This window comes from Cellulomonas iranensis NBRC 101100 = JCM 18110, from assembly GCF_001552375.1.
GTDB classification, from domain to species: Bacteria; Actinomycetota; Actinomycetes; order Actinomycetales; family Cellulomonadaceae; genus Cellulomonas; species Cellulomonas iranensis.
Window position 1 is genome coordinate 1 of sequence record NZ_BCRB01000031.1, and the last position, 41,251, is coordinate 41,251.

A 41,251-nucleotide genomic window follows, 5' to 3' on the forward strand; every position below is an offset into this window, starting at 1 on the left:
GCGCCCGGGGTGACCGCCGCGGGTGCGACCGGCCGGGCGGCCGCCGGTGCGGCAGGGACGGGCCGCGCGACCTGCGCGGCCCGCACGGCCGCGATGCGGTGCTCGCGCGCCACGAGCGCGCGCACGGCTGCCTGGCTGTCCTGCCACACCAGGAGCCCGTCGGGCCCCGAGACGTCGAGGCCGCACGCCGGGCAGCGCCCCGCGCGCAGCGGCGTCGTGCACGCGGGGCACACGGTGGCGTCCTGCAGCGCGGCGAGCGTGCGCGCGTACAACGAGTCGGCGTGGGTCATGCGCGCATCGTGCCAGGTGGCGCGCGCGACGCTCAGGTTGTCCACAGCCGGGCGCCCCGGGGTGTCCCGACGGTGCCGCGCGGCGTCCACGACGCGGCCGCCCGAGGTACGGGCGCGGGTGGTTGGGCCTAGGGTGGGCCACGCGGGCACGCGGCACGTTCCCGCAGGGACGGAGGTCACCATGGCTGGGCAGGAACACGTCAGGCGCCGTCACGACGACGAGCCGGTCGACGAGCCGGGGACGCCAGCGCCCGCGGCGGCGAGCGCGCAGTCCCGCGACGCGGAGGTCGACGCGCTGCTGGAGGAGATCGACGACGTCCTCGAGCAGAACGCCGAGCAGTTCGTCCGCGGCTTCGTGCAGAAGGGCGGTCAGTGATCGCCGATGGTGCACTCCTGGTCCGGCCCCGCGCAGCCCTCGTCCGGTCGGCTGCCGCACGCCTTCACCACGCCCGGGTCGTCGTCGTTCGTCGAGTTCCTCGCGGGGCACGCGCCCGAGCTGCTGCCCGGGAACCGGCCGCTGCCGGCGGGTGAGGTGCACGCGCCGCACGGCACCACGATCGTCGCGCTGACGTTCGACGGCGGCGTCGTGGTGGCGGGGGACCGGCGGGCCACCATGGGGTCGATGATCGCCAGCCGGCACATCGAGAAGGTGTTCCCGGCGGACGAGTTCTCCGCGGTGGGCATCGCCGGCACGGCGGGCCTCGCGATCGAGCTGGTGCGGCTCTTCCAGCTCGAGCTCGAGCACTACGAGAAGATCGAGGGCAGCCTGCTGTCGCTCGACGGCAAGGCCAACCGTCTCGCGACGATGATCCGCGGCAACCTCGGCCTCGCGATGCAGGGCCTCGCGGTCGTGCCGCTGTTCGGAGGCTACGACCTCGACCGGCGCGTGGGGCGGCTGTTCTCGTACGACGTGACGGGCGGCCGCTACGAGGAGCACGACCACCACGCGGTCGGGTCGGGGTCGGTCTTCGCGCGGGGCTCGCTGAAGAAGCGCTGGCGGGCGGGGATGGACGCCGCGGACGCGGTGCGCGTCGCGGTCGAGGCGCTGGTCGACGCCGCCGACGACGACTCCGCGACGGGCGGTCCCGACCACGTCCGCCAGATCTGGCCGGTCGTGGCGACCGTGACGGCCGCCGGTTACCTGCGGGTCGCGGACGACGAGCTCGCGGCCGCCGTCGCGGGCGTCGAGCGTGCCCGCCGCGGCGCGACCGACGAGGAGGACGTCCGATGAGCATGCCGTTCTACGTCTCGCCCGAGCAGCTCATGAAGGACCGCGCGGACTACGCCCGCAAGGGCATCGCCCGCGGGCGCTCGGTCGTCGTGCTGCAGTACGACGACGGCATCGCGTTCGCGACCGAGAACCCGTCGCGCGCGCTGCACAAGATCTCCGAGATCTACGACCGCATCGCGTTCGCCGCGGTCGGCAAGTACAACGAGTTCGAGAACCTGCGCGTCGCGGGCGTCCGGTACGCCGACCTGCGCGGGTACTCCTACGACCGTGTCGACGTCACGGCGCGCGGCCTGGCCAACGCGTACGCGCAGACGCTCGGCACGGTGTTCACGACCGAGTCGAAGCCGCTCGAGGTCGAGCTCGTGGTCGTCGAGGTCGGGCGCGAGCCTGCGGGCGACCAGATCTACCGGCTGTCGTACGACGGCTCGGTGACCGACGAGCACGGCTGGGTCGTCATGGGCGGGCAGGCCGAGCGCCTCGCGGGCGTGCTCGAGGGCGCGTGGCGCCCGGGCATGACGCTGTCGGAGGTGCTGGGGGTCGCGGTGCGTGCGCTCGGGTCGTCGGGCGACGACGGCGAGCCGCGCGCGCTGGGGGCGGCGCAGCTCGAGGTCGCCGTGCTCGACCGCACGCGCCCGCGCCGTGCCTTCCGCCGGCTCACGGGTGCGCTGCTGGAGGACGTGCTCGACGGTGCGGGGACGCCGGGCGCTGGACAGGGTCCGTCGTCCGCCTGAGGCGGGCGGGGCACGCGGACGAGCCGACGGGGAGGCACGCATGGACAGGCGCATCTTCGGTCTGGAGACCGAGTACGGGGTGACGTGCGCGGCGCAGGACGGTCGCGGGCTGTCGGCCGACGAGGTCGCGCGGTACCTGTTCCGCAAGGTCGTGGCGTGGGGAAGGTCCTCGAACGTCTTCCTGCGCAACGGCTCGCGGCTCTACCTCGACGTCGGCTCGCACCCCGAGTACGCGACGGCCGAGTGCGACGACTGGCGCCAGCTCGTCACGCACGACCGGGCGGGCGAGCGGATCCTCGAGGGGCTCGTCGAGGACGCGCAGCAGCGTCTCGAGCACGAGGGGCTGCCGGGGCGCATCCACCTGTTCAAGAACAACACCGACTCGGCGGGCAACTCCTACGGCTGCCACGAGAACTACCTGGTGCGGCGGCAGGGCGACTTCGCGCGGCTCTCCGACGTCCTCGTGCCGTTCCTCATCACGCGCCAGGTGCTCACCGGCGCGGGCAAGGTGCTGACCACGCCGCGCGGTGCGGTCTACTGCCTGTCGCAGCGCGCCGACCACATCTGGGAGGCCGTCTCGAGCGCCACCACGCGCTCGCGGCCCATCATCAACACGCGCGACGAGCCGCACGCGGACGCCGAGCACTACCGCCGCCTGCACGTGATCGTCGGGGACTCCTCGATGTCCGAGACGACCACGATGCTCAAGGTCGGGTCGACGGACCTGCTGCTGCGACTCATCGAGGCCGGGGTGCCGATGCGCGACCTGACCCTCGAGAACCCGATCCGGGCGATCCGCGAGATCAGCCACGACATGACCGGCACCCACCCGGTGACGCTCGCGACCGGCCGCACGGTCACCGCGATCGACCTGCAGGAGGAGTACCTCGCGCGCGTCTCGGACTTCGTGGCGTCGGAGGTGGGCCCGACCCCCGACACCAAGCAGGTCCTCGACCTGTGGGAGCGCGGGCTGCGGGCCCTGCGCACGGGCGACCTGTCGTTGGTCGAGCGCGAGCTCGACTGGGTCATCAAGTACCGCATGATCGAGCGCTACCGGGCCAAGCACGACCTCGAGCTGTCGGACGTGCGGGTGCAGCGGCTCGACCTCGCCTACCACGACATCTCGCGCACCGAGGGGCTGTACAACTTGCTGGCGGCGCGCGGTCTCGTCGAGCGCGTCACGACCGACCTCGACGTGTTCGAGGCCACGGCCGTGCCGCCGCAGACGACCCGCGCCAAGCTCCGCGGCGACTTCGTGCGCGCGGCGCAGGACGCGCGACGCGACTACACGGTGGACTGGGTGCACCTCAAGCTCAACGACCAGGCGCAGCGCACGGTCCTGTGCAAGGACCCGTTCCGCAACGTCGACGAGCGCGTCGAGCGGCTCATCGAGTCCATGTGACGGTGGTGCCCGCCACCGTCACGGACCGCGGACGAGCAGGCACGACGCCCAGCGTGCTCCCGTACAGTGAGGCCCCGTCCGGCGAGCGCCGGACGAGCCGCGACCAGGTGACGCGGCGTCGGACGAGCTCGGGAGGCGCGGACGTGCGGGTGCTGGCGGGTGCACGCCGGGCGGTGGTCCTGGTGGTCCTCGGGCTGCTGCTCGCGGCGTGCGGGACGGTCGTCACGGACGCCCCGAAGGTCACGGTCACCGGGAGCGCGGGCCAGGCCCCGACCGTCACGTACCTCACGCCGCTGTCGGTCGACGCGACGCACCGCGAGGTCGTGTGGCCCGGGACCGGTGCCGAGCTCGTGGAGGGCGCGCCCGTCCTCATCGACTTCTGGCTCGAGAACGCGACCGACGCGAGCCTGGTGAAGGAGAGCTACTCGACGAGCCCCACGCCGCGCATGCTCACGGTCGAGGACCTGGGCACCGACCTGTACGAGACGCTCAAGGGCCAGCAGGTCGGCGCGCGGCTGCTGCAGATCGCGCCGGGCGGGTCGGGCGCCGACTACCCGACCGTCACGGTCCTCGACGTCCTGCCCACGCGGGCCGAGGGCGAGCCGGTGACGCCCGACGCGTCGCTGCCCGTGGTCGAGGAGGCCGACGGCGTGCCGACGCTCACGGCGACGGGCACGCCGCCGCCCGACGACCTCGTGGTGCAGCCGCTGGTCCGGGGCACGGGTCCGCAGGTCGACGCCGGCGACGTCATCACGGTCCAGTACGGCGGGTTCGCGTGGGACGACGGCGCCCTGTTCGACTCGACGTGGCAGCGCGGCCTGCCGGTGTCGTTCCTGCTCTCGGACGTGCCGCCGTGGGCCGAGGGACTCGTCGACCAGCCGACCGGGAGCCGCGTGATGCTCGTCGTGCCACCGTCCTACCCGCTGGGCGTCACCGACGCCGAGGAGCTCGCGGGCAAGACCGTCGTGTTCGTCATCGACATCCTCGCCACCGGCGCCCCCGCGCAGGCCACGCCGTGAGCCTCGCGCTGCGGGTCATCCCGTGCCTCGACGTCGACGCGGGCCGGGTCGTCAAGGGCGTGAACTTCGCGAACCTGCGCGACGCGGGCGACCCGGTCGAGCTCGCGCGCCGCTACGACGCCGAGGGCGCCGACGAGGTGACGTTCCTCGACGTGTCGGCGTCGTCGTCCGACCGGGCCACGACCTACGACGTCGTGCGCCGCACGGCCGAGGAGGTGTTCGTGCCGCTGACCGTCGGGGGCGGCGTCCGCTCGCCCGAGGACGTCGACCGGCTCCTGCGGTCCGGCGCCGACAAGGTCGGGGTGAACACGGCCGCGATCGCCCGGCCCGAGCTCATCACCGAGATCGCCGACCGCTTCGGGTCGCAGGTGCTCGTCCTGTCCGTCGACGCGCGCCGCACGACGGGCGACGTGCGCACGGCGTCCGGCTACGAGGTGACGACGCACGGCGGCCGCCGCGGCACGGGGATCGACGCCGTCGAGTGGGCGCACCGCGCCGCCGAGCTCGGGGTGGGGGAGATCCTGCTCAACTCGATGGACGCCGACGGCACGACCGCGGGCTTCGACCTGCAGATGATCGCCGACGTGCGGGCGCGCGTGCGGGTGCCCCTCATCGCGTCGGGCGGCGCGGGCACCGTGGAGCACTTCGTCGAGGCCGCGCGGGCGGGCGCCGACGCCGTCCTGGCCGCGAGCGTCTTCCACTTCGGGACGCTCACGGTCGGGCAGGTCAAGGACGCGTTGCGCGCCGCGGACGTCGTGGTGCGCTGACCGCCGCCGCGCGGCGCCCGGGCGAGGCGCCCGGCGCCGCGCTCACGGTCCGGTGAGGAGCTCGCGGACGGCCGCGACGTCGTCGTCGGCGCCGACGAGACGCACGTCCGCGGCCTGCAGGCGGCCCGACACCGCGAGGACCAGCTCGCCGACGTCGCCGCGCAGCACCACCGACCCATGGCCGGACCGCGGCGAGCGGACGGCGGCGCGCCTGCCGTCGTCGCGGACCAGCACGGTCCCGACCGGCAGCCGCCGCAGCCGCAGCGGGGCCATGCGCACGAGCTGCGCCCAGAGCACCTCGACCAGCTCGTCGGGCAGGTCGCGCGGGGGCACGGGCCCGTCGCCGCGGCGCAGGTCCTCGTGGTGGATGAAGTACTCGCTGACGTTGACGGCGTCGCCTGCCCACGCGAGCGGGCTCCAGCGCGCCGGCGGGCGCGCCACGCGGTCGACGAGCGCCGCGTAGCCGTCGGCGTCGGCGGCGGTGCCGGCCAGCCGCTCGGTCGCCGCGGCGAGACCGCCGCGCACGGCTCCCGCGGCGGCGACGGGGTGCTCGCGCAGCACGAGGTGCGCGGCGAGGTGGCGTGCCTGCCAGCCGCGGCACAGCGTCGGGTCGTGCGGGTCGGCGGCGCGCAGCGCGTCGGACAGCCACGCGCGCTCGGTCTCGTGCCAGGTCATGCCACGGGATCGTGCCACGTCGGGGACCCGCGCGCGTGGCGCGAGACCGGCCGTCGACGTGTCGGACCCCCGTGAGAGGATCGCGGTATCCCCTTTCCGTCAGGAGTGTGATCCCCCGTGCCCGCGCGCCCCCGGCCCGCCGACGCCCCTGCCGGCTCGATGCTCCGCGGCTCCGTCGCCCGGCGCTCGGTCGGGCTGCTGTGGCGCGGGCTGCGCTCGCACCCGCGCACGTACGCCGCGGCGATCGCGACCTCGGGCGCCTTCGGTGCGCTCACCGTGGCCGTGAGCCGCGTGCTCGGGCGGGCGACGGACGACGTCGTGGTGCCCGCACTGGCGGGGTCGCAGGAGGCGCAGGGGCGGATCTGGCAGGCCGGGCTCGCGCTCGCCCTCGTGGCGCTGTCCCTCGCGGCGGCCGTCGCGGGGCGGCGCATCCTCGCCGGGATGGGGGTGGCGGACCTCCAGGCGGACCATCGCCGGGCCGTGACCCGGCAGTACCTGCGCCTGCCGATGTCGTGGCACCGGCGTCACCCCACGGGTCAGCTGCTGTCGAACGCCGGGTCCGACGTCGAGGCGGCGACGGGCGTGTTCAACCCGTTGCCGTTCGCGCTCGGCGTCGTCGTCATGATCGCGGTCGCGACCGTCGCGCTGCTGCGCACGGACGTGTGGCTCGCGGTCGCGGCGCTCGTCGTGCTGCCGCTCGCCGTCGTCGCCAACCTGGTCTTCCAGCGCCGCATGACGCCGGCCATCACGCACGCCCAGCAGCTGCGCGCCGAGGTCGCCGACGTCGCGCACGAGAGCTTCGAGGCCGCGACGCTCGTGAAGTCGCTCGGCACCGAGGACCGTGAGGACGCGCGGTTCACCGCGCGCGCCCGGGCGCTGCGCGACGCGAACGTGCGCGTCGGCGTCGTGCGCGCGGTGTTCGACCCGGTGATCGACCTGCTGCCGAACCTGGGCACGCTCCTGGTGCTGCTCGTGGGCACGCACCGCGTCGCGGCCGGCGCGATCGGCACGGGCGACGTGGTCGCGGCCGCGTACCTGCTCACGCTGCTGGCGGTCCCGGTGCGCGCGTTCGGCTGGGTCCTGGGCGAGCTGCCCCGCGGGCTCGTCGGCCACGACCGCATCTCGCGCGTGCTCGACGCGGGCGGGATCCCCGTGGACGGGTCGACGCCCCTCGTGCCGCACGCGGGCGGCGCCGACGTGCGGCTGCGCGGCGTGCACCTGCGCGTGCCCACCGCCGACGGCGAGGTCGAGCTCCTGCACGGCGTCGACCTGCACGTCGCCGCGGGCCGCACGCTCGCGGTCGTCGGCGCGACGGGTTCGGGCAAGTCGACCGTCGTGGGGCTCGTGCCGCGGCTGTCCGACCCGTCGGCGGGCGTCGTGGAGGTCGACGGCACCGACGTGCGCGACGTCCGCCCCGCCGACCTCGCGGCGCAGGTCGCGTTCGTGAGCCAGTCGACCTTCGTCTTCGAGGACACCGTGCGCGGCAACGTCACGCTCGCCGACCCCGACGACCCGCTGGCGCCGAGCGACGACGACGTGTGGGCGGCGCTGCGCGCGGCGCGCGTCGACGACGTCGTGCGTGCGCTGCCCGGCGGGCTGGACTCGCCCCTCGGGGAGCGTGGCGCGAACCTGTCCGGCGGGCAGCGGCAGCGGCTCGCGCTGGCACGCGCGCTCGTGCGTCGCCCGCGCGTCCTCGTGCTCGACGACGCGACGTCCGCCGTCGACCCGCGCGTCGAGCGCGACATCCTCACGGGGCTCCAGGCGGCGGACGGCGCCGCGGGACCCACGGTCCTGCTCGTGGCCTACCGCATGTCGTCGGTGCTGCTCGCGGACGAGGTCGTGCACCTCGACGCCGGGCGCGTCGTCGACCGCGGGACGCACGCCGAGCTGCTCGCCCGCGACCCGGGGTACCGCGAGCTCGCGACCGCGTACGAGCGGGAGTCGGAGCGTCGCGAGCGCGAGCGCGCCGATGAGGGCGCGCCCGAGGTGTGGGACGAGGACGACGTGACGGTCGAGGGAGGACGCAGGTGAGCGCGGGGGTTCCGCCCACGGTCGAGCGCGACGCGCGGATGGCGCCCGCGAGCACGCTCGGCGTGCTCGCGACGCTGCGACGCGGCGTGCAGGTCTCGCCCGAGATGCTCGACGGGCTCACGCTGACGCTCGGCCTCGCGGTGGTCGCCGCGGTCGCGCGCGTCCTCGTGCCGATCTCCGTCCAGCAGACCGTCGACACCGCCGTGCTCGGCGCCGACGGCGTGGACGCGGCACGCGCCGCGACGCTCGTCGGCCTCGCCGCCGTGGGGCTCGCGGTGGGTGCCGCCTGCTCGGCGCTCGTCAACGTGCGCCTCTTCCGCTCGAGCGAGTCGGGGCTGCTGACCCTGCGGACGCGGGCGTTCCGCCACGTGCACGACCTGTCGGTGCTCACGCAGAGCACCGAGCGGCGCGGCTCGCTCGTCTCGCGCGTGACGTCCGACGTCGACACGATCTCGATGTTCGTCCAGTGGGGCGGCATCATGCTGCTCGTCTCGGTGCTCCAGATCGTCGTCGCGACCGTGCTCATGGCCGTGTACTCGTGGCAGCTCACGCTGCTCGTGTGGGCGTGCTTCGTGCCGCTCGTGCTCGTGCTGCCGCGCATGCAGCGCGGCGTGAACCGGCGGTACTCCGAGGTGCGCGAGCGGTACGGCGCGATGCTGGGCGCGGTGTCCGAGGCGGTGGTCGGCGCCGAGACGATCCGCGCGTACGGGGTCGCCGAGCGCACGCAGCGGCGCATCGACGCGGCCGTGGCGGCGACACGACGGGCCATGGTGCGCGCCCAGAACCTCGTCGCCGTCGTGTTCTCGTCCGGCGTGCTCGTGGCGAACCTCGTCCTCGCCGTCGTGGTGGTCGCGGGCACGTGGCTCGGCGTCGCCGGCGAGCTGTCCGTCGGTCGGGTGCTGGCGTTCCTCTTCCTCGTGCAGCTCTTCACCGGTCCCGTGCAGATGGCGACCGAGATCCTCAACGAGCTGCAGAACGCGGTCGCGGGGTGGCGGCGCGTGCTCGGCGTGCTCGAGACCCCGGTGGACGTGCCCGACCCCGGGCCGGACGCCGTGCCGAGCCCGCGCGGGCCCGCGACGCTGTCGTTCGAGGGCGTCGGCTACGCCTACCCGGGCGGACCGCCCGTCCTGCAGGACGTCGACCTGCGCATCGCGGCGGGCACGTCCGTCGCGGTCGTGGGTGCCACGGGCTCGGGCAAGACGACGCTCGCGAAGCTCGTCGCGCGCTTCATGGACCCCACGACGGGTGCGGTCCGGCTCGACGGCGTCGACCTGCGCGAGATCGCGTCGCAGGACCTGCGCCGCCGCGTCGTGCTGGTGCCGCAGGAGGGCTTCCTGTTCGACGGGACCCTCGCGCAGAACGTCGCGTACGGCCTGCGGCAGGACGCCGACCCCGACGCCGACCCGCGGGTCGCGGCGCGCGTGCAGGAGGCGGTCGACGTGCTCGGCCTCGACGCGTGGGTCGCGGAGCTGCCCGGCGGCCTCGCCACGCCCGTCGGGCAGCGCGGCGAGCTGCTCTCGGCGGGCGAGCGCCAGCTCGTCGCGCTCGCCCGCGCGAGCCTCGCGGACGGCGACCTGCTCCTGCTCGACGAGGCGACGTCGGCCGTCGACCCGGTCGCCGAGGTCCGCATCGCGCGTGCGCTGCGCGAGCTGTCCCGCGGCCGTACGACGCTGACGATCGCGCACCGCCTGTCGACGGCCGAGGCCGCGGACCTCGTGGTCGTCGTGCACGCCGGGCGCGTCGTGGAGGTCGGCACGCACACCGACCTCGTCGCGCGGGGCGGTCACTACGCGTCGATGCACGCCGCCTGGGTCGCCCAGACCCGCTGAGCGCGGTGCCCGGGCCGTGGCCCCGCCGTCCGGCCCCCGCGGGCCGGGGTGGACGGCGGCGGTCCCGTCCCGGTCGTCGTGGCAGGATCGTCGCGTGCCGCAGACCGACCCCTCCACGACCCCGACGGGCGGGCGCGTCGCCCGCAGCGCGCTCGACCCGGCCGTCGCCGCGCGGCTGCGACGCGACGACGCCGGGCTCGTCGCCGCGATCGTCCAGCAGCACGACACCCGCGAGGTGCTCATGCTGGGCTGGATGGACGACGAGGCGCTGCACCGCACGCTCACGACGGGTCGTGTCACGTTCTGGAGCCGCTCGCGCCAGGAGTACTGGCGCAAGGGCGACACGTCCGGCCACGTGCAGCACGTGCGTGCGGTCGCGCTCGACTGCGACGGCGACGCGCTGCTCGTGACGGTCGACCAGGTGGGCGCGGCCTGCCACACCGGTACCCGCACGTGCTTCGAGGCGGGCGGTCCGCTGCCCGTCTCGGGCGCCACGCCCCCGACCGCCCCAGGAGCCCAGCCGTGACCGGACCGTCCGCCTCCGCCGCGCCCCGTGCGACCGTCACGGAGCTGCCCTGGGGCGCGACCTGGCCGTCGGCGGGGACGTTCCGCGAGCTGGCCGCCGACCGGCGCGTCGTCCCGGTGGTGCGTCGCCTGCTCGCGGACGACGTGACCCCGGTGGGCCTCTACCGCACGCTGGCGGCCGGGCGCCCCGGCACGTTCGTGCTCGAGTCCGCCGAGTCGGACGGCACCTGGGGCCGCTGGTCGTTCGTGGGCGTCGCGTCCCGCGCGCGGCTGTCCGTGCGCGACGGCCGTGCGGCGTGGTCGGGCGACGTGCCGGTCGGCGTGCCGACCGAGGGGGACGTGCTCGACGTGCTCGGCCGCACGCTCGACGTGCTGCACACGCCCCGCATCGACGGGCTGCCGCCGCTCACCGGCGGCCTCGTCGGCGTGCTCGGCTGGGACGTCGTGCGGCACTGGGAGCCCACGCTGCCCGCACGCGCGCCCGAGGAGCTCGGGATCCCCGAGGTCGCGCTGCTGCTCGCGAGCGACCTGGCCGCGGTCGACCACGTCACGGGCTCGGTCTGGCTCGTCGCGAACGCGATCAACTTCGACGCGACGGACGAGCGCGTCGACGACGCCTACGCCGACGCGGTCCGTCGGCTCGACGACATGCAGGCGGCGCTGCGTCGGCCCGCACCGCCCGCTCCCGCGGTCGTCGACCCCGACGTCGCGGCGCCCGAGCTGGAGTTCCGCAGCACGCGCGCCGAGTTCGAGGAGGCCGTCGTGCGCGGGCAGGAGGCGATCCGCGACGGCGAGGTGTTCCAGGTCGTGCTCTCCCAGCGCCTCGACCTCGACTGCCCGGCCGACCCGCTCGACGTCTACCGCGTGCTGCGGACCATCAACCCGAGCCCGTACATGTACCTGCTCGCGCTGCAGGACGCCGATGGCCGGGACTTCGCTGTCGTCGGGTCGAGCCCCGAGACGCTCGTCAAGGTCAGCGACGGCCACGTCACGACGTTCCCGATCGCGGGGTCACGGCCGCGCGGCGCGACGCCCGAGGAGGACCGCGCGCTGCAGGACGAGGTGCTGGCCGACCCGAAGGAGCGCGCCGAGCACATCATGCTCGTCGACCTGTCCCGGAACGACATGGTCAAGGTGTGCGAGCCGACGAGCGTCGAGGTCGTCGACTTCATGGCCGTGCGCCGGTTCTCGCACATCATGCACATCTGCTCGACGGTGGTCGGGCGGCTGCGCCCCGGTGCCACGGCGCTGCAGACGTTCATGGCCACGTTCCCCGCGGGCACGCTCTCGGGCGCGCCCAAGCCGCGCGCCATCGAGCTGATCGACGAGCTCGAGCCCGCCCGGCGCGGGGTCTACGGCGGCACGGTCGGGTACTTCGACTTCGCGGGCGACATGGACATGGCCATCGCGATCCGTACGGCCGTGCTGCGCGACGGGCGGGCGAGCGTGCAGGCCGGAGGCGGTGTCGTCGCGGACTCGGTGCCCGCGCTCGAGTACGAGGAGTCGCGCAACAAGGCCGCGGCCGCGGTGCGCGCGGTCCAGCTCGCGGCGCGCCTGCGGCGCGACGTGCCGTGACCGCCTCACCGCCCCGGCGCGGCCGCTGGGTCGCCCTGCTGCTGGCCGCCGCGGCGCTGGCCGGGCTCGTCGCCCTGCCCACCTGGGTGCGGGGGACCGGTGCGTCGGCGCTCGAGGGCGCGGTGACCGTCCAGGTGGCGGGCGCCGCTGCTGCCCCGCAGGTCGGGGGCGCCGCACTCGTGCTGGCGGCGGCGGCCGGTGCGCTCGGCCTGGTCGCGCGCGCGGGACGGGTCCTGGTCGCGGTCGTCGCGGCCGGCGCCGGCCTGCTGGTGGCCGGTGCGGGCGTCGCGGTGCTGCGGGACCCGGCGGGTGCGGTCACGGGTGCGCTGGCCGACGCCACCGGCGTCCCGACGGCCGCGAGCACGGCCCTGACCCCGTGGCCCGCCGTGGCCCTCGTCCTGGGCGCGGCGACCGTGCTCCTCGCCGCCGCGCTGCTGCGTGCGCCGGGGGACTGGACCCGCCGCTCCTCGCGGCACGAGGTGCCCGCGGCGCGGCCCGCGCGCGACGGGCACGAGCCCGACGAGCGTGACGACTGGGACGCGCTCAGCCGGGGCGACGACCCGTCCTGACCAGCGCGTCAGGAGGTCCCGACTCGGATAGGGTTGGGCCGAACCGAGGACGAAGGACCTAGCGATGACCGACCACTCCCTGGCCCACCGGGCCCAGCACCCGACGCGGACGGAGACGGTGCACCTGCCGCCGTCGACCCCGCCGACCAACCACGGCCGGACGGTGGCCGCGTGGACGACGACCTGGGTCGTCGTGGCCGGTGCCCTCGTCGCCGCGCTGGGCGTGGCGTTCGCGCTGGTCTGGCTCTTCTGGGTCGGCATGGCGATCGCCGTCGGCGGCCTCGTGCTCGGCAAGGTCCTGCAGCTGCTGGGGCACGGCCAGGGTGGCGCCGCGACGCTCGCCCGGGCCCGCCGCCGCGGGGCGCACTGACCGTTCCGGGGCTCCGTCCCGGACCGCACCCGGCCGGCCCTGGTGGTCGGCCCCGAACGACGCAGGGAGATCTGCATGTCGACCCCCAACGAGCCGCGTGACCCGTCGACCCCCGACCCGTCGGGCGCGGGCGGTCAGCCGCCCGTTCCGCCCGCCTCGGGCGGTGTCCCGCCGTACCCGGCGGGCACCGGGCCGGAGACGCCCGCGGCGCCCGGCTACGGCCAGCCGCCGACCTACGGGCAGCAGCCCCCGGCCGCGCCGGGCCAGCCGCCGGCCTACGGGCAGGCCCCCGCGTACGGCCAGACGCCCGCGTACGGCGGCTACGGCCAGGAGGCGACCGGCTACGGTGCGGCCCCCCAGAACACGTCGCGCAACTCGCTCGGCGTCTGGTCCCTGGTGCTGGGCATCCTGTCGGTGCTGCTGTGCTGCTTCGTGGTCGGCGTCATCCCCGGCGCGATCGGTCTGTGGCTCGGCGTCAAGGGCCGCGGCGCCGCGGCCCGTGGCGAGGCGACCAACGGCGGTCTCTCGCTCGCCGGCATCATCGTCAGCATCCTCGGCATCGTCCTCGGCCTCTACATCCTGGTGAGCGTCGTCATGGGCATCTCCCAGTACGGCGGCTGGGACGGCTTCATGGACTACGTCCAGTCCGAGGTGGAGCGCCAGCAGCAGATGGCGCCGTGACCTCTCGGCTCACGCCCGGCGTCGCCGCCGGGACCACGGCACCGCACCCCGCCGCGCGGCGGGGTGCGGTGCTGCCGTTCGTCGTCGGGGCGGCCGCGGCGGCGGGTGCCGCGCTGCTGGTCGTCCGGTCGCCGTACCAGCCGCTCAGCTACGGGATCTGCCCGTCGGTGCTCTTCCTCGGCGTGTACTGCCCGGGGTGCGGGGGCCTGCGCGCCACGCACGACATGCTCACGGGCGACCTCGTGGGCGCCTGGTCGGTGAACCCGTTGTGGACGGTCGCGGCGCCGCTGCTCGCCGCCACGTGGGTCGTGTGGACCTGGCGCCGCCTGCGCGGCGGGCCGCCGCTCACGGCACCGCGGTGGCTGCCGTGGACCGTGCTCGTCGTGGTGGTGGCGTTCTCCGTGCTGCGCAACGTGCCGGTCCTGGCTCCCTACCTCTCGCCCGGGCCCCTGCCCTGATCCCCGGGCGCCGTCCCGCACCCGTCCCGTGATCCTGGAGGCCGCACCATGACGCAGCCGAACGAGCCGCGCGCCGGCGACGCGCCGTCGACGCCCGAGGGGCCGGTCTACGGCCGTGAGGCGGCCTACGCGTCGCACGACGTCGGGGCGTCGACGCAGGACGCCCCGACGGCCGCGCGGGATCACGCTGCCGGGCAGCCGGCGCCGACCTGGGCGGGGCCGGACGACCAGCACGGCGCGCCCGCGGCGTCGCCCGGCGACCCGTCGGCCGCCCGTCCGCCCGTCGGCGGCACCCCTGCGGGCTACCCGCCGCCGGGCTACCCGCCCCCGGGCTACGGCCCGGCACCCTTCTACCCGCGCAACGACCTCGCGGTGTGGTCGCTCGTCCTGGGTCTGCTCTCGGTGCTGGGCTGCCTGTTCTTCACCGGCATCCCCGCCGTGGTCGTGGGCGGGAACGCGCGCCGCGCCGCGGCCGCGGGCGAGGCGAACAACGACGGCATGGCGACCGCGGGCGTGGTCCTCGGGTGGGTCGGCACCGCCCTGGGCGGTCTGCTCGCGATCATGTTCGTGCTGACCGTGCTGCTCCCGCTGATGTTCGTCGGCTTCGCCGTGCCGTTCCTCGACGGCCCGTGGCGCCACTAGACCGGGACCGACCGGCTCGGGACCGGCCGGCGGAGCACCCGGTCCCACACCTCGGGCGGTGGACGGGGGTACCCGGGGGCCCGTCTACGATGACGAGTCGGTGGCGAGGGCCCGAGGACCGGGCCGGCGCCGCACCGACCGGCCAGAGGGGATGATCCGTCGATGACCGTGCTGGACGACATCGTTGCGGGGGTGCGCGAGGACCTGGCCGCACGCGAGGCGGCGACACCCCTGGCCGAGCTCAAGGAGCGGGCGGCCCGGCGCGAGTCCGCGCTGCAGTGCGTCTCGCGGCTCAAGGCCGCCGACGCGGTCACGGTGATCGCCGAGGTGAAGCGCTCGAGCCCGAGCAAGGGCGCGCTCGCCTCGATCTCGGACCCCGCGGCGCTCGCCGCCGAGTACGAGAAGGGCGGGGCCGTCGCGATCTCGGTGCTCACCGAGCAGCGCCGGTTCAACGGCTCGCTCGCCGACCTCGACGCGGTCCGCGCGCGCGTGGACGTGCCGGTGCTCCGCAAGGACTTCGTGGTCTCGCCGTACCAGGTGTGGGAGGCGCGTGCGCACGGCGCCGACCTCGTGCTGCTGATCGTCGCGGCCCTCGAGCAGACCGTGCTGGAGTCGCTCGTCGAGCGGGTGCACTCGCTCGGGATGACCGCGCTCGTCGAGGTGCACGACACCGAGGAGGTGGCGCGCGCGGTGGACGCGGGCGCCCGCGTCATCGGCGTGAACGCGCGTGACCTGCGCTCGCTCGAGGTCGACCGCACGACGTTCGCGCGCGTCGCGCCCGCGATCCCGTCCGACCTCGTCAAGGTCGCCGAGTCCGGCGTGCGGGGTCCGCACGACGTCATGGACTACGCGCGCGCCGGCGCGGACGTCGTCCTGGTGGGCGAGGCGCTCGTCACGGACGACGCGCCGCGCCAGTCCGTCGCGGACCTCGTCGCGGCGGGCTCGCACCCGTCGCTGCGGGCGGTGCGGCAGTGACCGCCGGGCGCGCGCAGGAGGGCCGCCGGCTGCGGGACGTGCTGCTGGGCGGCGGTCCGCTCGCGACGCACCAGGGCCCGTACTTCGGCGAGTTCGGCGGGCGCTTCGTGCCCGAGGCGCTCATCGCGGCCCTCGACGAGCTCGAGACGGCGTACCACAAGGCGCTCGCCGACCCGGCGTTCTCCGACGAGCTCGAGCGGCTGCACCGCACGTACACCGGCCGCCCGAGCCCGCTGACCGAGGTCCCGCGGTTCGCGCGTCACGTGGGCGACGGCGTGCGCGTGTTCCTCAAGCGCGAGGACCTCAACCACACGGGCTCGCACAAGATCAACAACGTGCTGGGGCAGGCGCTGCTCGTCAAGCGCATGGGCAAGAAGCGCGTCATCGCCGAGACGGGCGCGGGGCAGCACGGCGTCGCGACCGCCACGGCCGCCGCCCTGCTCGACCTCGACTGCACGATCTACATGGGCGAGGAGGACACGCAGCGCCAGGCCCTCAACGTCGCGCGCATGCAGCTCCTCGGCGCGACCGTCGTGCCGGTCGCGATCGGGTCGCGCACGCTCAAGGACGCGATCAACGAGGCGCTGCGCGACTGGGTCGCCAACGTCGACACGACGCACTACCTGCTCGGCACCGTGACGGGACCGCACCCGTTCCCCGAGATGGTGCGCGACTTCCACAAGGTCATCGGCGACGAGGCGCGCGCCCAGCTGCTCGACGAGACCGGTCGGCTGCCCGACGCGGTCGCGGCGTGCGTGGGCGGCGGGTCGAACGCGATGGGGATCTTCAACGCGTTCCTCGACGACCCGGACGTGCGGCTCTTCGGCTTCGAGGCCGGCGGCTCGGGCGTCGACTCGGGGCGGCACGCCGCGCGGTTCTCGGGCGGGTCGCCCGGTGTGCTGCAGGGCACGCGCAGCTACCTGCTGCAGGACGAGGACGGCCAGACGCTGCCCAGCCACTCGGTGTCGGCCGGGCTGGACTACCCGAGCGTCGGCCCCGAGCACGCGTGGCTGCACGACATCGGCCGCGCGCAGTACCGCCCGGTGACGGACGACGAGGCGATGGACGCGTTCCGCGTGCTGTGCCGGACCGAGGGGATCATCCCGGCCATCGAGTCGGCGCACGCCCTCGCGGGTGCGATCCAGCTGGGCCGCGAGGCGGCAGCGTGGTCGACGGACGGGCACGAGCCCGTGCTCCTGGTGAACCTGTCGGGGCGCGGGGACAAGGACGTCGCGACGGCCGCCGCGTGGTTCGGGCTCATCGAGGACGAGCCGGTGGTCAAGGCGGACGAGGGAGAGCAGCTGTGAGCACGACGCAGGTCCGCTCGCGCACCGGCGAGCGGCTCGAGGCCCTGGCCGCGGGGGAGTCGCCGCGCGCCGCGCTCGTCGGCTACCTGCCGGTCGGCTTCCCGTCGGTGCCGGGCTCCGCCCGTGCCGCACGGACGATGGTCGAGGCGGGCGTCGACGTCGTCGAGCTCGGCATGCCGTACTCCGACCCCGTCATGGACGGCCCCGTCATCCAGCGTGCGGTCGACCGGGCGCTCGCGCAGGGCACGCGCGTGCGGGACACGCTGCGCGTGGTCGAGGAGATCGCCGACGCCGGCGCGCCCGTGCTGGTCATGACGTACTGGAACCTCGTGCTGCGGTACGGCGTGGACGCGTACGCGCGCGATCTCGCCGCCGCGGGCGGCGCGGGTCTCATCACGCCGGACCTCGTGCCGGACGAGGCCGGGCAGTGGCTCGCCGCTGCCGACGAGCACGCGCTCGACCGCGTGTTCCTCGTCGCGCCGAGCTCGACGCCCGAGCGCCTCGCCTCGACGGTCGGCGCGAGCCGCGGCTTCGTGTACGCGGCGTCGACCATGGGCGTCACGGGGGAGCGCGCGACGGTCGGCGACCGCGCCGAGCAGCTCGTCGCGGACACGCGTGCCGCCGGTGCCGAGCGGGTCTGCGTCGGGCTCGGCGTGTCGCGACCCGAGCAGGCCGCACAGGTGGCCGCGTACGCCGACGGCGTGATCGTCGGCTCGGCGCTCGTGCGCGCCCTGCTCGACGCGCCCGACGAGAGCGCGGGGCTCGACGCGCTCGCTGCGACCGCCGCCGGGCTGGCGGACGGCGTGCGCTCGGCGCAGCGGGTCCCGCGGTGACCGGGGCGCTCGCCCTGGCGATCCCCAGCCCGTCGCGGGGCGTGTGGCACCTCGGCCCGTTCCCGCTGCGCGCGTACGCGATCGCGATCCTCCTCGGCATCGTCGTCGCCGTCGTGGTGACCCAGCGACGCTGGCGCGAGCGGGGCGGCGACCCCGAGACGGTCCTCGACATCACGTACTGGGCCGTGCCGTTCGGCATCGTCGGCGGCCGGCTCTACCACGTCATCAGCTCGCCGGCGAAGTACTTCGGCGAGGGAGGCGACCCCTGGAAGGCGTTCGCCATCTGGGAGGGCGGTCTCGGCATCTGGGGCGCCGTGGCGCTCGGCGCGGTCGGCGCGTGGATCGGCTGCCGCCGCGCGGGCGTGCGCCTCGCGCCGTTCGCCGACGCGCTCGCGCCGGGCCTGCTGCTCGCGCAGGGCATCGGCCGTCTCGGCAACTGGTTCAACCAGGAGCTGTTCGGCGCCCCGACGACGCTGCCGTGGGGCCTGCGCATCGACGACGCGCACCTGCCCGCGGGCTACGAGTCCGGCACGCTGTTCCACCCGACGTTCCTGTACGAGCTGCTGTGGAACCTCGCGGCGGCCGGTCTGCTGATCTACCTGGACCGCCGCCGCCGGCTCGGGCACGGCCGCGTGTTCTGGCTGTACGTGGTGCTCTACACCGCGGGCCGGCTGTGGATCGAGCTGCTGCGCATCGACCCGGCCGAGACGGTGCTGGGCCTGCGGCTCAACGTCTGGACCTCGATCCTGGTGGGCCTCGGCGCGCTGGTAGCGTTCGTGGTGGTCGGGCGCCGGCATCCCGGACGCGAGACGACCCTCCTGCTGACACCCCCCACGACGCAGGACGACGAGGCGGACGCCTCCGAGCGCACCCGGTGACACGGGGCGGCCGGGCCCCGTCTCGTGAGAGGTGGGGCACCGACCCGCGCTGCGGGCGGTATCGTCGCCTCACTGCACGGGCCGACGACGTCCCGGTACCCCCTTGTTCGTGCGATGCCCCGCCCCCGGGGACTGTGAGGACGGTGCGCTGATGTCGACGTCGCCCGTGAGCCCTGGCGCCCCCGTGGCGCCCTCCCGGCACGCGCTGTACGACCCGGCGGCCGAGCACGACGCGTGCGGCTTCGCCTGGGTCGCGACGCTGCGCGGCACGCCCGGTCGCGACATCGTCGACGCCGGTCTGACCGCGCTGCTCAACCTGGACCACCGCGGCGCGGTCGGTGCCGAGGAGGACAGCGGCGACGGCGCCGGCATCCTCACGCAGATCCCCGACGCGTTCCTGCGTGACGTGGTCGACGCCGAGCTGCCGCCCGCCGGGCACTACGCGATCGGCATGGCGTTCCTGCCGCAGGACGACGACGCGCGGGCCGAGGCGGTCGCCGCGGTCGAGGCGGTCGCCGCGGAGGAGAAGCTCGAGGTCCTCGCGTGGCGCGAGGTCGTCGTCACGGCTGACCTGGTCGGGCCCACGGCGCGCGCCTCGATGCCGGTCTTCCGGCAGCTCGTCGTCGCGGACCCGTCCCGCGAGCTCGCGGGCATCGACCTGGACCGGCGTGCGTACCGGCTGCGCAAGCGCGCCGAGCGCGAGCACGGCGTGTACTTCGCGTCGCTGTCGGCGCGGACCATCACGTACAAGGGCATGCTGACGACGGCCCAGCTCGAGCCGTTCTTCGCGGACCTGTCGGACCCGCGGTACGCGTCCGAGATCGCGCTCGTGCACTCGCGCTTCTCGACCAACACGTTCCCGTCCTGGCCGCTCGCGCAGCCGTTCCGGATGATCGCCCACAACGGGGAGATCAACACGGTCAAGGGCAACCGCAACTGGATGGCCGCGCGCGAGGGCATGCTGGCCTCCGAGCTGCTGGGCGACCTCGAGCCGCTGCTGCCGGTGTGCACGCCGGGCGGGTCGGACTCGGGCAGCTTCGACGAGGTGCTCGAGCTCCTGCACCTCGCGGGCCGCTCGCTGCCGCACGCGATCATGATGATGATCCCGGAGCCGTGGGAGAACCACGCGCAGATGGACCCGGCGACGCGCGCGTTCTTCGAGTACCACTCGACGCTCATGGAGCCGTGGGACGGCCCGGCCGCCATGACGTTCACCGACGGCACGCTCATCGGGGCCGTGCAGGACCGCAACGGCCTGCGGCCCGGGCGCTACTGGGTGACCGAGGACGGCCTCGTCGTGTGCGCGTCCGAGGCCGGCGTGCTGGACCTCGACCCCGCGACGATCGTCGCGAAGGGCCGGCTCGAGCCGGGTCTGTTCTTCCTCGTCGACACCGGTCAGGGCCGCATCGTCGCGGACACCGAGGTGATGGCCCAGCTCGCGGCCCAGCGGCCGTACGGCCAGTGGGTGCAGGAGAACGTCGTGCGCCTCGAGCAGCTGCCCGAGCGCGAGCACGTCGCGCACTCGTCGGCGTCCGTGCGGCGTCGCCAGCGCGCGTTCGGGTACACCGAGGAGGAGCTGAAGATCCTCCTGACGCCCATGGCGTCGGCCGGTGCCGAGCCCCTCGGCGCGATGGGGTCGGACACGCCGGTCGCGGTGCTCTCGAAGCGCCCGCGTCTGCTCTTCGACTACTTCACGCAGATGTTCGCGCAGGTGACGAACCCGCCGCTCGACGCGATCCGCGAGGAGCTCGTGACGTCGATCGGCGGGGCCATCGGGCCCGAGCCGAACCTCCTGGAGGACGGCCCCGCGCACGCGCGCAAGGTCATGCTGCCGTTCCCGGTGATCGACAACGACCAGCTCGCGAAGATCGTGCACGTCGCGAAGGAGCCCGCGCTGGGCTTCCGCTCGACGATCATCCGCGGCCTGTACAAGGTCGACGGCGGGGGAGCGGCCCTCGAGAAGCGTCTCGAGGAGATCTTCGCGGAGGTCGACCGCGCGGTCGCCGACGGCGTGAGCTTCCTCGTGCTGTCCGACCGCAACTCCGACGCGGACCTCGCGCCGATCCCGTCGCTGCTGCTGCTCTCGGCGGTGCACCACCACACGCTGCGGCGGCACACCCGCACGCAGATCTCCCTGGTCGTCGAGGCCGGTGACGTCCGCGAGGTGCACCACGTCGCGCTGCTCGTCGGCTACGGCGCCGCGGCCGTCAACCCGTACCTCGCGATGGAGACGGTCGAGGACCTCGCGCGCAGCGGGTACCTGCCCGGCGTGGGACCCGAGAAGGCCGTCGCGAACCTCATCAAGGCGCTCGGCAAGGGCGTCCTGAAGGTCATGTCCAAGATGGGCATCTCGACCATCGCGTCGTACCGCGGCGCGCAGGTCTTCGAGGCCATCGGCCTGTCGCACGCGCTCGTCGACCGGTACTTCACCGGGACGACGAGCCGCCTGGGCGGCATCGGCCTGGACGTCATCGCGGCAGAGGTGGCCGCGCGGCACGCCGACGCGTACCCCGCGAGCGGCAACCGCCAGGCGCACCAGCGCCTCGCGGTGGGTGGCGAGTACCAGTGGCGGCGCGGGGGCGAGGAGCACCTGTTCGACCCCGAGACGGTGTTCCGGCTGCAGCACTCGACGCGCACGCGTCAGATGGACGTGTTCCGGGAGTACACGCACCGGGTCGACTCGCAGGCCGAGCGCCTGATGACGCTGCGCGGGCTCCTGCGCTTCAAGGAGGGCTCGCGCCCGCCCGTGCCGGTCGACGAGGTCGAGCCGGTCAGCGAGATCGTCAAGCGGTTCAGCACCGGTGCGATGTCCTACGGGTCGATCTCCGCCGAGGCGCACGAGACGCTCGCGATCGCGATGAACCAGCTCGGCGCCAAGTCGAACACGGGCGAGGGCGGCGAGGACCCCGAGCGTCTGCACGACCCGCGCCGGCGCTCGGCGATCAAGCAGATCGCCTCGGGCCGGTTCGGCGTCACGAGCGAGTACCTCACGAACGCCGACGACATCCAGATCAAGCTCGCGCAGGGCGCCAAGCCCGGCGAGGGCGGTCAGCTGCCCGGCCACAAGGTGTACCCGTGGGTGGCCAGGACGCGTCACTCGACGCCCGGCGTCGGGCTGATCTCGCCGCCGCCGCACCACGACATCTACTCGATCGAGGACCTCGCGCAGCTCATCCACGACGCGAAGAACGCGAACCCGTCGGCGCGCATCCACACCAAGCTCGTCAGCGAGTTCGGCGTGGGGACCGTCGCCGCGGGCGTCGCCAAGGCGCACTCCGACGTCGTGCTCATCTCGGGCCACGACGGCGGCACGGGCGCGAGCCCGCTGACGTCGCTCAAGCACGCGGGCACGCCGTGGGAGATCGGGCTCGCCGAGACCCAGCAGACCCTCGTGCTCAACGACCTGCGCGACCGCGTCGTCGTCCAGGTCGACGGCCAGCTGAAGACCGGGCGGGACGTCGTGATCGGCGCGCTCCTCGGCGCCGAGGAGTTCGGGTTCGCGACGGCACCGCTGGTGGTGTCCGGCTGCATCATGATGCGCGTCTGCCACCTCGACACGTGCCCCGTCGGCGTCGCGACCCAGAACCCGGAGCTGCGCGCGCGGTTCACGGGCAAGCCGGAGTTCGTCGTCGCGTTCTTCGAGTTCATCGCGCAGGAGGTGCGCGAGTACCTCGCGGCGCTCGGCTTCCGGTCGATCCAGGAGGCCGTCGGCCACGTCGAGATGCTCGACACGCGTCAGGCCGTCGACCACTGGAAGGCCGAGGGCCTGGACCTCGCGCCCGTGCTCGCGGTGCCGCAGCCCAGGCCGGGCTCGGCGCTGCACCAGGTCAGGACGCAGGACCACGGCCTCGACCGCGCGCTGGACAACCAGCTCGTGGCGCTCGCGGAGCCCGCGCTCGAGCGCGGCGAGAAGGTCCGCATCGACCTGCCGGTGCGCAACGTCAACCGCACGGTCGGCACGATGCTCGGCCACCACGTCACCAAGCGCTACGGCGGCGAGGGCCTGCCCGACGACACGATCGACGTCACGCTGACCGGCTCGGCCGGCCAGTCCTTCGGCGCCTTCCTGCCGCGCGGCGTCACGCTGCGGCTGCACGGCGACGCGAACGACTACGTCGGCAAGGGGCTGTCGGGCGGCCGCATCGTCGTGCGGACCGACAACAGCTCGGTCCTCACGAGCGAGCACAACGTCATCGCCGGCAACGTCATCGGCTACGGCGCGACGAGCGGCGAGATCTTCCTGCGCGGGCTCGTCGGCGAGCGGTTCGGGGTGCGCAACTCCGGTGCCACGCTCGTCGTCGAGGGCGTCGGCGACCACGCGCTCGAGTACATGACCGGCGGCACGGTCGTCGTGCTGGGCCGCACGGGTCGCAACCTCGGCGCCGGCATGTCGGGCGGCACGGCCTACGTGCTCGACCTCGACCCCGACCTCGTCAACGTCGAGGCGGCGCGCGCCGGCGAGCTCGGCCTCGGCCCGCTCGACGACGACGACTTCGCGGTCGTCGAGCGCCTGCTGCGCACGCACGCCCAGGAGACCGGGTCGCCGGTCGCCGCCCAGCTGCTCGAGGACCCGGCCGCGACGCGCGCCCGGTTCACGCGTCTGCTGCCCACCGAGTACGCCCGCGTCCGCCGTGCGCTCGCGAAGGCCGAGGCCGACGGCCTCGACCCGAGCGCGCCCGGCGTGTGGGACCAGATCCTGGAGGTGGCCCGTGGCTGACCCCCGCGGTTTCCTGAAGGTGCGGGAGCGCGAGCTCCCGCCGAACCGACCCGTCGAGGTGCGGCTGCGCGACTGGAAGGACGTGCACGCCCACCTCGAGGAGGGCCAGCCGTTCCTCAAGGAGCAGGCGGGCCGCTGCATGGACTGCGGCGTGCCGTTCTGCCACAACGGCTGCCCGCTGGGCAACCTCATCCCCGAGTGGAACGACCTCGTGTGGCGCGGGCAGTGGGCGGACGCGATCGACCGCCTGCACGCGACCAACAACTTCCCGGAGTTCACCGGGCGCATCTGCCCGGCGCCGTGCGAGTCGAGCTGCGTGCTGGGCATCAACCAGCCGCCGGTGACGATCAAGAACGTCGAGGTCTCGATCATCGACGAGGCGTTCGCGCGCGGGCTCGTCACGCCGCAGGTGCCGCAGCGGCTCACGGGTCACACCGTCGCCGTCGTCGGCTCGGGCCCCGCGGGGCTCGCGGCCGCGCAGCAGCTCACGCGCGCCGGTCACACGGTCGCGGTGTACGAGCGCGACGACGAGATCGGCGGCCTGCTGCGCTACGGCGTGCCGGACTTCAAGCTCGAGAAGGTCCACATCGACCGTCGCCTGGAGCAGATGCGTGCCGAGGGCACGCGGTTCCGCCCGGGCGTCGCGGTGGGCCGCGACGTCACGTGGGCGCAGCTGCAGGCCCGCTACGACGCGATCGTCGTCGCCACGGGCGCGACCGTGCCGCGGCGCCTGCGCGTGCCCGGTGCGGACCTCGACGGCGTGCACGTCGCGATGGACTACCTGCACCAGGCCAACGCGGTCGCCGCAGGCAAGGACGTGCCGGACCAGATCACGGCCGCGGGCAAGCACGTCGTCATCATCGGCGGCGGCGACACCGGCTCGGACTGCCTGGGCACCGCGCTGCGCCAGGGCGCCGCGTCGGTCACGACGCTCGCGATCGGCAAGCAGCCGCCCACCGAGCGGCCCGCGGACCAGCCGTGGCCGACCGACCCGGTGCTGTTCGAGGTGTCGTCGTCGCACGAGGAGGGCGGTGAGCGCGCGTACCTCGCGTCGACCGTCGCGTTCCTCCCGGGCGAGGGCGACGACGCCGGCCGTGTGCGCGCGCTGCGACTGGCGACCACCGAGTACCTGCCGGACGGTCGTCGCGAGCCCACGCCGGGCACCGAGCGCGACGTGCCCGCCGACCTCGTGCTCGTCGCGATGGGCTTCACCGGCCCCGAGACCGACGGGCTCACGGGCCAGCTCGGCGTCGACGTGACGCCGCGCGGCGCCGTGGCGCGCGACGACGAGTTCGCGACCAACGTCCCCGGCGTGTTCGTCGCCGGCGACGCGGGCCGCGGCCAGTCGCTCGTGGTGTGGGCGATCGCCGAGGGGCGCGCCGCCGCCGCCGCGGTCGACGCGTACCTGTCCGGCACGTCCGAGCTGCCCGCCCCGGTGGCGGCCAGCACCGTCGCGCTGCGACCCTGAAGACCCGTCCCCCCGACCCACCCTCCCCGGAAGGGCGTACCCGCAGGCCGGGTCCGCCGACCGGGACGTCCGGCCCGCGGCCGAAAATCCAGGAAGGCATAGTCTCGAGACATGCGTAGAGCCAAGATCGTCTGCACCATCGGTCCGGCGACCGAGTCCCCCGAGCAGGTCCAGGCCCTCGTCGACGCCGGGATGGACGTCGCGCGCCTGAACCGCAGCCACGGCGACACCGAGGTGCACAAGCGCGTGTACGACAACGTGCGCGCCGCGGCGAAGGCCTCGGGCCGCTCGGTGGCCGTCCTCGTCGACCTCCAGGGCCCCAAGATCCGCCTCGGGCGGTTCGTCGAGGGCAAGCACGACCTCGCGGTCGGTGACGTGTTCACCATCACGACCGACGACGTCGAGGGCACCAAGGAGCGCGTCTCGACGACGTTCAAGGGCCTGCCCGGGGACGTCAAGCCCGGCGACCCGATCCTCATCGACGACGGCAAGGTCCTCGTGCGGGTCACCGCCGTCGAGGGCAACGACGTCGTCACGCGCGTCGAGGTCCCCGGCCCCGTGTCGAACAACAAGGGCCTCAACCTGCCCGGCGTCGCGGTGTCCGTCCCCGCGATGAGCGACAAGGACGAGGAGGACCTGCGCTGGGCCCTCAACGTCGGCGCCGACCTCATCGCGCTGTCGTTCGTCCGCACCGCGGCCGACTACGACGACGTGCGCCGCATCATGGAGGAGGAGGGCCGGATCGTCCCGGTCGTCGCCAAGATCGAGAAGCCGCAGGCCGTCGAGAACCTCTCCGAGATCGTCCAGGCCTTCGACGGCATCATGGTCGCCCGCGGCGACCTGGGCGTCGAGCTGCCCCTCGAGCAGGTGCCGCTCGTCCAGAAGCGCGCGGTCGAGCTCGCGCGCCGCAACGCCAAGCCGGTCATCGTCGCGACGCAGGTCCTCGAGTCGATGATCACGAGCCCGCGCCCGACGCGCGCCGAGGCGTCGGACTGCGCCAACGCGGTGCTCGACGGCGCGGACGCGGTCATGCTCTCGGGCGAGACCAGCGTCGGCGACTTCCCGATCGAGGCCGTGCGCACCATGGCGCGGATCATCGAGAGCACCGAGGAGCTGGGCCGCGAGCGCATCGCGCCGCTCGGCTCGGTGCCGTCGACCCGCGGTGGGGCGATCACGCGTGCGGCCGCCGAGATCGGCGAGCGCATCGGCGTGAAGTACCTCGTGACGTTCACGCAGTCGGGCGACTCGGCGCGCCGCATGTCGCGCCTGCGCTCGTCGATCCCGCTGCTCGCGTTCACGCCCGAGGAGTCCGTGCGCAACCGGCTGTCGCTGTCGTGGGGCGTGCAGACCTACCAGGTGCCGTCGGTCGAGAGCACCGACTCGATGGTTAGCCAGGTGGACCAGACGCTGCGCGCCAACGGCCTCGCCGAGGTGGGCGACTACGTCGTCGTCGTCGCGGGCACGCCCGTGGGCGTCGTCGGCTCGACCAACACGGTCGTGGTCCACAAGATCGGTGACGAGGAGGCGGCGCGCACGCGCATCGCCTGAGTCGTCGTACGTCCTGACGGCCGCCGCCCCGCACGGGGCGGCGGCCGTCGTCGTCCTCGCCCTGGGGGTCGGGCGGACGACGGGGCCGAGGCCGTGCGGGTGCGGTGCCGCGTCTGCCACGATGTCGGGATGACGGCCACCGCGGTCCTGCGCCCGCCCCACGACGACGTCGTCGCGCGGCGCTACGCGTCGTGGCTCGCGCGCGTGCTGGCGGTCGCGATGGACTCGGGACTGCTGGGGCTGTGCGTGTGGCTCGTCGCGCCGGGCGCGGGCGTCCCGGCCGTGTGGCCCGGTCTTCCGCCGTGGCAGGGCGCCACGGACGCGGTCCCGGTGGAGCTCGGGGGCGCCGCGTCGTGGACCGTGGCCGTGGTGCTGCTCGTCCAGTTCGGCCTGCAGGCGTGGACGGGTGCCACGATCGGCAAGCGGGCCGTCGGCATGGTCGTGGTCGACGACGCGACCGGGCGTCCCGTCGGCGCGCTGCGCACGGTGTGGCGGCAGCTGCTGCACCTCCCCGACGCGATCCTGCTGATCGGCTACCTCAGGCCCGTGTGGCACCCGCAGCGGCGCACGTTCGCCGACTCGCTGGCCCGCACGGTCGTCGTCGACGCGTCGTGGCCGCCCGCCTGGGCGGCCGTCGCGCCGCGTCCGACGCGCGTGGCCCAGTCGGTCGCGGCGGCCCTGGGCGTCGTGGGGCTGCTCGCCTTGTTCGTGCAGAGCGGCGGCGCGTCCACCGTGACGGTCGCGCAGGCGCCCTGCGTGCTCGAGGACGGTGCGCCGCGGGGTCTGCACGCGCGCGTCGAGCTCGAGCGGAGCACGTCGTGGGAGATGCGGCTGTGGATTCGTCGGGAGCTCCCCGCCGCCCCGGGCACGGTCCGGGTGGTGTGGTCCGCGCTGCCCGGCGCGCCGGGTCACGGCGAGGTCGAGGTCGCGGCGGACGTCACCGCGCTCGACGGTGCCGACGAGGGGCGGGTCTGGCACGCCGCGGCGGCCGGCTCGCTGGCCGCCGGCGAGCAGACGGTCGTCGACGTCGAACGGGCCGCGGGCGGTGCGGGCGGCCTCGACGTCCGGAGCCGGGTCGACGCCGACGCCGGTGGGTTCGCGTGCAGCGCGCGTGTCACGCTCACGGCCGCGGACCTCGCCGGGACGAGCCGCTGACGCGTCGCCGACCCCGCCGGGCGGAGCCCTGACGCAGCCGTCCGCCCGGGCCGTGCGAGGCGACCGGTGCCGGTGTCGGCGGGCGGTCGTACCGTGGCGGTGTCGACCGACCGCGTGCCCGGTGCCGGTGCCACGCGGCTCTCGATCGGCTCCACGTCCTGCTCCGCCGCCCGCCCGTACCCCCGGAGGCCGTCATGACGACGCTCGAGAACCGCCCCGCCACCGCGCTGCTCGTGATCGACGTCCAGGTGGGCGTGGTCACCGGGGCGCACGACCGCGACGGCGTCGTCGCCCGGATCGCGGCGCTGGTCGACCGGGCACGCGACGAGGACGTGCCCGTCGTGTGGGTCCAGCACTCGAGCGACGAGCTCGAGCTCGGCTCCGACGCGTGGCGCGTGGTGCCGGACCTCGACGTCGCGGACGGCGAGCCGGTCGTGCACAAGCGCTACGGCGACGCGTTCGAGGCCACCGACCTCGAGGACGTGCTCGCCGCACGCGGCGTCGGACGCCTCGTCGTGACGGGCGCGCAGACGGACGCGTGCGTGCGCTCGACCCTGCACGGGGCGTTCACGCGCGGCTACGACGTGACGCTCGTGAGCGACGCCCACACCACGGAGGACCTGACCCCGTGGGGAGCCCCGCCGCCCGCCGCCGTGGTGGCGCACACGAACCTGTACTGGGGGTTCCAGTCGGCACCGGGGCGCACCGCGGGCACCGCGACCGCCGCGGAGGTCACCTTCGGCTGACCGTCCAGCCCGCCGGGCCGCACGCCGAGGCCCCTTGACCTTGTCACCGTGACAGGCTCTTCGATGGTCGTCGGAGGTGGTCGAGGTGAACCACGAGCAGGACGCGCGCCCGCGCGCCGAGCAGGACGTCGTCCCCGGGCTGGGGGCTGCCGCGGCGTCGACGCGGCTGCGGGCGGCGCTCGCGGCGGGGACCCGCCCCGCGCCCGGGCAGGTGCCGGCGCTCGTCGCGCGGTGCGCGGTCGAGCCGGACTTCCAGGTGCGCGAGATGCTCACGTGGGCCCTGGTGCGTCACGGTGCGGACCTCACGGTCGAGCCGCTCGTCCGCGAGCTGACGTCGACGGTGCCGCAGGCGCGCAGCCAGGCGCTGCACACGCTGTCGAAGATGGGCGACCCGCGTGCGTGGCCCGCGGTCACCGCGCTGCTGCGGGACCCGGACGACGAGGTCGCTCGTGCGGCCTGGCGCGCCGCGGCGGCGTTGGTGCCCGACGACGGACGGAGGGCCCTGGCGACCGCGCTCGTGTCGCAGCTCGGGCGGGGGAGCCGCGACGTGCGGCTGAGCCTGAGTCGCGCGCTCGTGTCCCTCGGCGACGCCGCGACGGACGCGCTGGAGCAGGCGCTCGCGGAGCGACGCGGCGACGCCCGCGAGCACGCCGTCGCGACGCAGCGGCTCGTCGCCGATCCCGACGAGGGGTTCGACGCCGCGGTCGACGAGGCCCGGCGAGTCGTCGCGCTCGCCGCGTCGCCCACGGGTGGGGGAGCCGCCGGTGCTGATCGGTGAGGTCGCGGCACGGTCCGGGGTCAGCGCACGCATGCTGCGGCACTACGACCGCATCGGCCTCGTGCCGCCCACCGGCCGCTCGCGGGCCGGCTACCGCGAGTACGGGGACGCCGACCTGCGTCGTCTCCTGCACGTCGAGGGTCTGCGCTCGCTGGGCCTGAGCCTGAGCGAGGTGGCGCGGGCGCTCGACGACCCCGGCTTCGACCCGGCCGTCGTCGTCGACGGGCTCGTCGCGGCCGCGCGCGAGCGCCGCGCGCGCGAGGACGAGCTCCTGGACCGGCTGGCCCAGGTGCGCGCGGGTGCGCCGACCGCGTGGCCCGACGTGCTGCGCACGGTCGGCCTGCTGCGCGCGCTCGGGCCCGGCCGCACGCCGGCGGCCCGACAACGGGCCGCGCTCACGACCGTCGCGGCCGACCCCCGGGACGGCGCCGCGCTCGCGGCGGCGCTCCTCGCCGAGGACGACCCCAACGCGGCGGGCGCGCTGCGGTGGGCGGTGGTGCGCGCCGCAGCGGCGGCCGTCCCGGTGCTCGTCGCCGCGCTCGCGGACGACGACGCGGTGCGGCGGCGCCGTGCGGTCGTCGCGCTCGCCGACGTCGACGACCCCGACGCGGTCGCGGCGCTCGCCGACGCGTACGTCGACCCGGACCCCGAGGTGCGCGCGCGAGCCCTGCTGGCGGGCGGACGACGCGGCGACCGGCGTGCGGTCGCGCCCCTCGTCGGGCTCGTCGTCGAGGGTCGGGACGACGTCGAGGCCGCGGAGGCGCTCGGCGTCCTGGCCGAGGACCCGGGCGTGCGCGCCGAGATCACCCGCCGGGTCGCGGACGCGGCGGCGCTCGCGGACCCGCCCGCGCGGCAGCGGATCGCGGGGGCGCTCGCGGAGGTGCCGGGGGACGGTGCCCGCGCGCTGCTCGAGCGGCTGGCCGCGGATCCCGCACGCCCCGTCGCGCTCACGGCGACGGCCGTGCTGCGGCTGCGGCGCACGGGCGGCTGAGCCGCCGACGTGCGGGGACGCGCGGGACGCGTGGTGTGCCCCGAGTGGGATTCGAACCCACACTGGATCGGGTTTGAGCCGAACGCCTCTGCCGGTTGGGCTATCGGGGCCGCGTGCCAGCCTAGCGCCGTCCGCCGCCGCGGCGGTCCGGCGTGCGGTGCCTGTGCGTGCTCGACGGCGCGGCCGCGCACCGGCGCGTGACGGTGACCACGTGGCGGACCGCGCGTCCACGGGCCGATGCGCACTACGCTGTGCACGTGACCACGGACGACAGCACCGAGCCCACGCAGGACGCGACGCAGGGTCTGGACCTGCCCGCCGCCGAGCCGGCGCCCCGCGCCGCCGCGCCGTCGTCCGGTCGGCCCGCGCGCCGCGCGGTCGTCGCCGAGGACGAGGCGCTCATCCGCATGGACGTCGTCGAGACCCTCACCGAGGCCGGGTTCGAGGTCGTCGGCGAGGCGGGCGACGGCGAGCGCGCCGTCGAGCTCGCGACCGAGCTCAAGCCGGACGTCGTCGTGATGGACGTCAAGATGCCCGTCCTCGACGGCATCTCCGCGGCCGAGCGCATCGGCAAGGCGCACCTCGCGCCCGTCGTGCTGCTCACGGCGTTCTCGCAGACCGAGCTGGTCGAGCGCGCGCGCGACGCCGGCGCGATGGCGTACGTCGTCAAGCCGTTCAGCCCGGCGGACCTGCTGCCCGCGGTCGAGATCGCGATCTCCCGCTACGCGCAGATCACGGCGCTCGAGTCCGAGGTCGCGGACCTCGCCGAGCGGTTCGAGACCCGCAAGCGCGTGGACCGCGCCAAGGGCCTGCTCATGACGAAGATGGGCCTCACCGAGCCCGAGTCGTTCCGCTGGATCCAGAAGACGTCGATGGACCGTCGCCTCACCATGCGCGAGGTCGCGGACGCCGTCATCGAGCAGGTCGGCGGCGCCGCCTCCTGACGCCCCTCCGCCGCTTCCCGAGCCCGGTCGACGCCTCGCGTCGACCGGGCTCGGTGCATTTCGCGGGTCACGAATGTGCAACGACATCTGTGAGACATTGCGATTCACATGTCGGACACAAACCATGAGTACGTTCGCGCCACATCGTCGTGGTCCGCGCCGGACCCCGGCAGGTGCAGTGCTCACAGAGGGGTACCACACGCATGATTCGTTCGACACGTGCAGGACGTGCGCTCGCAGTCGCAGGAGTGGTCGCACTGGCGCTCACCGCTTGTGCCGGGGGCGACGACGAGGCAGGGTCCGGCGGCGACGCGACGTCGTCGGGCGGTGGTGACGGCGGCGAGGCGCTGCACATCGGCACCATCCTCCCGGTCACCGGCTCGCTCGCGCAGCTCGGCCCGCCCGAGATCGCGGGCGTCGACCTGGCCGTCAAGGAGATCAACGACGCCGGCGGCCTGTTCGGCTCCGACGTGCAGGTGACGCACACCGACTCGTCCGACGCGCAGAACGCCTCGGTCGCCACAGCCTCGGCCCAGGAGCTCATCTCGGCGGGCGTCTCCGCCATCATCGGGGCCGCGTCGTCGTCGGTGACCAAGAACATCGTCGACGACATCACGGGCGCGGGCATCGTGCAGGTGTCGCCCGCGAACACGGCGACCGACCTGTCCGGGTACTCGGACTTCTACTTCCGGACCGCGCCGCCGGACACCGTGCAGGGTGACGTGCTCGGGAACCTCATCGTGGGTGACGGCGCGTCGAACGTCGGGATCCTCGTGTTCAACGACTCGTACGGCACGTCGCTGCGCGACGTCGTCGAGGGCGTCGTCGGCGAGGCCGGCGGCACGGTCGTCTACGGCACGTCGGGCCAGGAGTTCGACCCGGCCGAGACCAACTTCGCGACCATCGTCGCGGACGCGATCGCCGCGGGCCCGGACGCCATCGCGATCCTCGCGTTCACGGACCAGACCCCCGCGATCGTGCGCGAGCTCGCCGCGCAGGGCTGGGACATGAGCAAGACGTACTTCGTCGACGGCAACCTGCAGAACTTCGGCACCGAGGGTGACACCGGGTTCCCGGCGGGCACGCTCGAGAACGCGCAGGGCACCCTGCCGGGCGCGTACCCGTCGGAGGAGTTCCAGGGCCGCATGCTCGAGGTCGACCCCGGTCTCAAGGACTACTCGTACGGCCCCGAGTCGTACGACGCGACCATGCTGGTGGCGCTCGCGGCCCTCAAGGGCGGCGCGTCCGACGGCGAGACGATCCAGGCCAACATGGCGGCCGTCTCGGGCGCGGACGGCGGCACCGAGTGCACCGGCTGGGAGGAGTGCTCGAAGCTCCTCGCGGACGGCGAGGACATCGCGTACCAGTCGGCGTCGGGCGTCGGCCCGTTCAACGAGGCCAACGACCCCTCGTCGGCCTTCATCGGGATCTACCAGTTCGGTCCCGAGAACACGTACACGTTCAGCCGCTCCGAGGAGGGCGAGGTCCCGCAGGGCTGAGCCCAAGGACCCCGCACGGCACGCGTCGGCCCCGGAGCGCAGGCTCCGGGGGTCGACGCGTGCCGTGCGTCCGCGGACGGTCCGGGATGTCTCGGCGCGTCACGGGGCTGCGGGCAGAGTCGGACGCCCGCCGCGCCACGGGCCGCCGGAACGAGCCGGGCGCCTCGTGGCGCCGTCCCGCGTCCGGGCTCGGTGCGCAGGGCCGCCGGCCCCGCGGCACGCCTCGCCGGGACCCGGGCCCGGGGCGCGTCGCGGCACGACGAGGCCCCGACCACCGGGCGGCGGTCGGGGCCTCGTCGAGCGGGCCAGGGTGTCGGTCGGTCGGTCAGTCGGTCGGCGCGGACGCGTCGCCCTCGGCGGCACGCGCGGCGTCGACGTCGGCCGCGAGCGTGCCCAGGTACAGCTGGATCACCTTCGGGTCGTTCATCAGCTCGCGGCCGGGCCCCGAGTAGGCGTTGCGCCCCTGGTCGAGCACGTACGCGCGGTCGCAGATCTGCAGCGCGCGGCGCGCGTTCTGCTCGACGATGACGACCGACACGCCCGCCTTGTTGATGCGGCGCGTGCGCAGGAACGCCTCGTCCTGACGCACGGGCGACAGCCCGGCCGACGGCTCGTCGAGCAGCAGGACCGACGGCTCGGGCATGAGCGCGCGCGCCATCGCGACCATCTGCCGCTCCCCGCCGGACAGCGCCCCGGCACGCTGCTTGCGCCGCTTGGTCAGCTCGGGGAAGAGGTCGAGCACGACCTCGAGCCGCTCGGAGAACTTCGCGGGCGTCTGGTAGACGCCCATCTGGAGGTTCTCCTCGATGGTCAGGCTCGGGAACACGTTGTTCGTCTGCGGCACGAACCCGACGCCGCGGCGCACGAGCGCGTCGGCGCGCAGGTTGCTGATCTCCTCGCCCTGCAGCGTCAGGGAGCCGCTGCGGATGCCCACCAGCCCGAACAGCGCCTTGAGCAGCGTGGACTTGCCGGCTCCGTTGGGGCCGATGATCCCGACGAGCTCGCCGGGGTGGAGCACGAGCGAGCAGCCGTTGAGGATGTTGACGCCCGGCAGGTAGCCGGCGACGAGCTCGTCGGCGTGCAGCAGCGGCTCGCCGGCGGGCGCGCCGCGGTGCAGCGCGGGTGCGGTGGTCTCGGTCACGGTGCGGTCCCCTCCGCCTTCTCGGTGTCCTCGAGCTCGGCGTCGGCCTCGGCCTGCGCCTCGGCGTCGATCACGCCGCCCTCGTCGAGCAGCGCGTCGTCGCCCAGGTCGGTGTCGTGGTGCGCACCGAGGTAGGCGTCGATCACTGCCTGGTCGGCCATCACCTCCGACGGCGGGCCCTCCGCGACCACCTGCCCCTGCGCCATGACGACGACCCAGTCGGAGATGTGCCGCACCATGTGCATGTCGTGCTCGACGAACAGCACCGACGTGCCGGAGTCGCGCAGGTCGGTGATGTGCCCGAGCAGCGACTGCGTGAGCGCGGGGTTCACGCCCGCCATCGGCTCGTCGAGCATGACGAGCGCGGGGTCGGACATCAGCGCGCGCGCCATCTCGAGGAGCTTGCGCTGCCCGCCCGACAGCGAGCCGGCGAAGTCGTCCTTCTTGGCGTCGAGCTTGAACCGCTCGAGCAGCGACATCGCCTTGTCGGTGATCTCGCGCTCGCGCGCGGCCCACAGCGGCTTCACGAGCGCCGCGAACAGCCCTTCGCCCGGCTGGTCGCGCGCGCCGAGCCGCATGTTGTCGAGCACCGTCATGCGCGCGAGCGCCTTCGTGAGCTGGAACGTGCGGACCATGCCGGCCTTCGCGACGCGCGACGCCGCGACACCCGCCAGCGGCGTGCCGTCGAACACCCACGTGCCCGTGTCGGGCTTGTCGAACCCCGTCATGAGGTTGAAGAACGTGGTCTTGCCCGCACCGTTGGGGCCGATGAGCGCCGTGATGACGTTCTTCTGCACCTCGAGGTGCTCGACGTCGACGGCGTTGACGCCGCCGAAGCTGCGCCGCACGCCGTCCGCGACGAGCACGGCGTCGGGCTTGCGGACCCCCGGGACGCGGGGGACGTGCGCGAGGTCGCGCCGGGCCTGCTCCACGACGTCCTTAGCGGGCATTGATCGCCAGCTCCTTCTTGTCGCCCAGGATCCCCTGGGGGCGGAACACGATGAGCGCCATGAGGGTCAGGCCGACCAGCACCCAGCCGATCTGCTCGATCTGCTGGACGGACAGCGTGTCCGCCGGGACGATCCCGCGCAGGAACCCGCGGACGAAGACCAGCGCGCCCCAGAACAGCAGCGAGCCGAGCACCGGGCCCAGGACCGTCGCGGCGCCCCCCAGCAGCAGGATCGTCCAGGTGTTGAACGTGACGGGCCGTCCCAGGGAGTCGGCCTGCACGGAGCTCGCGAGGACGAACACGATGCCGCCCAGCGCACCGAACACGCCGCCGAGCACGAGCGCCTGCAGCTTGTAGCCGTAGACGTTCTTGCCGAGCGCCCGCACGGCGTCCTCGTCCTCGCGGATGCCCTTGAGGACCCGTCCCCACGGGCTGCGGATCAGGCGCCACACCAGCAGGCACGCGAGCAGCACGAGGGTCCAGCCCACGATGCGCAGCCACCACGAGTTCGACGTGTTGGTCGCGAGCGTGAGCGGCCCGAGGGTCCACCGCTCGTCGGGGAACGGCGACGCGTCCTGGAACGTGTGCTTGAACGCGTTGCCCGTGAGCCCCTCGGAGCCGCCCGTGACGTCGGTCAGCGCGGTCGACCGTCCGATCATGCGGACGATCTCGGCGGCGGCGATCGTGACGATCGCGAGGTAGTCGCCCCGCAGCTTGAGGGTCGGGAGGCCGAGCAGCAGCGCGAACACCACCGACAGCGCGATCGCGACGACGAACGCGAGCCACAGCGGCGCGCCCTGCACGGTCGCGACGGCGAACCCGTACGCGCCCAGCAGCATGAAGCCGGCCTGGCCCATGTTGATCAGGCCCGTGAGCCCGAAGTGGATGTTCAGGCCGATCGCGGCGAGCGCGTACGCGATCGCGGTCGGGCCCAGCATCTCGTTGAGGACGTTGGTGAAGAGCTGTCCGAAGTCCATGAGCGACGACCTCCCGCTAGCCGATGCGCTCGGCGCGCCCGAGGATGCCCTGCGGCCGCAGCAGCAGGACGAGGATGAGGATGACCAGCGCGCTCGCGTACCGCATGTCGTTGGGCAGCACGAGGGTCGAGAGCTCGACGACCAGCCCGATGACGAGCGCCCCGAGGACCGCGCCGAGCGGCGAGCCGAGGCCGCCCAGCGTGATCGCGGCGAACATCAGCAGCAGCAGCGTCGAGCCGAAGTTGAAGCGGGTGGTGTTGAGGTAGAGCGCGAGCAGCACGCCGCCGAGCGACGCGAGCGCCGCGGACGCGACCCACACCCGGCTGATGACGGACTCGACCTTGATGCCGGTCGCCGCGGCCAGCGCGGGGTTGTCCGAGACGGCGCGCGTCGCGCGTCCCAGCCGCGTGCGGGCGAGCGTGAACGCGACCGCCGCGAGCACGACGAGCGCGACGGCCACCGAGACCAGCGACTGCGCGGAGATCTGCACGGGCCCCAGCTGCATGCGCTGCGAGATCCCGGAGACGATCGGCGCGGGCTGCGCGCCGAACGCGAACAGGAACGCCGACAGCAGCGCGAGCGACAGGCCGATCGTGACGATCATCTGCTGCGTGATCCCCACGCCGCGGCGTCGCAGCGGCGCGAACAGCAGCGTGTTCAGCAGCCACCCGGCCGCCGCGCCCGCCACGGTCGCGACGACGATCGCGAGCCACAGCGGCAGGTGCCACCACTGGACCGCCATGAACGCGGTCATGCCGCCGAGGGTCACGAGCTCGCCGTGCGCGAAGTTCGACAGCCCGGTCGTGCCGTAGATGAGGTTGGCGCCGAGCGACGCGAGCGCCAGCAGCACGCCGAAGACCGTGCCCGCGAGGAGCAGCTGGGCGTACCGGTTGGTGCCCGGGCCGGCGGACGCCTCGGCGCTCGCCTCGGCCTCCGCACCGGCGTCGGCGTCGGCGCTCGCACCCGGCGACGGCGACGTGGTCGCGCCGCCCGTCGGGCTCTCGGTCGCGCCGCCGCCGGCCTCGCCGGGCGGCACGACCTGCACGATGCGCCCGGCGGAGCGACCCAGCGCGACCGTGACCGTCGCGGGGTTCGCGGCCGGGTCCTTGAGCACGGTGCCGGCCGGCAGCGTGCCCTCGTCGACCGTCACGGTGTAGTCGCCCGCCGCCGTGAGCGCGAACGCCGCCTTGCCGGCCGCGTCCGTCGTGGCCTCGAGCGTCCCCGCCTCGCCCTCGACGGTCAGGGCGGCCCCCGCGACGGGCCCCGTCCCCGGCACCGTGACGGTGACGTTGAGGCACGCGGTGGCGTCGTCGGGGCTGCACGGTGTGGTCGCCGCCTGTGCCGACCCGGCGACGCCGAGCGTCGTCAGGGCCGTGAGGAGGGCGAGCACGACGGCCGCGCCTCCACGTCGCAGGGCGACGGATCGGTCCCGGTACGCGACTGCTCGCACGGTGACCTCCGTCCTGGTGGTCGGGCACGGGCGCCTGGGCGCCGCACGTCGATGTGATGGGCCCTCGCCCACCGGTCAGCAGACGATAGGGACGAATTGTGTCCTGTTCATTTCCGGTGCGCGAGCGTTGCGTGGCATCTGTTTCGCGTGAATGTCGGCGACGACTCGACCTGCGGCCGACGTGACGGGGTTCACCGGGACGGGGCACGCCGGGCCCCTAGGCACGACGCCGGACCTGGGCCATGATCGACCTGGCGCCGACCGGGGGAGACCGGCGCCGCGACCCACCCTCGTCCCCGGGAGGCCCGCAGTGCGGCCAGGTGTGCACGTCCGACCCGCGACGTCGTCCGACCTCGAGGGCCTCGTCGACCTCTGCCTGCAGGCGCGCGCGGAGTCCGGCGTGGGGCGTCAGCTCTGCTCCGACGACCGCGACGAGCTGCGCGAGCAGCTCGCGGTCCTCGGCTCGGTCGACGGCGGGACGGTCCTCGTCGCGACGTGCGACGACGAGCTCGCGGGTCTCGTGCTGTGCCGCACGATGGGCCCGGGCCTGATGTCGCGGGCCGTCGTGCTCAGCCTCGACGCGGTGTACGTGCGGCCCCAGTGGCGCCGGCGCGGCCTCGGCCACGCGATGCTGCAGGCGGCGGCCGAGCTCGCCGAGGACGCGGGCGCCGGCGACGTGTACGCCGCGCCGCTGCCCGGCTCGCGCGGCATGCAGCGGTTCCTGGCCCGGCTCGGCTTCGCGCCCGCGGGCGGCCACCGGGTCGTGGCCACGTCCGCGCTCCTGCGCCGGCTCGCGCTCGACGTCCCCGCGCCGGGGCGGCGGTCGTCGGTGCGGGGCATCGAGGACCTCATCGAGCGCCGGCGGCGCGCGCGGCAGCGCGTGGTCGGTGACGACGACGCGCCGCGTCAGGCCGGTGCGTCGATGAGCATGCAGGTGAGGCGCGCGGTGCACAGCCGTCGGCCGTCCTCGTCGGCCACCTCGACCTCGTAGGTCGCCACCGAGCGGCCGAGGTGCAGCGCGCGGGCCGTGCCGGTCACGGTGCCGCCGCGTGCCGCGCGGTGGTGCGTGGCGTTGAGCTCGACGCCGACGGCCGCGCGCCCCGGGCCCGCGTGCGCGACCGCCGCGAGCGACCCGAGCGTCTCGGCCAGCGCGGCAGAGGCGCCGCCGTGCAGCAGCCCGTAGGGCTGCGTGTTGCCGTCGACGGGCATGGTGCCGACCGCGCCGTCGGGCCGCACCTCCAGCACGTCGATGCCGAGCCGCGCGATCAGCGTGCCGTCGGTCGGGGGCATGGCGAAGGGCGCGGCGGTGTCGGACATGGCAGATAGGTTGGCACCGTGAGCGCCGACCAGCCAGCGACCAGCACCACGACCACCCCGCGCCTGCTCCTGATCGACGGGCACTCGATGGCGTACCGCGCGTTCTACGCGCTCCCCGTGGAGAACTTCGCGACGTCGTCCGGCCAGCCGACCAACGCGGTGTTCGGCTTCACGTCGATGCTCGCGAACCTGCTGCGCGACGAGGAGCCGACGCACGTCGCGGTCGCGTTCGACGCGGGCCGCACGACGTTCCGCACCGAGCGGCTCGAGTCGTACAAGGGCAACCGCGCCGCGACGCCCGAGCCCTTCCGCGGCCAGGTCGACGTCATCAAGCAGCTCCTGGCGACCATGCACGTGCAGGTGCTCGACAAGCCCGGCTTCGAGGCGGACGACATCCTCGCGACGCTCACGACGCAGGCGCGCGAGCAAGGCATGCACGTCGCCATCTGCTCGGGCGACCGCGACTCCTTCCAGCTCGTGTCCGAGACGGTCACCGTGCTGTACCCGGTCCGCGGCGTGTCCGAGATGGCGCGCATGACGCCCGAGGCCGTCGAGGCCAAGTACGGCGTGCCGCCGCAGCGCTACCCCGACGTCGCCGCGCTCGTGGGGGAGACCAGCGACAACCTGCCGGGCGTCCCCGGAGTGGGGCCCAAGACGGCTGCCAAGTGGATCGGCCAGTACGACGGCCTGGCGGGAGTGCTCGAGAACGCCGAGCGGATCACCGGCAAGGCCGGGGAGTCGCTGCGCGCGCACGTCGAGCAGGTCGCGCTCAACCGTGAGCTGAACCGGCTGCTCACCGACCTCGAGCTCCCGGTCGGCCCCGAGGACCTGGCGGTCCGCCCGTGGGACCGCGCGGCGCTGCACGCGCTGCTCGACGAGCTCGAGTTCCGGACCCTGCGCGACCGGCTGTTCGCGATGCTCCCCGACGAGGGACGCGACGAGCGCGTCGCGACCGCGGCGGCGCTCGACCTCGTCGAGACCGGTGTCGGCGGGCTCGCGGCCTGGCTCGACGCGCGTCGCGACGACGTGCTCGGCCTCGACGTCCGCGGTTCCGGCGCGCCCGCGCGCGGCGACGCGTGGGGCGTCGCGATCGCGGACGCCGCCGGGCAGGCCGTCGCGTACGACCTCACGGCGATCGACCCCGCGGACGAGACCGCGCTCGCGGCCTGGCTCGCGGACCCCGCGCGCGGCAAGGCGCTGCACGCGGCCAAGGAGGCGTGGCACGCGCTCGACGGTCGCGGCCTGCCCCTGCACGGCGTCACCTACGACACCGAGCTCGCGGCGTACCTGTGCCAGCCCGACCGGCGCGCGTACGACCTGCCGGACCTCGCGATCGGCTACCTGCACCGCGAGCTGGGGGGCGACGACGACTCGTCGGCGGGCCAGGGTGCGCTCGACCTCGAGGTGGACGGCGCGGACGAGGGGCGGCGTGCCGCGGTGCGGGCGGCCGCGGTGCGCGACCTCGTGGACGTGCTCGGCGCCGAGGTGGCCGACCGGGGCGCCGCGGGACTGCTGACCGACCTCGAGCTACCGCTGCAGGACGTCCTGGCACGCATGGAGCGCACCGGCATCGCGATCGACCGCGACGACCTGACCTCGCTCGAGCGCGAGTTCGACGCCCAGGTGCAGGCCGCGGCCGCCGACGCGTACGCGGTGATCGGCCGCGAGGTGAACCTCGGGTCGCCCAAGCAGCTGCAGGAGGTGCTGTTCGACCAGCTGGGCATGCCCAAGACCAAGCGGATCAAGACCGGGTACACGACCGACGCGGCCGCGTTGACGGACCTGTTCGCGCGCACGGGGCACCCGTTCCTCGAGCACCTGCTCGCGCACCGCGACACGATCCGGCTGCGCCAGACCGTCGAGGGGCTGCTGCGGTCCGTCGGCGACGACGGTCGCATCCACACGACCTTCCAGCAGACGATCGCCGCGACCGGGCGCCTGTCGTCGGCGGACCCCAACCTGCAGAACATCCCGATCCGCACCGAGGCGGGCCGGCAGATCCGCCGCACGTTCGTGGTGGGCCCGGGGTACGCCACGCTGCTCACGGCGGACTACTCGCAGATCGAGATGCGCATCATGGCGCACCTGTCGGGCGACGAGGGCCTCATCGCGGCCTTCCGCTCGGGGGAGGACCTGCACAGCTACGTCGGGTCGCGCGTGTTCGGCGTGCCGACCGACGAGGTCACGTCGGCGATGCGGTCGAAGATCAAGGCGATGAGCTACGGCCTCGCGTACGGCCTGTCGTCGTACGGGTTGTCGCAGCAGCTGTCGATCGAGGTGTCCGAGGCGTCGGCGCTCATGGCGGACTACTTCGAGCGCTTCGGCGGCGTGCGGGACTACCTCACGGGGGTCGTCGACCAGGCGCGCGCGACCGGCTACACCGCGACGATCCTCGGCCGCCGGCGGTACCTGCCGGACCTCACGAGCGACAACCGGCAGCGCCGCGAGATGGCCGAGCGCATGGCGCTCAACGCGCCGATCCAGGGCAGCGCGGCCGACCTCATCAAGGTCGCGATGCTCGGTGTCGACCGCGAGCTGACCCGCCGCGGGCTGACGTCGCGCATGCTGCTGCAGGTGCACGACGAGCTCGTGCTCGAGGTCGCCGACGGCGAGCGGGACGAGGTCGAGGCGCTCGTGCGCGAACAGATGGGCCACGCGGGCGACGGTCTTCCGGGCGGTCCGCTCGACGTGCCGCTCGACGTCTCGGTGGGTGTCGGGGCGACCTGGCACGCCGCGGGGCACTGACCGGCGCGCGACGGCGCGGCACCCTGCCGCGACGGCGC

37 protein-coding genes and 1 tRNA gene are annotated in these 41,251 nt (G+C 74.5%); 30 read left to right on the top strand and 8 right to left on the bottom strand.

Annotated features, from left to right (window positions below):
• Positions 1 to 290: hypothetical protein (locus CS2_RS08560; RefSeq protein ID WP_217997372.1), on the bottom strand; the 290-nt coding region annotated here is incomplete at its 3' end.
• Between the two features lie 181 nt (positions 291 to 471).
• Between CS2_RS08560 and CS2_RS08565 the strand changes: the two genes are divergently transcribed.
• From CS2_RS08565 to hisF, 6 genes are all read left to right on the top strand, one after another.
• A complete protein-coding gene (locus CS2_RS08565; RefSeq protein WP_046528513.1) occupies positions 472 to 666 on the top strand; it encodes a ubiquitin-like protein Pup in 195 nt (64 codons plus the stop codon).
• Between the two features lie 6 nt (positions 667 to 672).
• Positions 673 to 1,521: a proteasome subunit beta gene (gene prcB / locus CS2_RS08570; protein WP_046528512.1), complete on the top strand. Its 849-nt coding sequence runs from the start codon at positions 673 to 675 to the stop codon at positions 1,519 to 1,521.
• Positions 1,518 to 2,252 carry a proteasome subunit alpha gene (prcA, locus tag CS2_RS08575; RefSeq protein ID WP_046528511.1) on the top strand — a complete coding sequence of 245 codons (735 nt, stop codon included), beginning with the start codon at positions 1,518 to 1,520 and terminating at the stop codon, positions 2,250 to 2,252. The genes prcB and prcA overlap by 4 nt, the downstream gene beginning before the upstream one ends.
• A 40-nt stretch (positions 2,253 to 2,292) precedes the next feature.
• On the top strand, positions 2,293 to 3,654 hold the full coding sequence (pafA, locus tag CS2_RS08580; protein WP_046528510.1) for a Pup--protein ligase: 1,362 nt from the start codon (positions 2,293 to 2,295) through the stop codon (positions 3,652 to 3,654).
• Positions 3,655 to 3,827: 173 nt separating this feature from the next.
• On the top strand, positions 3,828 to 4,673 hold the full coding sequence (locus tag CS2_RS08585) for an FKBP-type peptidyl-prolyl cis-trans isomerase (RefSeq protein ID WP_233421120.1): 846 nt from the start codon (positions 3,828 to 3,830) through the stop codon (positions 4,671 to 4,673).
• Positions 4,670 to 5,440, top strand: a complete 771-nt coding sequence (gene hisF / locus CS2_RS08590) for an imidazole glycerol phosphate synthase subunit HisF (RefSeq protein WP_070319654.1) — start codon at positions 4,670 to 4,672, stop codon at positions 5,438 to 5,440. Before CS2_RS08585 ends, hisF begins: the two co-directional genes overlap by 4 nt.
• Before the next feature lie 42 nt (positions 5,441 to 5,482).
• Here hisF and CS2_RS08595 read toward each other — a convergent pair whose 3' ends face one another.
• On the bottom strand, positions 5,483 to 6,115 hold the full coding sequence (locus CS2_RS08595) for a TIGR03085 family metal-binding protein (protein WP_070319655.1): 633 nt from the start codon (positions 6,113 to 6,115) through the stop codon (positions 5,483 to 5,485).
• A gap of 159 nt (positions 6,116 to 6,274) precedes the next feature.
• On the opposite strand from CS2_RS08595, the gene CS2_RS08600 reads away from it, so the two are divergent.
• The 20 genes from CS2_RS08600 (at position 6,275) to CS2_RS08695 (ending at position 30,191) form a co-directional block, all read left to right on the top strand.
• Positions 6,275 to 8,146, top strand: a complete 1,872-nt coding sequence (locus CS2_RS08600; RefSeq protein ID WP_070319670.1) for an ABC transporter ATP-binding protein — start codon at positions 6,275 to 6,277, stop codon at positions 8,144 to 8,146.
• Positions 8,147 to 8,184: 38 nt separating this feature from the next.
• On the top strand, positions 8,185 to 9,975 hold the full coding sequence (locus CS2_RS08605) for an ABC transporter ATP-binding protein (protein WP_070319671.1): 1,791 nt from the start codon (positions 8,185 to 8,187) through the stop codon (positions 9,973 to 9,975).
• Positions 9,976 to 10,069: 94 nt separating this feature from the next.
• Positions 10,070 to 10,501: a phosphoribosyl-AMP cyclohydrolase gene (gene hisI / locus CS2_RS08610; protein ID WP_070319656.1), complete on the top strand. Its 432-nt coding sequence runs from the start codon at positions 10,070 to 10,072 to the stop codon at positions 10,499 to 10,501.
• Positions 10,498 to 12,075 (top strand): anthranilate synthase component I, encoded by a 1,578-nt coding sequence (locus CS2_RS08615; RefSeq protein WP_070319657.1) that lies wholly within the window; start codon positions 10,498 to 10,500, stop codon positions 12,073 to 12,075. Before hisI ends, CS2_RS08615 begins: the two co-directional genes overlap by 4 nt.
• Positions 12,072 to 12,644, top strand: coding sequence for a Trp biosynthesis-associated membrane protein (locus CS2_RS08620; protein WP_046528505.1), 573 nt, complete (start codon positions 12,072 to 12,074; stop codon positions 12,642 to 12,644). The genes CS2_RS08615 and CS2_RS08620 overlap by 4 nt, the downstream gene beginning before the upstream one ends.
• Before the next feature lie 64 nt (positions 12,645 to 12,708).
• Positions 12,709 to 13,014: an HGxxPAAW family protein gene (locus tag CS2_RS08625; RefSeq protein ID WP_046528504.1), complete on the top strand. Its 306-nt coding sequence runs from the start codon at positions 12,709 to 12,711 to the stop codon at positions 13,012 to 13,014.
• A 75-nt stretch (positions 13,015 to 13,089) separates the two neighbouring features.
• Positions 13,090 to 13,695 (top strand): DUF4190 domain-containing protein, encoded by a 606-nt coding sequence (locus CS2_RS08630; RefSeq protein WP_052748213.1) that lies wholly within the window; start codon positions 13,090 to 13,092, stop codon positions 13,693 to 13,695.
• Entirely contained in the window at positions 13,692 to 14,153 is a 462-nt protein-coding gene (locus CS2_RS08635; RefSeq protein WP_070319658.1) for a DUF2752 domain-containing protein, read from the top strand. Before CS2_RS08630 ends, CS2_RS08635 begins: the two co-directional genes overlap by 4 nt.
• A 48-nt stretch (positions 14,154 to 14,201) precedes the next feature.
• Positions 14,202 to 14,795 (top strand): DUF4190 domain-containing protein, encoded by a 594-nt coding sequence (locus CS2_RS08640; RefSeq protein WP_070319659.1) that lies wholly within the window; start codon positions 14,202 to 14,204, stop codon positions 14,793 to 14,795.
• A gap of 162 nt (positions 14,796 to 14,957) precedes the next feature.
• Positions 14,958 to 15,770 carry an indole-3-glycerol phosphate synthase TrpC gene (gene trpC, locus CS2_RS08645; RefSeq protein WP_046528502.1) on the top strand — a complete coding sequence of 271 codons (813 nt, stop codon included), beginning with the start codon at positions 14,958 to 14,960 and terminating at the stop codon, positions 15,768 to 15,770.
• A gap of 38 nt (positions 15,771 to 15,808) precedes the next feature.
• Positions 15,809 to 17,077, top strand: coding sequence for a tryptophan synthase subunit beta (gene trpB / locus CS2_RS08650; RefSeq protein ID WP_070319672.1), 1,269 nt, complete (start codon positions 15,809 to 15,811; stop codon positions 17,075 to 17,077).
• Positions 17,074 to 17,910 carry a tryptophan synthase subunit alpha gene (trpA, locus tag CS2_RS08655; RefSeq protein ID WP_046528501.1) on the top strand — a complete coding sequence of 279 codons (837 nt, stop codon included), beginning with the start codon at positions 17,074 to 17,076 and terminating at the stop codon, positions 17,908 to 17,910. The genes trpB and trpA overlap by 4 nt, the downstream gene beginning before the upstream one ends.
• Positions 17,907 to 18,788 (top strand): prolipoprotein diacylglyceryl transferase, encoded by an 882-nt coding sequence (lgt, locus tag CS2_RS08660; protein WP_046528500.1) that lies wholly within the window; start codon positions 17,907 to 17,909, stop codon positions 18,786 to 18,788. The genes trpA and lgt overlap by 4 nt, the downstream gene beginning before the upstream one ends.
• Before the next feature lie 151 nt (positions 18,789 to 18,939).
• Positions 18,940 to 23,505, top strand: coding sequence for a glutamate synthase large subunit (gene gltB, locus CS2_RS08665; RefSeq protein WP_070319660.1), 4,566 nt, complete (start codon positions 18,940 to 18,942; stop codon positions 23,503 to 23,505).
• Positions 23,498 to 24,973 (top strand): glutamate synthase subunit beta, encoded by a 1,476-nt coding sequence (locus tag CS2_RS08670; protein ID WP_046528498.1) that lies wholly within the window; start codon positions 23,498 to 23,500, stop codon positions 24,971 to 24,973. The genes gltB and CS2_RS08670 overlap by 8 nt, the downstream gene beginning before the upstream one ends.
• 111 nt (positions 24,974 to 25,084) lie before the next feature.
• Positions 25,085 to 26,521 carry a pyruvate kinase gene (pyk, locus tag CS2_RS08675; protein WP_046528497.1) on the top strand — a complete coding sequence of 479 codons (1,437 nt, stop codon included), beginning with the start codon at positions 25,085 to 25,087 and terminating at the stop codon, positions 26,519 to 26,521.
• A gap of 129 nt (positions 26,522 to 26,650) precedes the next feature.
• Positions 26,651 to 27,676 carry an RDD family protein gene (locus tag CS2_RS08680; RefSeq protein ID WP_070319661.1) on the top strand — a complete coding sequence of 342 codons (1,026 nt, stop codon included), beginning with the start codon at positions 26,651 to 26,653 and terminating at the stop codon, positions 27,674 to 27,676.
• 194 nt (positions 27,677 to 27,870) lie between these two features.
• A complete protein-coding gene (locus CS2_RS08685) occupies positions 27,871 to 28,422 on the top strand; it encodes an isochorismatase family protein (RefSeq protein ID WP_070319662.1) in 552 nt (183 codons plus the stop codon).
• Positions 28,423 to 28,507: 85 nt separating this feature from the next.
• Positions 28,508 to 29,200, top strand: a complete 693-nt coding sequence (locus CS2_RS08690) for a HEAT repeat domain-containing protein (RefSeq protein WP_070319674.1) — start codon at positions 28,508 to 28,510, stop codon at positions 29,198 to 29,200.
• Positions 29,187 to 30,191: a MerR family transcriptional regulator gene (locus CS2_RS08695; RefSeq protein WP_070319673.1), complete on the top strand. Its 1,005-nt coding sequence runs from the start codon at positions 29,187 to 29,189 to the stop codon at positions 30,189 to 30,191. Before CS2_RS08690 ends, CS2_RS08695 begins: the two co-directional genes overlap by 14 nt.
• 36 nt (positions 30,192 to 30,227) lie before the next feature.
• Here CS2_RS08695 and CS2_RS08700 read toward each other — a convergent pair.
• A tRNA-Leu gene (locus CS2_RS08700) sits at positions 30,228 to 30,301 on the bottom strand.
• A gap of 147 nt (positions 30,302 to 30,448) precedes the next feature.
• On the opposite strand from CS2_RS08700, the gene CS2_RS08705 reads away from it, so the two are divergent.
• Positions 30,449 to 31,135 carry an ANTAR domain-containing response regulator gene (locus tag CS2_RS08705; protein ID WP_046530561.1) on the top strand — a complete coding sequence of 229 codons (687 nt, stop codon included), beginning with the start codon at positions 30,449 to 30,451 and terminating at the stop codon, positions 31,133 to 31,135.
• Positions 31,136 to 31,338: 203 nt separating this feature from the next.
• Positions 31,339 to 32,634 carry an ABC transporter substrate-binding protein gene (locus CS2_RS08710; protein ID WP_070319663.1) on the top strand — a complete coding sequence of 432 codons (1,296 nt, stop codon included), beginning with the start codon at positions 31,339 to 31,341 and terminating at the stop codon, positions 32,632 to 32,634.
• 325 nt (positions 32,635 to 32,959) lie between these two features.
• Here the strand turns inward: CS2_RS08710 and CS2_RS08715 are convergent, their stop codons facing one another.
• From CS2_RS08715 to CS2_RS08730, 4 genes are read right to left on the bottom strand one after another with little or no spacing between them, the layout of a single operon-like run.
• Complete coding sequence (locus CS2_RS08715) at positions 32,960 to 33,775, bottom strand: ABC transporter ATP-binding protein (RefSeq protein ID WP_046528493.1); 816 nt, start codon at positions 33,773 to 33,775, stop codon at positions 32,960 to 32,962.
• Entirely contained in the window at positions 33,772 to 34,725 is a 954-nt protein-coding gene (locus tag CS2_RS08720; RefSeq protein ID WP_070319664.1) for an ABC transporter ATP-binding protein, read from the bottom strand. Before CS2_RS08720 ends, CS2_RS08715 begins: the two co-directional genes overlap by 4 nt.
• Positions 34,715 to 35,701 (bottom strand): branched-chain amino acid ABC transporter permease, encoded by a 987-nt coding sequence (locus CS2_RS08725; RefSeq protein ID WP_070319665.1) that lies wholly within the window; start codon positions 35,699 to 35,701, stop codon positions 34,715 to 34,717. The genes CS2_RS08720 and CS2_RS08725 overlap by 11 nt, the downstream gene beginning before the upstream one ends.
• A 16-nt stretch (positions 35,702 to 35,717) precedes the next feature.
• A complete protein-coding gene (locus tag CS2_RS08730; protein ID WP_233421121.1) occupies positions 35,718 to 37,091 on the bottom strand; it encodes a branched-chain amino acid ABC transporter permease in 1,374 nt (457 codons plus the stop codon).
• A 382-nt stretch (positions 37,092 to 37,473) separates the two neighbouring features.
• Here CS2_RS08730 and CS2_RS08735 point away from each other — a divergent pair, with 382 nt between their 5' ends.
• Positions 37,474 to 38,142: a GNAT family N-acetyltransferase gene (locus CS2_RS08735; protein WP_233421122.1), complete on the top strand. Its 669-nt coding sequence runs from the start codon at positions 37,474 to 37,476 to the stop codon at positions 38,140 to 38,142.
• On the opposite strand, the gene CS2_RS08740 is transcribed toward CS2_RS08735, so the two are convergent.
• On the bottom strand, positions 38,058 to 38,468 hold the full coding sequence (locus CS2_RS08740) for a hotdog fold thioesterase (protein ID WP_070319667.1): 411 nt from the start codon (positions 38,466 to 38,468) through the stop codon (positions 38,058 to 38,060). The two genes, CS2_RS08735 and CS2_RS08740, sit on opposite strands and share 85 nt — an antisense overlap.
• Positions 38,469 to 38,486: 18 nt before the next feature.
• On the opposite strand from CS2_RS08740, the gene polA reads away from it, so the two are divergent.
• Complete coding sequence (gene polA / locus CS2_RS08745) at positions 38,487 to 41,213, top strand: DNA polymerase I (RefSeq protein ID WP_070319668.1); 2,727 nt, start codon at positions 38,487 to 38,489, stop codon at positions 41,211 to 41,213.
• Positions 41,214 to 41,251 lie beyond the last annotated feature (38 nt).

Coding starts and splice junctions, on each gene's coding strand:
- CS2_RS08565 (WP_046528513.1), top strand. CDS start 472: ATGGCTGGGCAGGAACACGTCAGGCGCCGTCACGACGACGAGCCGGTC.
- prcB (WP_046528512.1), top strand. CDS start 673: ATGGTGCACTCCTGGTCCGGCCCCGCGCAGCCCTCGTCCGGTCGGCTG.
- prcA (WP_046528511.1), top strand. CDS start 1,518: ATGAGCATGCCGTTCTACGTCTCGCCCGAGCAGCTCATGAAGGACCGC.
- pafA (WP_046528510.1), top strand. CDS start 2,293: ATGGACAGGCGCATCTTCGGTCTGGAGACCGAGTACGGGGTGACGTGC.
- CS2_RS08595 (WP_070319655.1), bottom strand. CDS start 6,115: ATGACCTGGCACGAGACCGAGCGCGCGTGGCTGTCCGACGCGCTGCGC.
- CS2_RS08600 (WP_070319670.1), top strand. CDS start 6,275: ATGCTCCGCGGCTCCGTCGCCCGGCGCTCGGTCGGGCTGCTGTGGCGC.
- CS2_RS08605 (WP_070319671.1), top strand. CDS start 8,185: ATGGCGCCCGCGAGCACGCTCGGCGTGCTCGCGACGCTGCGACGCGGC.
- CS2_RS08625 (WP_046528504.1), top strand. CDS start 12,709: ATGACCGACCACTCCCTGGCCCACCGGGCCCAGCACCCGACGCGGACG.
- CS2_RS08630 (WP_052748213.1), top strand. CDS start 13,090: ATGTCGACCCCCAACGAGCCGCGTGACCCGTCGACCCCCGACCCGTCG.
- CS2_RS08640 (WP_070319659.1), top strand. CDS start 14,202: ATGACGCAGCCGAACGAGCCGCGCGCCGGCGACGCGCCGTCGACGCCC.
- trpC (WP_046528502.1), top strand. CDS start 14,958: ATGACCGTGCTGGACGACATCGTTGCGGGGGTGCGCGAGGACCTGGCC.
- gltB (WP_070319660.1), top strand. CDS start 18,940: ATGTCGACGTCGCCCGTGAGCCCTGGCGCCCCCGTGGCGCCCTCCCGG.
- pyk (WP_046528497.1), top strand. CDS start 25,085: ATGCGTAGAGCCAAGATCGTCTGCACCATCGGTCCGGCGACCGAGTCC.
- CS2_RS08680 (WP_070319661.1), top strand. CDS start 26,651: ATGACGGCCACCGCGGTCCTGCGCCCGCCCCACGACGACGTCGTCGCG.
- CS2_RS08685 (WP_070319662.1), top strand. CDS start 27,871: ATGACGACGCTCGAGAACCGCCCCGCCACCGCGCTGCTCGTGATCGAC.
- CS2_RS08710 (WP_070319663.1), top strand. CDS start 31,339: ATGATTCGTTCGACACGTGCAGGACGTGCGCTCGCAGTCGCAGGAGTG.
- CS2_RS08720 (WP_070319664.1), bottom strand. CDS start 34,725: ATGCCCGCTAAGGACGTCGTGGAGCAGGCCCGGCGCGACCTCGCGCAC.
- CS2_RS08725 (WP_070319665.1), bottom strand. CDS start 35,701: ATGGACTTCGGACAGCTCTTCACCAACGTCCTCAACGAGATGCTGGGC.
- CS2_RS08740 (WP_070319667.1), bottom strand. CDS start 38,468: ATGTCCGACACCGCCGCGCCCTTCGCCATGCCCCCGACCGACGGCACG.